This is a genomic window from Paraburkholderia sp. A1BS-2L, assembly GCF_051125205.1.
Classification (GTDB): domain Bacteria; phylum Pseudomonadota; class Gammaproteobacteria; order Burkholderiales; family Burkholderiaceae; genus Paraburkholderia.
On sequence record NZ_CP120428.1, the window covers coordinates 1,601,777 to 1,659,447 of the forward strand.

The window sequence follows — 57,671 nt, forward strand, 5'->3', positions numbered from 1 at the left end:
CTTGAACCCGGAGATGAACGCGCTCGCGACGCTCTTCATTCTCGTGGTGACGGCGGGCGTGATCATCGGCAACTACTTCATGCAGCGCGCCGAGCGCAAACGCATGGCGATGGCGGTCTGACGCACTCGCGGGCAAGCGGGCGTTACCCTGCAAATGGCGGCGCGTGGGCATCGGCTCACGCGCCGTTTTCTTTTTTTCAGCGCGTTCGCGTTCCCGGGGGGCTTTAGCGTGCCAGGCGGCTATGGGGCTATGATCGAGAAATACAGGCGGACTGCCAGCGCCATGTAGCACGGCGTCCTGTGCGGCCTGCAGCGGGCACACGATGATCGAAGTAATAGTGAAAGAGGGCGCGATCGTAGCGCTCTGGCAACAACTGATTCAGCTCTGGGAGCTGATTGTCATGGTCTGCCGCTTCCTTTGGGGGTTGCTCAAGCTCTTGAGCGGCGCCTGAGTGCGAGGCGGCCGGAACGCGGCGCACACGACACGAGGGCACACGATGATCGACGATTCCACCCGGCGTTTCACCGATCGGGTCGCGGACTACGTGAAGTACCGGCCGACTTATCCACGCGAAGTGGCGACCTTCGCTCATGTCGAATGCGGCATTGCGCCAGGCGCCACGGTAGCCGACATTGGCGCGGGCACCGGCATTTCGGCGAAACTCTTTCTCGATGCGGGCCACCCGGTCGTGGCCGTCGAACCGAACGCGGCGATGCGCGAGGCCGCGGACCGCTATCTCGCGAACTATGCCGACAACCCCGGCTATCGGAGCGTGGCCGGCTCTGCGGAGAACACGGCGCTCGAAGCCGCGAGCATCGATCTCGTGACAGCGGCGCAGGCGTTTCACTGGTTCGAGAAGGCGGACGCCCGGCGCGAGTTCGCGCGCATTCTCAAGCCGCGCGGCAAGATCGTGCTGTTCTGGAACAGCCGGCTCTTGAAGGGCTCGGCGTTTCTCGAGGGTTACGAAGCGCTGCTGCGCGAATTCAGCACCGACTACGCGAGCGTGGCCAAGACGTACCCCGACGACGACGCCATGGCCGACTGGTTCGGCGACGGCTTCGAGCACAAGACCGTGTTTCCGAATGCGCAACTGCTCGACTACGACGGACTGCGGGGGCGTCTCGCGTCTTCGTCGTATGCGCCGAAGCCTGACGATGCGCGCCACGAGCCGATGCTCGCCGCGCTGCGCGAACTGTTCGACGCGACGCAACGTGACGGGCGCGTGAATTTCGCCTATGAAACGCGTGTGTATGCCGGCAGGCCGATGGGCGCTCAACGCCCGAACTCGTAGTCGCGCTCGCGCACGCGGCGCGTACGGCGCCGGAACGTGAACGTGAAGCCTGGCCATAGCGACGTGACTTTGCCGCTCATGGTCTGGTAATAGCTGCGGCAGCCCGAGGTCCACACCGTGTGCGCGAGTTGCGCCTGCAACTGCGTGTTGAAGGCGCGCTGGACCTCGGGCCGCACGGTCATCGTACGCGCATGGCGGTTGCGCAGAGCTTCGATGCAGCCAGCGATATAGCGCACTTGCGACTCGATCATGTAGATCATCGAGTTGTGCCCGAGGCCTGTGTTCGGGCCGACGACGATGAAGAAATTCGGAAAACCCGCAACGGTGGTGCCCAGATACGCCTCGGGGCCGTCGCGCCGCCACGCTGTGCCCAGATCCGCGCCGTTCAAGCCGGTCACGCCAAACGGCGCGTCCACATCATTTACCTGAAAGCCGGTGCCGCAGACGATCGCATCGAATTCTCGATGCACGCCATCCGCGGTGATGATCCCGTCGGCGACCACTTCGCGAATCGGTTCGGTTACCAGGTTCACGTTCGGCTGCGAGATTGCCGGGAAATAGTGGCTCGACAGCAGCACGCGCTTGCAGCCCAGCACATGGTTGGGCGTGAGCTTTGCGCGCAGCGCCGGGTCCTTGACCTTGTGCGCGAGATAGTTGCGCGCGAACTTCATCGGTGCATTGAGCAGGCGCCGATCGACGACGAAACCCAGTGCGCGCGATTCGAGTTGCCAGTAGATCGCCGCGCGTGCCAGGCGCCGTGCAAGCGGCACATGGCGATACACCCAGCGCGTACGCGTACCGATGGCGCGATCGCGGCGCGGCATGATCCATGGCGCCGTGCGCTGGAACACCGTGAGCTGTGCGACGCGCGGTTGAATCATCGGCACGAACTGGATGGCGCTTGCGCCGGTGCCGATCACGGCGACGCGCTTGCCATCGAGCGCGTAATCGTGGTTCCAGCGCGCCGAATGAAAGAGCGCGCCTTCGAAGCGCTCGAGCCCGTCGATGGCGGGTAGCGCGGGGCGCGAAAGCGGGCCGTTCGCGGCGATCAGCAAATCGGCCTCGACAGTATGCAAGACCCCGTCGCGCTCGATCTCGATCATCCACACGCTGCGCCCGACGTCGAAGCGCGCGGCGTTCACGCGCGAGCGATAGCGGATGTGGCGCTCGATGCCGTATTTGTGCGCGCAATGGCGCAGGTAATCGAGAATCTCGCACTGCGGCGCATAGGTGCGCGTCCAGTTCGGATTCGGCTCGAACGAAAATGAATAGAGGTGCGAAGGAACATCGCAGGCCGCGCCGGGATAAGCGTTGTCGCGCCACGTGCCGCCGAGACTCTCTGCCGCCTCGTAGAGCGTAAAGGTCTCGATGTCCATGCGCCGCAGACGGATCGCCATGCCGATGCCGGCAAAGCCGCTGCCGACAATCGCGATGCGCGGTGAGGTTTGCGTGTCTTGCCGCGACGAGGACGCGTGAGTGGTCATATCTGAATGGAGGGCGTTGCCGCGCAAAAGATCAATGGCAAAAGGCGAAAGATGCAAAACGGGCTCCGCGAGGGAGCCCGTCATGGCGCGCCATCGGCCGGGAGCGGCTCAGGTATTCCAGTCATCCGAGCTGTCGCTGCTGCCCAGATCGACGCCGCCGCCCGAGCCGTCGTTCCAGTCGTTCGAGCCCTGGCCAAAGTCGACACCCCCGCCATTGCCGCCATCGCGCACAATGCGCCGGCCTTCGTCGTCGACAAGGACATCGCGCTCGATCACCCGGTCGCGGCCTTGATTGAGCACCTGGCCCAGCAGCACGCCGGTCATCAGGCCCCCCATGCCGCCCATGCCACCGCCGCCTTGCTGGACGATGACTGGCGGTTGCTGCTGCTGGGGCGGGTACTGCGGAGGATATTGCGGGTTGTGCCCGAACGCGGCATCCGCCTCGCGCGCATAGGCCGAACCTTCGCCATAAGGCTGCGCGGCGGCGGCCTGGGCGTTCGGATCGGGCCGGCCTTCGGCGCGCGCCTTGAGGCTCGCGAACTGGCGCTCGAGATCCTCGATCTGATACGGCGCCACTGGATTCGTGCTGCCCGAGAGCGTTTCGACCATGCTGCGCAATTGCGCCTCGAAGCCTTCGACTTCTTTTTCGAGCGCTTCATGGCCCGCCGCAGTCGACAGCTTCAGGTCGAGCTTGAGCGAGCGCACGGCGTTGAGCAGGTCGGTGGCGCGCTTGAGTTGGTCGCGGCGGTCGTCGCCGGCTTTCGCGTCTTCCGTGGATTTCGCGCGGCGCAGCGTCCAGCGCAGCACGAGCGCCACGCCCACCAGCACGACGACAATGCCGATCCACATGCCCATGCCGGGACCGTGTTTTTGCGGCGCGGCTGCGGCGAGCGCCGACGGCGCAGCCACTTGGGTCTGCTGGGCGAACGGGTTATTCGCGCGGTTCGTCGTGACAGCGCCGGCGCGCGTCGCGTCCGAACGGATCTTCGCTTCGACCTGCGCGAAACGCTGCGGCTGCGTGAAGCGGACCTGCGGATCGAGCGACTTCGCCTGCTGGATTTGTTTGAGCGCGTCGGCGTAGCGGCCTTCGCGATTGAGCACCTGCGCATACAGGTAATGTGCGCGGGCATTGTCGGGGTGCGCCTGCAGGACTTCGGTGAGGCCCGCGTCCGCACGTTGCCAGTTGCCTTGCGACATCGCGGATTCGATCTGCTGCGCGCTCGGCACGGCGAACGCCAGGCCGCTCACGAGTGCGAGCGATGCGAGAACGGCGACGAGAAACTTTTTCATGTTGCAGGCCGGGCGGTTTGCCACCCGTCTCCATGACATACGAAACGTGGATGCGGCGCGTACTGGAACTGGCCAGCCGCGCCGCATCCGTTCCGGCGCATTTACTGTGCCGGCGTATTGAGCTGCTTCTTGAGGGCTTCGAGGCGGTCGTCCACCGACGGGCCCTTGTTCAGCGCGGCGAGTTTGTCGTCGAGCGCCTTGCCACTCGACGTATCCGCCGAGTTCAGGCGGGCGTCCGAGCGTGCGTTCGAGAGATTCACCTTGTCTTCGAGCTTCTGGAAGTCCTCGGACAGATTCTTGCCACCAATGCCGCCGAGCGCCGTGGCCGCGACATCCTTCGCTTGGGCGATCTGCTGCTTCGCCTGCAGGATGTTCGAGCGCGCGTTGAGGTCGTTGCGCCGCGAGCGCATGTCGTCGATCTGCTGCTTCAGTTGATCGACCGACGGTTCGAGCTTGGCGAGTTCGGCCGCGAGCGCATCGCGTTCGGCTTCAGCCGTGCTCTGGGCGCCGAGCGCTTCGCGCGCGAGGGCTTCGTCGCCCGATTGCAGCGCCCGCTTCGCGCCGTCCTCGTACTTCTTTGCCTTGTCGGCGGCCACGTCGCGCTTGCTTTGCTGCATCGCGACCTGCGCCTGGATCTCGACGAGCGAGTTCTCGGCTTTCGCGATGCTGTCGTCGAGTTCGCGCACGATCTGGCGCGCGTCGCGCGACGGGTCTTGCACGGAGTCGGCGGCGTCGTTCAGGAGACCCTTGACCGTGCGAGAGATGGAGTCGAAAAGCGACATGTATTCCTCCGGTGAAATGAGATTGGCCCCACCATGCTCCAGCGGGCCGCGCTGCACGCATGCGGCATTCGCGTTGCGTCGCGAGGTATTGCTGCGGATCCGATCGTTGCGCCCGGCAATCTCGCATTTAGATTACGCCGCTTTGTGCAAGCCGCGCATGCAGCGCGAAATTCGGGGCGCTTTGGCCAATTGCAACAGGCCAAAGCGGTTAAATTAACCGTTGCGCCATTGATCCTGCCCAGGCGCATCGCTCGCGGATATTACACCACGGGGTCTCTTAAAAGGGACTTAAAGGGCCGTCGGCCTTGGTGCGATTCGCGCGCGTTCAAACCGCGTGTTCAAACGCTAAAGCAGTCGGGCGCTCAGGCGAATTTGCCCGCGTTGGGGGCGGCGTCGCTGCTGTGCATGTCGTCGTCATCGTGTGCCGCGCGCGCGAACGGGGCGCCGCTCAGCGGCTGCAGCGGTTCGGCGTCGGGCTGGCCAGCGATACCGGCTTGCGTGTCGGCAACCTGGGCCGCCTCGGCGGCTTCGCCGGACAGGCGGGCAACGGCCTGGGCCAAGGCGCGCTCGGCGCGTGCGGAGTCCGGTTCGAGTCCGGCCTCAGGCACGGCGTCGGCGCGTTCGTCAGGTCCCGCCGCAAGCGCAGCGGCGTCATCAGCGTTTGCTTGTGCTTCGTCTGCGGGCTCCACGGCAGCCGGCCGCAGTGCCGCCGAGCGTCCCGTGCGCAGCGGCTTCGCGGCTTTGCGCAGCACTTGCGCGAGCGCGTCGGGCTGGCGCGTCGCGCTCAGCCGGTCGACGATGCTCGCTGCCTTCACCGGGTCGCTCGTCGCGCCAAAAGCGAGCACGGCGCGGCGCATCAACTCGCTGATGCTGATGCCGAGTTCATCGGCCGTGGCGGAGATCGCGCGCTTTTGCGCGGACGTGACGAAAACGACGATGCGTTCGCTGGGCTTGTTCATGATCGGCTGGCCGTTGGATCGGCTTCGAGTGAACCGGGGTCCCGCATGCGCACGACGCCGGTGTCGCGGGGCGTATTAGCCCGCGTATTGGCCGGCAAGCAAAACGGGCAGAGCGTGCAGTAGCTTTTCCATCATATGACGAGACAGGCGATGCGCAACGCAAAGATGCGCCCGCAAAATGAGGGTCGCAGGCCCATTTCCAAAAAACTCTTACAAAAAAAGCGCGACCGCCCGCGCACGAATTATTTAGAATGCGCTGTTACATTTCGCACGGATGCTTCCGTAGAGGCCCCTGCGAAAGGGTATTGAAAGAGTAACCTTGCGACGGCGCGCCGGCCAGGCACGCCGCGTGGCCGAACGGGGGCGTTGCCGGTCACGCCAGAGCGCCGCGCTCAAGCGGCGGCGCTGTCACACGCCGCATTGGCGCCATGACGCCAGGATCGAGATCTATGCGCGCAAGCCGCGCGCAGCCGGGGGCGCGAACCCACGCGCCAATCATTCCAGTCATGCCTATCATCAAACGACCGCCTTCCGCGCAGTACCCGAACGATCGGGAACCCTCCTTCAACAATGGACGTCAGCCGCAGCGCCGCGAGGACTCGCGCAACGAGCGAGTGCGCCGTCGCTCGTTCGTCGCGACGATCGCGCTCTGGTTCGCCGGCCTGGTCGCCACGCTGTGCGTGATCGGCGCGCTGATCGTCGGCTACGCGCTCGTCGTGATGGGTCCGCAACTGCCTTCGCTCGATGCGCTCACCAACTATCAGCCCAAGGTGCCGCTGCGCATCTATACCGCCGATCACGTGCTGATCGGCGAGTTCGGCGAGGAGCGGCGCCAGCTCGTGCGCTTCCAGGACATCCCCGACGTGCAGAAGAAAGCGGTGCTCGCCATCGAGGACTACCGCTTCTACGAGCACGGCGGCGTGGACTTCGTGGGCATCCTGCGCGCGGGCGTCGCCGACCTGATGCACGGCGGAGCGTCGCAGGGCGCGAGCACGATCACGATGCAGGTGGCGCGCAACTTCTTCCTGTCGAGCGAGAAGACCTACACGCGCAAGATCTACGAAATGCTGCTCGCCTACAAGATCGAGCGCGCGCTCACGAAGGACCAGATCCTCGAGCTGTACATGAACCAGATCTATCTGGGGCAGCGCGCCTATGGCTTCTCGGCAGCGGCGCGCGTGTACTTCGGCAAGGACCTCAAGGACATCACGCTTGCCGAGGCCGCGATGCTCGCGGGCCTGCCGAAGGCGCCGTCCGCCTATAACCCGATTGTCAATCCGAAGCGCGCGAAGATTCGTCAGGAGTACATCCTCAAGCGCATGCTCGACCTGAACTACATTACCCAGGCGCAGTACGACGAGGCGATCAAGGAGCCGCTGCATACGCGCACCGCGGGCACCGAGTACAGCGTGCATGCGGAGTATATTGCGGAAATGGTCCGCCAGATGATGTATGCGCAGTACAAGGACGAAACCTACACGCGCGGCCTCACGGTCACCACGACGATCGATTCCGCCGATCAGAACGCGGCCTACGCGGCCGTGCGCAAGGGCGTGATGGATTACGAGCGCCGCCACGGCTACCGCGGTCCCGAAGGCTTCGTGCAACTGCCCGCTGCGGGCGATGACCGCGATCAGGCGATCGACGACGCGCTCACCGATCACCCCGATAACGGCGACATCGTCTCGGCGGTGGTCATCGATGCGAGCCCGAAGTCGGTCACTGCGCAGTTGCTCGACGGCACGCAGATCACCGTCACGGGCGACGGGCTGCGGTTTGTCGCGAGCGGGCTTTCGGCGCGTGCGTCGGCTGCGCTGAAGATTCGGCCAGGCTCGATCGTGCGCCTGATGGCGGACAGCAAGAACAACTGGCAAATCACGCAACTGCCGCAGGTGGAAGGCGCGCTGGTTTCGCTCACGCCGCAGGACGGCGCGATTCGCGCGCTGATTGGCGGCTTCGACTTCAACAAGAACAAGTTCAACCACGTCACGCAGGCGTGGCGCCAGCCGGGCTCGAGCTTCAAGCCGTTCATCTATTCGGCTTCGCTCGAGAAGGGTCTCGGGCCGGCCACCATGATCAACGACGCGCCGCTGTACTTCCCGCCCAGCACGCCGGGCGGCGACGCGTGGGAGCCGAAGGACGACGACTATCCCGAAGGGCCGATGTCGATGCGCCTCGCGCTGCAGAAGTCGAAGAACCTCGTGTCGATCCGCATCCTCTCGTACATCGGCACGAAGTACGCGCAGGACTATGTCACGCAGCGCTTCGGCTTCGACGCGGACAAGACGCCGCCGTACCTGCCGATGGCGCTGGGCGCGGGTCTCGTCACGCCGCTGCAGTCGGCGGGCGCGTACTCCGTGTTCGCGAACGGCGGCTATCGCATCAACCCGTACCTGATCGCCGAAGTCGACGATGCGCACGGTCAGCCGATCCTGCGCGCACAGCCGCTCGTGGCGGGCCAGAACGCGCCGCAAACGCTCTCGCCGCGCAACGCTTTCGTGATGAACAGCCTGTTGCATTCGGTGGCGACGGCGGGCACGGGCGCGGGTACCAACGTTCTCCACCGCGACGACCTGCAGGGCAAAACCGGTACGACCAACGACGCGCACGATGGCTGGTTCGCCGGCTATCAGCGCAACCTCGTGGCCGTGGCGTGGATGGGCTACGACCAGCCGAAGAGCCTCGGCAGCCGCGAGTTCGGCGCGCAACTCGCCCTGCCGATCTGGGTCGAGTACATGAGCAAAGCACTGCGCGGCATGCCGCAGGAAGAGCCGCCGATGCCGGCGGGTCTCACGACGATCGGCGGTGAGCTGTACTACTCCGACGCGACGCCGGGCGCGGGCTTCGTCTCGGCGGTCGGCATGGAGTCGGGTAACGCGGCGGGGGCGGCCAGCGATGCGAGCGGGGCGACCGGCAGCATGGGGCCGGGCGGACTGCCGACGCCGAGCGTCACGCAGAGCGAGCGCAAGCAGATCATGGATCTGTTCGAAACGAACAAGCCTTGATGGGCGCTCGTTGATGGACGAGTTGTTCTGAACGCGGCACATCGGCAACGATGTGCCGCGTTTTGTTTGGGCGCGCCGTTTTGCTTTTGCATCAAGGACTTGGACGGGTTGCCCAGGGCTTTTCCACAGGGCCTTCAACAAAAATTGGGGATAAGCCTGACTTCGGCCCGATGCTCCGTTGTCCACAGTTTTTGTTGATGGCCCTGTTGATAACGTTGGGAGAGCGAAGCTAACTCACTGATCCACAAGGCTGTCCGCAGACACGAGCACATTGGAGCACTGCGTGGCGCATCAGAAGGTGTTGTCGTACTGCAAACCGATTGTGTGGCTGTGCGGCTCGCGCGAATAGGTGAGCGCCCAATGTGTGAGCCACGCGCCAGTGAGCGCGCCCAGCGCATCGGCGAACAGGTCCTTGTACGAGAAGCCGCCGCCGGGGCAGGTGCCGTTCAGGACTTGCAGCGCGAGCCCGGGCGCCGTGCCGATCAGCGTGCCGTAGACCACGGGATGATCGGTGTCGCGCGTGAGCCAACCGCCGAGCGCGCCGAACGGCGCGGAAACCGCAAAGTGCTCGAGTTTGTCGGTGCCGCCCCAGCTATCCGATTCCACGCGGAAGCCACTGCGCTCCGTGGCGCACTGGAGCTCGGCGTGCGCAGCGACGCTGGCCATGAGAAGCGCTGCGGCGCAGAGGCCGCGATTCGATACGAGTGCCATGATCAATGTCGTCGGGGTTGAAATGCGCCGTCGCACACAGGCTGCCTGGATAGCGCACGTGGCGATGGCAGGTCGCTTGATGAAATGTTCATGATTTAAGTAGCATTCCGAAATAATTTGCTTGCTCTTATCTCAATTTGCGACGCAGTTTAGCAGTTGCATCCTGAAATTAGGGCTCAGATCTTTCTGACGGAAATGGATGACAGAGGCGAGGCGGATGGAAGAGGCTTTGGACGAAGCGCGCGGCGTAGTGGTTGTTTTTGCTTTTGCGCGCGCTTGGGGGCAGGACGGGCGTTCTAGTCCTGCGTTGAGGTCGTCGCGGCAGGGTAGCCGTTGCCGTCCGCGGCACGAGATTGCGCGTTCGAAGCCGAGGCATCGGCGCTCGTTGGCGGCTGCCCCATGGCCTGGAACAGCGCGGCCGTATCGGAGAGACGCGTGCCGCGATAGCGGATTTCATCGAGCCGCGCATTGCGCCATTGCTGTTCGCTCTGGCGCACGGCGTAGTAGGGCACCGCACCCAGCTTGTAGCGTGCGTTCGTCTCTTCAAAGACGCCCTGTGCGGTCTGCGCCGACGTGCTGGCTGCGTCGAGCGCCTGAGCGTCGTGCTCGAGCGCGGCAAGCCGGGTGGCGACGTCCTGGAACGCCGCGAGCACGGTCTGCTTGTACGACGCATTGGCCGCATCATAGGACTGCAAGGCCGCGCGGCGCTGTGCGAGGAGTGCGCCGCCGTGAAACAGCGGCTGCGTGAGCGAGGCGCCGATCATCCAGAGCGCACCCGCGCCCGAAGTCACCACGGGCCAGCTGAAGCCGCCTTGGCCGAGACCGGCGGAAACCGAGATGCTCGGAAACATCTGCGCCGTGGCGGCGCCCACATCGGCGGATGCGGCGATTAGCGCCGCCCCTGCGGCCTGGATGTCGGGCCGCGACTTGAGCAGCTCCGATGGAACGACGACGGGCACCTGCGAGGGCAAAGTCAGGCTCGCGAGGTCGAGGTCGGGCGGTGCGGCGTCGGGCGTGCGCCCGAGCAGCACGGCAAGCGCGTGGCGCATCGCCGAGCGTTGCTGGCGTAGCCCCGGCAGATTGGCGGCGAGCGAAGCGGCGCTTTGCTGCGCGTTGAGCAGATCGGTGTGCGACGCAGCGCCGAGCGCGTAGCGCTTTTGCACGTCGTCGGCCTGCGCGTTGGCGAGCGCGACGAGCCGCTCGGTCGTGTCGATCTGCGCATGCAGCGTGGCCGAGCCCAGCGCGCTCGCGACGATGTTCGCCGCGAGCGCGCGGCGAGCGGCCTCGTACTGGAATGCCTGGACGTTCACGCGCGCGGCGAGCGCCGTGTTGTTCAGGCGCGTCGCGCCGAAAATGTCGAACGAGTAGCTCGCCCGGACAAGGCCCGCGAACATGTCGTATTGCAGCTTGTCGAAGCCGAGCTGCGGAACACCCGGCAGGCGATTGCGCTGTGCGATGCCGAGCGCATCGACGGTGGGCAGCATCGAGCTGCCCAACTGGCCGCGCAACTGCTCGCGTGCGGCCTGCAGGCTGTGATCGGCGGAGGCGAGATTCGGGTTGTTGGCGAGGCCCTCATCGACGAGCGCGTCGAGTTCGGGCGAGTCGTAGAGCGTCCACCATTGCGGCACCGGTTGCGCGCCCGTCACGAATTGCTGGGCGACGCCCTGAGCAGCGACGCTCTGTGCGGGCTGCACCTGCGCGCCATAGTGCACGGGCTCCGGCATCGCGGGTGGCGCACCGCCCGGACCCCAGGTGCAGGCGCTCGCGAAAAGCGCGCACAGCGCTGCCGCGCCCGCGAGCAGGCTCGCGGGATTCGATGCGAACGACCGGCATGCGTTGATCGCCGCGCCATCGTCAGGAATGCGGCCCGGAATGCGGTTCAGATTCATGATGCGTTCTCCGCATGGGGACGTGGCGTGTCGGTCTCGCTGCTGCGCACGCGGAACGCGGCGGCGTAGAGCGCGGGCAGGAAGAACAGCGTGAGCACGGTCGCGCTCGTGATGCCGCCCATCAGCGCGGTCGCCATCGGTCCGAAGAAGTTCGAGGGCACGAGCGGAATCAGCGCGAGCACGGCCGCCGCCGCGGTCAGCATGATCGGACGGAAGCGCCGCACCGTTGCGCCGACGATGGCATCGAAGCGCTTGTGCCCGGCGCGGATGTCGCTCTCGATCTGGTCCACGAGAATCACCGAGTTGCGCATGATGATGCCGAACATGGCAATCACGCCCAGCATCGCGACGAAGCCGAATGGCTCGCGGAAGATGATCAACGCGAGCGCCACGCCAATCAGCCCGAGCGGCGCGGTGAGCACGACCATCATGACGCGCGAGAGGCTTTGCAGCTGGATCATGAGCAGCGTGAGCACGGCAATCGCGAGGACCGGCAACTGCGCGTAGATCGACGCCTGGCCTTTCGCGCTTTCCTCGACCGAGCCGCCGACTTCGATGCGGTAGCCGGAGGGCAGCGTTGCGCGCATCGGCTCCAGCTGCTTTTGCAGCGCATGGGTGACGTCGATGCCTTGCGCGCCCGCGCGCACGTCGGCTTGCACGGTGAGCGTGGACTGCCGGTCGCGCGACCAGATTACGCCGTATTCGAGCGTGTTCTCGAGGTGCCCGATCGCGCCGAGCGGCACGGGGCCATTCGGCGTGGGCATGGCGAGCGAGAGCATATGTGCGGGAGCCACGCGTTCTTTCGGCGGCGAGCGCAGGTCCACGCCGATCAGCTTGTCGCGTTCGCGGTACTGCGTGACGGTGTAGCCGGAGTAGGTCATCTGCAGGAAGTTCGCGACGTCCTGCGAGGAGATGTTGAGCGCGCGCGCCTTTTGCTGGTCGATCTCGAAGTGCAGCGAGCGCTCGGCGGGCTCGTCCCAGTCGAAGTGGACGTTGTCGGCGCGTTTGTCGGCGCGCATGATCGCGGCCACGCGCTCGGCGATGCTGCGCACGGTCGCGATGTCGTCGCCACTCACGCGGAACTGCACGGGATAGCCAACGGGCGGCCCGTTCTCGAGGCGCGAGAGACGCGTGCGCACGGCCGGGAAGTCGTTGCGCAGCTTCGTTTCGAGCCAGTTCGCGAGCTTGTCGCGATCCTCCACGGACTTGGTCGTGATGACGAACTGTGCAAAGTTCGGGCTCTGCAATTGCTGATCGAGCGGCAGATAGAAGCGCGGCGCGCCGGTGCCGACGAAGTCGATCGAGTGGTCGATCTCGGGCCGGCCCTGCAGCGCTGCTTCAAGGCGCCTCGTCTCGCGCAGCGTGGCGTCGAACGCGCCGCCTTCGGGCAGGCGCACGTCCACGAGCAGCTCGGGGCGGTCCGAGCTCGGGAAAAACTGCTGCGGAATCACCGCGAAGCCCGCGAGCGCGAGCACGAACAACCCTCCGGTCAGTGCGAGCACAACGAGATGGCGCTCGATGCACCAGCCGACCCAGCGGCGCAGGCGGTGGTAGAAACGCGTGTCGTAGATGTCCGCTTCGTGATGGTCGCCCTGCGCGCCGGCGCCGGGTTTGCGCTCGAGCAGCAGCCGATAACCGAGCAGCGGAATCAGCACGACCGCCGCGAACCACGAGGCGATCAGTGCGATTGCCGAGACCTGGAAGATCGAGCGCGTGTATTCGCCCGTGCTCGACTTCGCGAGCACGATGGGCAGGAAGCCCGAGACCGTGACGAGCGTGCCGGTGAGCATCGGGAACGCCGTGCTCGTGTACGCGAACGCGGCGGCGCGCGTGCGGTTCCAGCCCTGCGCGAGCTTCACGGCCATCATTTCGACGGAAATGATGGCGTCGTCCACGAGCAGGCCCAGCGCGAGCACGAGCGTGCCGAGCGAGACCTTGTGCAGGCCGATGCCGAACAGATACATCACGAGCGAGGTGACGGCGAGCACGATCGGAATCGTGATCACGACCACCATGCCGGTGCGCACGCCGAGCGACACGAGGCTCACCACGAGCACGATGCCCACGGCCTCGGCCACCGCCTCGATGAAGTCGTCGACCGAACGCGAGACCGCGTCGGGCATGCTCGACACTTCCACGAGCTTCAGGCCCGCGGGCAGTTCGCGGCGCAGTGCCTCGATGCGCTTGTCCAACGCGTGGCCGAGCTGGATCACGTCGCCGCCCGGCTGCATCGTGACGCCGATGCCGAGCACCGCCTTGCCCTGGAAGCGCATCTGCGTGGCGGGCGGCTCGTCGTAGCCGCGCCGGATCGTGGCGATGTCGCCGAGACGGAAGCTGCGGCCATTCACGCTGATGAGCGTGTCCGCGAGCGCCTTGAGGTCAGTGAACTGCCCGCTCGGGCGCACGAATACGCGGTCGTCGGCGGTGTTGATCGTGCCGGCCGCCGCGATGGCGTTCTGCGCGCCGATCGCCTGGCCGATCTGCGTGGGCGAAAGGCCGAGGCGCGTGAGCTGCGCGTTCGGAATTTCCACGAAGATGCGCTGGTTCGGATCGCCGAAATAGTCGACCTTGCCGACATCCGTCACGCGCAAGAGCGTCTCGCGCAGATTGTCGGCATAGTCGTGAAGTTGCGCGGGTGAGAAACCATCGCCTTCGAGTGCGTAAATGTTGGTGTAGACGTCGCCGAACTCGTCGTTGAAGAACGGGCCTTGCACGCCCGGCGGCAGCATGGCCGCGATGTCGCCCACTTTCTTGCGCACCTGGTACCAGGTCTCGCGCACCTCGCTCACGGGCGCGGAGTCCTTCATCACGAAGAACACGAGCGATTCGCCGGGGCGCGAATAGCTGCGCAGGTAGTCGATATTGGGCGTTTCCTGGAGCTTGCGACCGATGCGGCCGGTGACTTCGTCCTCGACCTGGCGCGCGGTGGCGCCGGGCCAGAAGGTCTGGATCACCATCACGCGGAACGTGAACGGCGGGTCCTCCGATTGCGAGAGCCGCGAGTAGGAGAGCGCGCCGAAGATCGTGGCGAGCGCGATCACGAAGATGACCAGCGCCTGATGGCGTAGCGCCCATGCCGAAAGATTGAAGCGCCCCTCGTCGTGATCGAAGCCCGGGGCCTGGTCACTGAGCTGGTCACTGCGCTGGCTCATGACGCGAAATCCTCGGGGTGCAGCGGCGCGACCGGGCGCACCTTTTCGCCGGCGGTGACCGTGTGCACGCCTTGCAGCACGATGCGCTCGCCGTCCTTCAGGCCCTGCGTGACCGTGATCGTGCGCGCGTCGTAGCGCGAGACGCTCACGCGGCGCAATTGCAGCACATTGTCCGCGCCGTGCACGATCCACAGCGCGGGCGCGTTGCCATCGTGAAAGAGCGCGGTGGCCGGTATCGTGAAGGCGCCGCCGTCGGGCTGCGCGGCGGTGGCGGCATTGCTGGCGTTGACCGCGAGCGCGACATTCGCGGTCATACCGAGCCGCACTTCGGCGTCCGGTTGATCGAGCGTCAGCTTCACGCGCCAGGTGCGGCTTTGCGGGTCGGCGGCGGCGGCCAGCTCGCGCACTTTGGCCGTGTAGTTTCGGCCCGGCAACGCGGGCAGCGTGACTTGAGCGGCGTCGCCGGTGTGCAGGGCGGCGATGGCGTTCTCGGGAAGATCGCTCACCACGTCCACATCGCCCGCCCACGCGAGTTGGTAGACCGGCTGGCCCGCCTGCACGTTCTGGCCGGTATCGGCGTTTTCGGCAGTGATGACGCCCGCGTGATCGGCCGTGAGCAGGGTGTAGCGGCGCTGGTCCTGAGCGAGCGCGAGCTGTTGCTTCGCCTGATCGCGTTGGGCTGCGGCCGAAGCGTAGGCATCCTGCGTTTGTTCGAACTGCGCGCGTGCGATGAGGTTGGCTTGAGCCTGGGCCGTGTCGCGATCGAGTTGCTGCTTCGCGAATTCAAAGCGGTGCTGTGCGGCGTCGTATTGTGCCTGCGCGCTTGCCGCATTCTTCTCGTAGTCGGCGGGGTCGAGGCGCGCGAGCACCTGGCCGGGCTTCACGGTGTCGCCAAGACGGGCACTGCGTTCGACGATCTTGCCGTTCACGCGGAACGAAAGCGGCGTGGCGTAGCGCGCCTGTACGGTGCCGGGCCAGGTGGCCGAGGGGGTGATGCCGTCGCGATGGACGATCATCGAGACAACCGGGCGTGGCGAGGGCGCTGTTTCCGGCTTTTTCCCGCAAGCCGCGAGGCTCGCGAGCGCGCAGAGCCCAACTAAGGAGGTTAGCGGGGTAACCCGGGCAAGCGGGCTAACGAGGCGCGCCAGGCCATGCCGCAGCGCCTGTAGCGCGTGCCGGAGGAACTGGATCGATTCGACGTACCCACCGGATTGATTGCGCATCCCGCTCGATGCGCCGCGACCGCAATGATTCACTTGGACCTCGATGCCAGGGCCTGTTATCAGCGTGAACAGTCCCTGACGCAGGCCCAGTGCGCCGTGCTGGCTGAGAGGGCCGGGTTGACCGGGCCGGATGACCTCGGAGTTGGCGGGATATGCGCCATTGCTGAGTCCAGTCCAGTCGCGCGTGGTGCGCTTCAATGTCTCGTGCCTCGCCGCGCGGCCGGCCTCAGATAATCCAATGAATTCTAATACAACGGTGTATCTGAATACTCATCTGAATCAGAGGAATCGTTCAGTGCTAGACTCGCGCTACTATCGCGCCGTCTCAATTTCTGTCCGATTTCTCCACGCCATGACGCGCCAACCCGCCAAGCGCACTCGACTCACCCGCGAGCAAAGCCGCGATCAGACGCGCGCACGCCTGCTCGATGCCGCCCAGGCCATGTTCATGCGCAAGGGTTTCGTGGGTGCGAGCGTGGAGGACATCGCTCAGACGGCAGGCTATACGCGCGGCGCGTTCTATTCGAACTTCCGCAGCAAGTCGGAGCTGCTGGTGGAATTGCTGCGGCGCGATCACGAGGCGATGCAGGCTGACCTGCGCGCGATTTTTGCCGGAAACATGTCGCGCGACGATATGGAAGCGCGCGTGATCCAGTACTACAGCCGCCTGCCGCAGGACAACAAGGCGTTCTTGCTGTGGGTCGAGGCCAAGTTGCTCGCGGCGCGCGATGCACGCTTTCGTACGCGCTTTAACGCCTTCATGAAGGATAAGCGCGATCAGCTGGCCGCCTATATCGAGGAATTTTCGGCGCGCGCGGGCACGCCGGTCACGCTTGCGCCCGAGTTGCTCGTGATCGGGCTGATCGGCTTGTGCGACGGCGTGCAATTTCTTGCCGCCGCCGATCCGCAGCACATCACGCCGCCGGTTGTCACGGAGGTGCTTGGCCGCTTCTTTGCGCGCGTGGTGTTCGGGCGCGACGCCTGAGCCGTGCGCGCGCCGAGCCTCAGATGCCGAGGCCAGGACCGTAGTTGCTGCCGATCAGGCGCGTGACCGAAGCCACGTCGCGATAATCCTGTTCGGGCAGGCCATCGAGGATTGCCAGCACCTCGTTGCTCGCGCCGGCGGCGCGGGCGGCTTCCACGAGTTCGTCCTTGTTGGAGGGCCAGCGCACTTCGCGCAGCACGTCGGTGAACTGGAGATCGATCGGCTCTTCGGGGATGGGTGTGGCGGACATCTGGCGGATCCTTTGTGGGGCAGGTGGGTCGAGGCGGGAAAGACGGGTGGCGCAGCGGATCAAGCATACCGAATCCTTGCCGGGCGCCGCCACTGGATGTGCACGGTGCGAGGCGCCGGCGCAGCCGGCCGCCGGCCATCCTGGCCAACAGCATGGCCACGCTCACACGTCACAGTGAACCGCCGCCCGCGCGGGCGCTGGCGTTCAGGTTTGCTGATGCAAGACCGGGATCACCGACTGATCCAGGCGGTGGGATTTCGGCAGGGTCAGGTATTTCCAGTGCTGAATGCCGATAGCGACCGGGATATCGGGCGCGGGCGGCGCCACGGGGGCGTCGTTCATCGGCGAGCGCACGAAGGGGGCCTGAACCGGGGCGCTTGCCCGGTCGACCTGGGCGTCCTGGGTGTGCACAGGTGCGGCAAAACACGAGGCAGACAACAGCACGGTGGTCATCAGTGTCGAGGTTTTCATCGCTCGACCTCCTTTCCTCATGCGGCCCAAGGGTCGCAGCAAGTACCGTGCCGCGACGATCCGGCTGACCGGGGCGGCAGGGCGGCCACGGTTCGGGGGCATGGCCTCGCGGCTGACCCGGGAAGAGCGGGGCGCGCCGCAGCGCGTGCAATGAGGCGGGAGACGGCGGGCGGGAAATGATGTCCGCCAGGGCGCACGCGCAAGCGACGGTCCCATAATGGCAGCAAATGTGCCAGCGCGTCTCGAACGTGCGTGCTTTTTTGCGGGGCCGTCAGCGTTCAGGCGTCATGCGCTGGTACGCGTCGAGCAGCGAGGTCTTGTAGACCACCCCCGCCAGCGCAGGATGCTGCGCGCTTTCGATCACGGGCAGACGCTCGCCCTGGAAGGACATGAAGTGCTGCAATGCCACTGCGAGCGGCATGTCGGGCGTGAGCACGTCGAACGAGGCCCGCAGGTAGTCGCGCGCCCGCTTGTTCGAGGTGTCGTGCTTTTGCAGGAGGTCGTCGGTGATGTCGGCGAGTGCGACCGCGCCGAGGAAGCGGCTATCGTCGTCGGTTACGTAGAGATACTTCACCGGGTATTCGAGGAATACGCGCGTCATGTCCTGCACGGTGGCGTCGGCGCGCACCACAGTGTCGGCGGGGCGGATCAGCTCGCGCATCTGCGTGGCGCGCAGGCGCAGGCGCTCGGCTTCTTCGCGATTGCGGTGCAGCGTGATCTCGTACATCGACTTCTTGCCCGTCGCGCGCGCGACGAAGTACGCGACCACGCACGAAAGCATCAGCGGCAGCACCACCTGATAGCTGAGCGTCATTTCGAAGATCATCAGGATCGCCATGAGCGGCGCCTGGGTCGCGCCCGCGAGGAATGCGCCCATGCCGACCATCGCGTATGCGTAAGGCGCCGAGATGCCATGCGGCCAGATCGCCTGCATCCCCTGGCCGAACAGGCAGCCGATCACGGCGCCCATGAAGAGAGTCGGTGTGAACACGCCGCCCACCGCGCCCGAGCCCACGGTCGCGGCGGTCGCGACGAGCTTGAACACGAGCACCGTGGCGAGCGCGGTCCATGTCCACGGCGAATGCAGGAGCGAGTTCACGACGCTATAGCCGTTGCCCCAGACCTCGGGCGTCCAGATCGACAGCACGCCGCAGACAAGGCCGCCCAGCGCGAGCTTCGCGGGCAGCGGCAGCTTCAGCCGGCCGAAGCCGGCCTTCGTCAGGTCGAGCAGCCACAGGAAGCGCGGCGCGAGCGCCCCGCACAGCAAGCCGAGCGCGACGAACAGCAGCACCTCGACGCCCGTGACGGGCGGAAACACCGGCATCTCGTACGGCGGCTTGTAGCCGGCGAACTCGCGCATCGTGATGTTTGCCACCACCGAGGCGACGACGATCGGCCCGAAACTTTCCATCACGATTGCACCAAGCACGATCTCGGTGACGAAAAAAGCGCCCGCGATCGGCGCGTTATAGGCCGAGGTGATACCGGCGGCCGCGCCGCACGCCACGAGCAGGCGCAGACGCTGCGGATCGAAGTGGACCCAGCGGCCGATCAGCGAGGCCGCGAGCGCGGCGAGTTGCACCATCGAGCCTTCGCGGCCGATCGAGCCGCCGCTCGCAATGGTGAAAAGCGACGAGACGCTGCGCCAGATGCTCTTGCCGACCGGCATCACGCCGTCGCCGATCGCCACGGCCTCTATGTAGTCGGTGTGCATCGGCTTGCCGCCGCCGGGCGCGCTGCTGCGCCTCGCGATCAGCAGGCAGCAGCCCGCCACGAAACCGCCGGCGGCCGGCAGCCAGATGCGCGTGTGCCAGGGCAGGCGGCGCGCCATCGCCACGAAGCTGCCTTCGCTGCCCGTGAAAAGGATCTGCAGATGTGCGATGCCTTCGCGAAAGAGCACGGTTGCGAACGCACCGGCTATACCGACGATGACCGACCAGATCAGCATCGTGTGGGCGTCGGAGAGGCGAAAGAGATCGCGAGCGCGGGTGCGCAGTTTCAGCAGGAATGACAGCACGGCGGTTCGGTATTTTTCTGGTTAGTGGATGCCGCGCATTCAGCGCGCGGCGCGGTCGAGTTCAGGATAGTGACGGAAAATGCCGGTCTCGTTGAACGGCAGCCGCCGTTGCGAGGCGAGATAGGCCGCGATGTTGGGGCGCGCGGCCACGGCGTCGTGCAGCGCGCTCACGTGCCGATAGTGGTCGGCCAGATGCTTCGTGGCTTTCGGAAACGCATAGCGCAGTCCGGCGACGATCTGGAACATCGACAGATCCACATAGCTGAGCGCCTTGCCGACCATATGCTGCGGCCCGTCCGGGTTTTGCGCGAGCACGCGCTCGAAGTAGCCCAGGAATTTCGGCATGCGATGCGCGATGAAGTCTTTCGCGCGCGCCTTCGCCTCGTCCTTCTGGTCTTCGTAATACAGGCCGCTCGCGATGGGATGATGCGTGTCGTGCACCTCGGTCAAGAGATCGGCGATCGTGAGCTGCAAACCGTTCGCGACCAGGCGCAGCGCCTCGTCGCGCGGCGCGAGCTTCAGCTTCGGGCCGAGATAGAACAGGATATTCGCAACGTGCGGCACGATCAGATCGCCGTCCTTGAGAAACGGTGGCGCAAAGGGCGGATACGGACCGTCGCTGTCGAGCTGGGCCATCATCGCACCCATACCCTGGCCGTCCTCTTTCGCGCCGCGTACCACATCGACGTAGGGCGCGCGCGCTTCCTCGAGCGCGAGTCGCACGAATTCGCCCCGGCCTTGCAGGCCGTCCCAGTAATACAGTTCGTATGCCATCGGTCGTCTCCATCCGGACAAGGATTGCCTCGACGGCCGCCCGTACGGCGAGCGGCATGGGACGACAGTATCGCGCGCAATGGCACGTTGCGGCGCGCGGGCTGCGACTTCCCGTTGTGCTGCGCTTCGCGCACTTCGTCGTGCGCTTCTTCGTGCGCTTCTTCGTGCGCTTCTTCGTGCGCTTCTTCGTTCGCTTCGTTGTTCGCTTCTTGGTGTGGCTTTTTGCGTGGTTCTTTGTGCACTTCGTTGCGTACGGGCGCCATGCAATTTCCCGGCGCGAAAAACGCAAAAAGCCCCGCCAGGGGCGGGGCAAGCGCCCGGGCAAGCCGGTGCGCAGTCTCTCAAACGGTGGAAAGGCCCATCGCCGATGATCATCCGAATAGCCGCTCCACAGCCCAGGTAATCGCGAGGCCGCCGCCAACCAGCCAGACATAGATGATCAAGCCGGTGGTCAGGGCGCGTGGGCCGGCCTGGCGGATCTGCGAGAAGCGCGTCTCGATGCCAAGCGCCGTCATGGCCATGGTGAGCGCGAAGGTGTCGAGCAGGTTGAGCGTCTGGGTTGCCGAATCCGGCAGCACGTGGAGCGAGTTCACCACCACGAGTGCGAGAAAACCGAGCGCGAACCAGGGCACCGCGAGCTTGCGCCCGCTTTGCTTGCCAACCGCCGCGCCGCGCGCCGAACGGTTCAGCCAGACGCCGAGCGCAAGCAGCACCGGCACGAGCAGCATCACGCGGGTCATCTTCACGATGGTGGCGATATGCGTGGCCTCGGGGCTCACGTTGCTCGCCGCGCCCACGACCTGCGCGACCTCATGGATGGTGCCGCCGAAGAAGAGCCCGGCGCCCATGGTGTCAAGATGCAGCCAGCCGGCGCGATAGAGCAGCGGGTAGAGGAACATCGAAAGCGTGCCGAACAGCACGACGCTGCCCACGGCCATGGCGCTCTTGTGCGGCTTCGACTGCAGCGTGGATTCGAAGGCGAGCACCGCGGCTGCGCCGCAGATCGCGCTGCCGGCCGCGGTGAGGATAGCCGTGTCGCGGTCGAGCTTCATGAGCTTCATGCCGGCCCAGGTGCCGATCGCGAGCGTGCTCAACACGATCACCGCCGATTCCACGAGGCCCGGCAGGCCCACCTGGGCGATTTCCTGAAGGCTCACGCGCAGCCCGAAGAACGCCACCGCGATGCGCAGCAGCTTGCGCGCCGAGAAGTTGACGCCGGCGGCCCAGCTTTCGGGCATGCCGTGGCGCAGCGCGTTGCCATAGAGCGCCCCGCCGACGATGCCGACGATCAGCGGGCTCAGGCCAAGACCCGCGACGGCGGGCAGCGCCGCGATGCGCGTGACGGCGGCGGCGAACAGCGCAACGAACAGCACGCCGTTGAGTTGGCCATAGAGTTGGCCGCGCGCGGCGGACGACGCAGACGCAAGGGAAGTCGAGGGTGTGGACATGGTGTTTGGCAGCAAATGTGACTGACTAACGAATGCGCCAATCCTAAATTAGATATAAGGATATGAAAAATCGTCATTTGCGACGTAAAATATAAGTCAAACAGATAGTTGACTGCAATGACCCCGGAACAACTGATAACTTTCGCCGCCGTTGCCGAGCACCTGAACATCAGCCGTGCTGCGCTCGCGCTGCATTTGTCGCAGCCCGCGGTGTCGGGGCAATTGCGGCTGCTGCAGGAGGAGTTCGGCGAGCCGCTCTATTTGCGCGATGGGCGCGGCGTGCGCCTCACGCCCACCGGTGAGCAGCTCGCGGCCTATGCGGCTCGCCTGCGCGATACCTGGCGCGACGCGCTGGCGTTTCGCGACGCACTGCGCGGACTCGAGCGCGGCACGCTGCGCATCGGCGCGAGCACGACGCCCGCGAGCTATCGGCTGCCGTATCTGGTGGCGGCGTTTCATCGGCGCTACCCGGAAGTGAAGCTCGATACGGCGAGCGGCAACACGACCGACATCGTCGCGATGCTTGGCGATCTCGATATCGCGCTGATCGAAGGGCCGGTGGGCGAGCAGTTGCCCGCCGATTGCGCCGTGCACCCATGGCTCGAGGATGAAATCGTCGCGATCGCGCCGCGCGGCCACGCGCTTGCCGCGCACGCCCAGGCGGCGGGCGAGGAGCCGGCGCGCGAAAGCGCGGGGACGGCGCCGCTGCGCTGTGAGCTGGGCGCCTTCGCGGACCTGCCGCTGGTGTTGCGCGAGGACGGCTCGGGCGTGCGTCAGGTAGTGGAGCGCGCGTTCGCGCGCGCCGCCGTGCCGATGCGCGTCGCGCTGGAAATCGCCGGTGTGGAGGGCGTCAAGGAAGCAGTGCGGGCCGGCATGGGCATCGGTTTCGTCTCGGCCATGTCGATGCGGCATGAGGACGGCGCGCTCCAGCAGATTCGCATCCAGCCCGAGCCGCTGGCGCGGCGCTTTTCGATCATCGTGCCGCACGCGGGCGCGGCCTCTCGCGTTACCCAGCGCTTTCTCGAGCTATGCCTGCTCGACGCGCCGCTCGCGGAGGCAGGCGGCGCCAGGTTTCCGCCGTGATTTAGGGGATTTCCATAATGGCGCGGTGCGCTACGGCAGCGCACTATCCGCCCATCGATCAGTAGCAATCAGGCGCTCAGGCGCTTTTTTTCGGTACTGTTTTGGAACCGGTTCCAGAGGCCGCAGGGAGAGAGACCCGGCGGCAGGGCAACCGGACAAGCAATGGGAAAAAACGATGGCGGAAGTAGCGATAGTGGCGAGCGCATTCGGCGCCGGATCGATCCGGCGCGACGGACATGCGGCGTGGTGCGGCGCAACCCGGGAGGCGGGCGCAAGGGCATTCGAGGTGCGGCGCGAACTGATGGACGACGCCGACGCCCAGCCGCAGGCGCTGCGCGCGCTCGGCATGGCGTTGGAGCGCGAGGGACTGTGGCCCGTGTGGTCGACGCCCGACACGCTGTATTGCGAGAACGGCACGCTCGACGAGGCCGCGTTGCGCGCCGCCGTTGCCTGCGGTCGCGCGCTGGGCGCGCGCATCGTCAAGCTGCAGCTCGGCGGTTTCGCGGGCGATGCGCAGGTCGCACGACTTGCGGCGGTGCTCGAAGCGCTTGGCCTCGCGACCTTGCAGGCAGGTGAAGCCACTCCGGCGCCGCGCGTTGTCGTCGAAAACGGCCAGCTCGAGCAGGGCGGCAGGCTCGCCCAGTTCGTCGGCCTCTTTGATGCGTTGCGCGGCGCCGGGCACGACAAGCTGATCGGCATGACCTTCGATATCGGCAACTGGCAATGGGCTGGCGAAGCACCGCTGACGGCTGCCGCCGCGCTCGCGCCACACGTCGAGTACATCCATTGCAAGGCGGTGGAAGGCGCGGGTGCGCGCCGGTTCGCCTGTGCGCCGGCCGCCGACGACGCGCTGTGCCGCGCAGCGCTCGCGTGTCTGCCGGCAGACGTGCCGCGCGGCATCGAGTTTCCGTTCGACGCCGCGCGCTTGAACGAGGACGCTGCGCGCTACGTGGCGTGGCTCGGCAACGCCTGACGTGTCACCTGCCGGGCGCTCCGACTCTCTGACAGCCCGGCCACCCGAGAATCTGTTTTTTGAGGACTGCACTCCATGACGCACGCACTCGATGTCATCACCTACGGCGAGGCCATGGCGATGTTCGTGGCCGCCGAGACCGGCCCGCTCAGCGACGTCGCACACTTCACGAAGCGCGCGGCGGGCGCGGAACTCAACGTGGCGACGGGCCTTGCGCGCCTGGGCTTCAAGGTGGGCTGGATGAGCCGCGTGGGCGACGATTCGTTCGGCCGGTTCGTGCGCGGCGTGCTCGCGCAAGAAGGCATCGACGCGCAGGGCGTGCAAACCGATGCGCGCTATCCCACGGGCTTCCAGCTCAAGTCGAAGAACGACGACGGCAGCGATCCCACCGTCGAATACTTCCGTCGCGGCTCGGCGGCGAGCCACCTGTCGATCGACGATTTCAAGCGGGACTATGTGCTCGGCGCGCGCCATCTGCATCTGAGCGGCGTGGCGCCCGCGATCTCGGCTAGCTCGCGCGAACTCGCGTTTACGCTCGCCCGCGCGATGTGCGACGCGGGGCGCACGATCAGCTTCGATCCGAATCTGCGCCCGACGCTGTGGGGCTCCGAAGCCGAGATGGTCACGACGCTCAACGCACTCGCGAGCTACGCCGACTGGGTGCTGCCCGGCCTGAACGAGGGGCGCATTCTCACGGGCTCCGACGATCCCGCGACGATCGCGCGCTTCTATCTGGAGCGCGGCGCGCGCGGCGTGATCGTCAAGCTCGGCGCTGAGGGCGCGTACTACGAGACGCGTGAAGGCGAGCGCGGTCCGGTGACGGCGCAGCCGGTGGCAAACGTGGTCGACACGGTTGGCGCAGGCGACGGCTTCGCGGTGGGCGTGGTGAGCGCGCTGCTCGAAGGCCGCACGCTGCGCGAGGCCGTGACGCGAGGCAACCGCATCGGCGCGCTCGCCGTGCAGGTGAGCGGCGACTCGGAAGGGCTGCCCACGCGCGCGCAGCTCGATGCAATCGAAGCCCGGGACGCCGCCCCGGCGCCTGCAATCGCATAAACAAGCAATCGAACAATCGAGCAACAACGCGCCGGTCCACGCCGGCGCCCGACACAGATACCCGATACCAACAGCCTTGCCTGCGACCCGCATAAGGCACCTTGAGACTGGAGACACAGATGACCTCAACTTCGCTCGCCCCGCGCCGCTGGTGGGCAATCATGCCGATCGTGTTCATCACGTACAGCCTGGCCTACCTCGACCGCGCCAACTACGGCTTCGCGTCGGCAGCCGGCATCAATCACGATCTGGGCATCAGCCCCGGGCTTTCGTCGCTGATCGGCGCGCTGTTCTTCCTCGGCTACTTCTTTTTCCAGTTGCCGGGCGCGGTCTATGCCGAACGCCGCAGCGTGCGCAAGCTCGTGTTCGTGAGTCTCATTCTGTGGGGCGGATGCGCGGCGCTCACCGGCGTCGTCACGAACATTCCTTCGTTGATGGCGATCCGCTTCGTGCTCGGCATCGTCGAAGCCGCGGTGATGCCAGCGATGCTGATTTACATCAGCAACTGGTTCACGAAGCGCGAGCGCTCGCGCGCCAACACCTTCCTGATTCTCGGTAATCCGGTCACGGTGCTGTGGATGTCGATCGTCTCGGGCTATCTCGTGCACGCGTACGGCTGGCGTCACATGTTCGTCGCCGAGGGCGTGCCCGCCGTGTTGTGGGCCGTGTGCTGGTGGCTGCTCGTGCGCGACAAGCCGGACCAGGTGAGCTGGCTTTCGAACGAGGACAAGCGTGCGATCGACGCGGCCCTGCGCGCCGAGCAGGCCGGCATCAAGCCGGTCAAGAACTACGCCGAAGCGTTCCGCTCGCCTGCCGTGATGCTGCTCTCGGCGCAGTACTTCTGCTGGAGCATCGGCGTGTACGGCTTCGTGCTGTGGCTGCCCTCGATCGTGAAGAACGGCTCGGCGCTCGGCATGGTCGAAACCGGCTGGCTCTCGGCGCTGCCGTATCTGGCTGCTACCATTGCGATGCTGGCCGCTTCGTGGGCCTCGGACAAGCTCGACAACCGGCGCGCGTTCGTCTGGCCGTTCCTGCTGGTCGGCGCGCTCGCGTTCGCGGCTTCGTACGTGCTCGGCACGACGCACTTCTGGGCCTCTTACGCGCTGCTGGTCGTGGCGGGCGCCGCAATGTACGCGCCGTACGGCCCGTTCTTCGCGATCGTGCCCGAGCTGCTGCCGAAGAACGTCGCGGGCGGCGCGATGGCGCTCATCAACAGCATGGGCGCGCTCGGTTCGTTCGTGGGCTCCTACGTAGTCGGTTACCTGAACGGCGCGACCGGTTCGCCCACGGCATCCTACGCGTTCATGAGCGCGGCGCTCGTGGCCTCGGTGATCCTCACGCTGCGCGCGGTGAAGCCGCGTCGCGACGGGACCCCTGCCTACGCCGCGCCGGCGCACGGCAAGTAATGGGCGGAACATCACGCTCGAGAAAATTTCACAGAACATCGCAGACAGCAATAGCCCACTCATGAAGCAAAAAATCGTTGCCTACAAAACTTTGCCAGAGGATGTAACCGGGTATCTGCGCGAGCATTTCGAGGTGATGTTCGTCGACGCGATAGATCCGCAGGCGTTCGCGGCCGCGCTCAAGGACGCCGACGGCGCGATCGGCGCAAGCGTCAAGATCGCGCCCGCGCTGCTCGAAGGCTCGCGCATCAAGGTGCTTTCGACCATCTCGGTCGGCTACGACCAGTTCGACGTGCCCGATCTCACGAAGCGTGGCATCGTGCTCGCGCACACCCCCGACGTGCTGACAGAATCGACGGCCGACACGGTGTTTTCGCTGATCCTCGCGAGCGCGCGCCGCGTGGTCGAACTGGCCGACTGGGTCAAGGCGGGCCACTGGAAGGCGAGCATCGGCCCCGCGCAATTCGGCGTGGACGTGCAGGGCAAGACCATCGGCATCGTCGGGCTCGGGCGCATTGGCGGCGCGCTCGCGCGGCGCGCGGCGCTCGGCTTCAACATGAAGGTGCTCTATACGAATCGCAGCGCGAATGAAGCCGCCGAGCGCGACTACGGCGCGCGCCGCGTCGAGCTCGACGAACTGCTCGCCACGGCCGATTTCGTCTGCCTGCAGGTGCCGCTCACCGACGCTACGCGTCACATGATCGGCGCGAAGCAACTGCAAAAGATGAAGAAGAGCGCGATCTTGATCAACGCCTCGCGCGGCGCGACCGTCGACGAGAAGGCGCTGATTGCCGCGCTCGAAGCAGGCACGATCCACGGCGCGGGCCTCGACGTGTTCGAGCAGGAGCCGATCGATCCGGCCTCGCCGCTGCTGCGCATGCCCAATGTGGTGGCGCTGCCGCACATCGGCTCCGCCACGCACGAGACGCGCCACGCGATGGCGCGCTGCGCCGCCGAGAACCTCGTCGCGGCGCTCGCCGGCACGCTCGATCGCAACATCGTCAATCGCGAGGTGCTCGCGCGATGAGCAGCGGCAGCAGCGCGGACAACAGCACAGGCCGCACCACAGGCAGCAGCGCAGGCGAGGCCGCGCTGCCGCGCCGCGCGACCATCAGCGATGTCGCCCGTGAGGCCGGCACCGGCAAGACCAGTATCTCGCGCTATCTGAACGGCGAGCTTGCGGCGCTTTCGCCGGACCTGCGCGCGCGCATCGAAGCCGCCATCGCGCGGCTCGACTATCGGCCCAACCAGATGGCGCGCGGGCTCAAGCGCGGGCGCAACCGGCTGCTCGGCCTGTTGCTCGCGGACCTGGCGAACCCGTACTCCGTCGAAGTACTGCAAGGCGTGGAGGCCGCGTGCCACGCGCTCGGCTACATGCCGCTGATCTGCCACGCGGCGAACGAAGTCGAGATGGAGCGGCGCTATCTGCAACTGCTCACGACGTATCGCGTGGAAGGCGTGATCGTCAACGCGCTAGGCCTGCCCGAACCGATGCTCAAGCCGATGGCGAGCGGCGGCATTCCCGCCGTGCTGGTCGACCGCACCGTGGACGGCCTCGACGCCGACATGGTCGGGCTCGACAATGCGGCCGCCGCGCGTCTGGGCGTCGAGCATCTGCTCGCGCACGGCTACGACGACCTCGTGTTCGTCGTGCAGCCCTTCGAGCACGTAAGCTCGCGGCGCGAGCGCGAAGCGGCGTTTCAGGCATGCGCGCACGGCAAGCAAGGCGCACGCGAGGTGCGCGCGACCACGCACGTACTCGACCTGCGCGAGGAGGCAAGCGTCGACGCCGCGCTCGCTGCGCTCGACGCGCATATCGCCGACGCCGTGCGGCGTGGCGCGCGCTGTGCGCTGTTCGCGGCCAATGCGCCGGTCGCCTTGCGGCTCGCGCTGCATCTGAAGGCGCGTTTCGGCGCCCAATGGCAACAGCATGCGGCGCTGATCGCCATCGACGATCCCGAATGGGCCGAGCTGGCCGGCATCACCACGATCCGCCAGCCCACGCGCGCGATCGGCTACCGGGCCGTCGAATTCCTGCACGATCGCATCGAGGGCGTGGCGCTGGCCACGCGCGCCGCTGCGTTCCCGGGCGAGCTGATCGTGCGGGCCTCGACGCCGGGCTAGGCGCCCCCGGCCAGGCGCGCCGGCCAGGGCCTGCGCCCCCGGGGTTCCGCGAGCGCGCCGATATCTGCGATGATTCGGGCTGCGGCGCGCGCCTCGCGCGCCGGACGTCACAAGGAGCCCCATGCACGTCGATCCCGTCACGCTGGTCTGTCTGTCGCTAGCGACGCTATTCGTCGCCGTTCTGCCCATCTCGCTGTACCGCCGGCTGCGTGGCCCGTTCGCATTCGACTGGCGCGACACCATCGCCGGCATCGCGGTCTTCGCCCTGTTCGCGACGGTGATCGAGCGCGCGCTCAACGGCTACGTGCTGCATGGAAATCCCGTTACGGCGCAGCTGCTCGCCAATCCGCTCGCATTCGTGCTCTATGGCGCGCTCACAGCGGGCGTGTGCGAAGAAGCAGGGCGCTACATCGCGATGCGCCTGATCGCACGGCGCGCGGCGGGACAACCGGGCTCGCCCCGCGTGTCGGCCACGCCATCGGTCGACAGCACGGGGCTCGCTTATGGCATTGGCCATGGCGGCGCGGAAGCGTGGTTCGTCGGCGTGCTCGTGCAGTTGCAGTGGATTGTCTTCGCGGTGCTCGCCAACCGGGGCGAGCTCGAGGAACATCTGAGCAATCTCTCGATGGATGCCGTGCTGCGCGTGCATCTGATTCTCGGCACGCTTTCGCCGCTGGTGGCCGGCCTGTTCGCGCTCGAGCGCGTGGCCGCGTTCGTGTTCCAGATCGGACTTTCGGTGCTGATGTGGCGCGGCGTGCGCGCGGGGCGCAGATCGATCCTGCCGATCGCGATCGCGCTGCACGCGTTGATCGATGTGCCCGCTGCGATGTTCCAGGCACGCCTCCTGCCGCTCGTTGCGGTGGATGCGCTCTATGCGGTCGTGGCGATCGCGGTGGCCGTCGTCCTCTTCAGAACATGCGTGCGAAACCGGCGTGCGCCGCGCCCGGCCTGACTCGACGCGCCTGTCGCTTAATGCTATTTCGTTGCGTACGCAACGCTCGATCAATTTCTCTTTGCCAGCAATGGAAGACTATCTGTTTGAATGCGCAAGCCCCGATTTCGAGGAGCTTGCTCGCGTGATCGCCGATTTGTTCCCCGAGCAAACGCGCTTTAGCGAGCAGCCCGCCGAAACCGGCGCGCCGCTGCTCGTCGTGCATTGGGTGGCGATGCGCATGGGCTCCGCCGCGCGCCGCATGACGCTCACGGTGGCCATCGCGCCGGCCGCGCTCGCGCGCTATCGGGCGCTGCCGCCACGCTTGCGCGGCCGCAGCTTCGCCGTCTTGCGCGCGTATGTGGAAGCCACGATCGGCTCGCTGGAGGAGCAGCACGCGAAGGGCGAGGAGACGCCTCGCGACGTCACGCTCGATCTCGACGAAGAATTCGCCTGAAGCACCCGGCACCGCATAAGCGGTGCGCGAACGCGGGAGCGACACTCAATCGTCTCGATCGTCTCAATCGGCTAGCCGGTACACCTTCGCGTAGCGCTCGGCTTTCACCACGCCGTAGTCGCCGGGCGCATATTGCATGACCCAGTCGCCAGCCGCGCCAGCGAGGCGGTCGCCGCCTGCCGAGCGCACGATCGTGAACGGTTCATCCATGCGTTTGGCCAGCACGACAGTCGGCAGATTGCGATAGGCGCCGGGCGCGCCATGTGCGAGCGCGGCGTCGGCCGGCCGGTACTTCGGGTCGAAGCGTTCGCGCGAAACGACCCAGCGCTCGCCCGTCGCTCCCGTGATGATCGCGTCTCCCGGTGCGTATCGGTTCGGGCCTTCAAGGCTCATCAATTCGCCGGATGCGGCGGCGAATTCCACGGTGACGGTTTCATCCTTGACCACGCGTTGCGCGGCGGGATCGGCGGCGAGGTCGAGTTGGGTCAGTTCGATCATGGTGCGGCTGCGGGTTTGTTACCTGTTACGAAAACGAAAACGGCGCAGCGCGCGGACCGGCCGATTGCTCGAACGGTTCGCGCGCTGCGCCGTGATATTACCCGAATGCGGGGCTAACTGATGCGCCTGCTTACTGTGCCGGCGTTGCTTCTGTGCCGCTTGCCGCCTCGGCGGCTGGCGCCTTCTTCGCGTGCGGCTTGCCCTTGTACTTCGCATGGCCCGTTTCCTGGCCGTGGCGGAAGGTGACGTCGGCCAGCTTCTTCTGCTCCGGCGAGAGGCTGTTGTAAAGCGGCTCGAACGCCGTGACGAGCTTTTGCATGTCCTCCGCGTGCGCCTGGGTGATTTGCGCGTACTGCTTCATGTCGTCGAGCGCGTTACGCTGCGCTTCGCCTTCCATGCGCTGCTTGTAGAGGCCCGCCATGGTCTGGCTGTTACTGCGCATGACGTCGGCGAACGTCTTCCATTGCGGCTCCTGAGCGCCCGTGATCTTCAGCGCGGAGTGCAGGTAGGCAATGCGCTCCTCCACACGTTGCTGATGCTGTGCGGCGCGTGCGTCGGCGTTCGACGCCGCTGCGGCAGTCGCGGGCGCGGCGGACGAAGCGGCGGTCTGTGCGAACGCGCCGCTCATGGAGAGCGTGGCAGCAAGGATCACGAAAACTTTCTTCATTTTTGCTCCCTGGAACTTCAATTCGTGGAGGTTACGTAGCGGGGCGACGTGAGATCCATCGCCTACAGGCGGTATTAGTACCACGTTATCGTTTGAGCACGGCTGCTATGCGACAACTGCTTACAAACGAAACGCAGGAGAAACGCGCCGAAATACGCCGCTATACGGGGGATGCCGGGCGCCTGCGCAGGTTTGTGCACGGCTGGCCGCGCGCGATAATGATCCGGCATCGAAGCCGTGCATTCGACCATTCGCCACCTCATTCACCAACTCAGGAGCCCGCATCACGATGAGACCGCCGCGCCTCGACCAACTCGACGACCTCGACCGCAACCTCGTTGCGCTGCTGCAGGAGAACGCCCGCGAGAGCGTGGCGAATCTCGCGCGCCAGCTAGGCGTGGCGCGCACCACGGTGCTCGCGCGCATCGCGCGGCTCGAACGCTCCCAGGTCATCGCCGGCTACGGCGTGCGGCTGGGGCAGGACGTACTCGACGCGAGCCTGCAGGCGTGGGTCGGGCTCATCATCGCGCCGCGCAATGGCCCCGAGGTGCAACGGCGGCTTTCCAAAATGCCGGAAGTGCAACTGCTTTGCGCGGTGAGCGGCGAGTACGACTACGTGGCCTGGCTGCGCGCGGATTCCCCCGATCGCCTGAACGATTTGCTCGACCAGATCGGCGGCATGCAGGGCGTCGAGCGCACGACCACGTCGATCGTGCTCGCGCGCAAGATCGACCGCGGCACGGTGATGGGTTGAGAGCAGCGCGCCACCCTCGTTAAGGCTGTTTTTTAGGGAATTTCGTCGTTTTGACGAAATTAATCGTCAAAACGACGAAACCATCCGTCGAAGCGCATCATTTTGTGTCTAGGATCTGATTTCGCCCCTCCTTAGACTGTGTGTACCGGGTACAGCATGACCCGAACCACAGAAAACCCAAGGAGATAACGAATGAAAGTCGCGATTGCAGGCGCCGGCCTGATTGGCCACACCATTGCACACATGCTGCGCGCAACCGGGGACTACGAAGTTACGGCGCTCGACCGCGATGCCAAGGCGCTCGAAAAGCTGGCCGCGCAGGGCATTCCCACCCTGCGCGTCGACTCCGGCGACGCCGCTGCGCTGCGCGGGGCGCTCGAAGGCTTCGACGTGCTCATCAACGCGCTGCCGTATTACCTTGCGGTGAATGTCGCGTCGGCGGCCAAGAGCGCGGGCGTTCACTACTTCGACCTCACCGAGGACGTGCGCGCAACGCACGCGATCCGCGCGCTGGCCGAAGGCGCCGATCACGCGTTCATGCCGCAATGCGGCCTGGCGCCTGGCTTCATCGGCCTCGCGGCGCACGCGCTCGCGAGCCGCTTCACCGAGATCCGCGAAGTGAAAATGCGCGTGGGCGCGCTGCCGCAGTTCCCCACCAACGCGCTCAAGTACAACCTCACCTGGAGCGTGGACGGCCTCATCAACGAGTACTGCCAGCCGTGCGAGGCGATCCACGAGGGTCGCACGCAGATGGTGCAGCCGCTCGAAGGCCACGAGCACTTCTCGCTCGACGGCGTGGAGTACGAGGCGTTCAACACGTCGGGCGGCCTCGGCACGCTATGCGAGACGCTGGGCGGACGCGTCGAATCGCTCGACTACAAGTCGGTGCGCTATCCGGGCCACCGCGCGCTCATGCAGTTCCTGCTCGAAGACCTGCGCCTCTCGGGCGACCGCGACACGCTCAAGTCGATCATGCGCCGCGCGATTCCGTCCACCGAGCAGGACGTCGTGCTGATCTTCATTACCGTGACCGGCATGCGTAACGGCCAGCTCGTGCAGGAAGTCTTCACGCGCAAGATCTTCGCGAAGACGGTGTGCGGCGTGCCGATGAGCGCCATTGAAATCACCACGGCCGGCGCGATGTGCGCCGTGCTCGATCTGTTCCGCGAGAAGAAGCTGCCGCAAAAGGGCTTCGTGCGTCAGGAGCAGGTGTCGCTCGAGCATTTCCTCTCGAACCGCTTCGGCAAGGTGTACGAAGGCGCGACGCTCGAAGCGCTGGCGTCGGCGCACGTCGACTGACGCACGCGAAGCGCAAGACGGCAGTAGCAGAAGCAGGGCGCCGCGGCTGCGATCGAACCTCGATCAGGCCGCGGACGCGGTCACGATGCGCTGCAGCAATGCGTCGTAGTCGGCGGGCCCGGGCGCGGTCGTGTCGAACACGATGAGGTCGTCGAGCTGTGCGCCCGCCGGCTCGAAGCGCCGCTTGCGATAGCTGTTCCAGTGCGCGAGCTTGTAGGCGTCGTCGGGATGGTTGCGGGCCACGATGCGCTGGCGCGCCGTGGCTTCGTCGGTGCGCACCCAGACGGCGGCGAGCCCCACGTCCGCCGCCACCCCCAGCCACGCGCGATCGAGCAGGCGCCGCTCGCGCACTTCCCCCGAAAGCGGCCCGACCGCAATCACGCTCACGCCCAGCGCGAGATTTTCGCGCGCGGTGTCGAGCATGCCCTGATATTCGGGGTCTCGCAGATGCTGGAGAAAGAGCGGGCTGTCGCGGTCGTGCGGGTCCTGGCCGAGCGCGGCGAGCATCGCGGCGCCGGTGCGTCCGTAGAGCGTGTCCTTGTCGAGCAGACAGAACGGTTCGCCCGTCGCGCGGGCCAGCGGGCCGATCAGGTGCTTTGCGAGCGAGGTCTTGCCGGTGCCGGCGTGGCCGCAGAAGAAAATCAGCCGCGTCACGAACCGTGGCTCCGGGCTTGGGTGGCCTGTGCGTATGCCATCGCCTGCATTCTCCTCGTGTGATGTGATGACTTGATTGGGCGGGACAGCGCCCGATTCCGAAGCTTATACCAGCGGTCACCCGGCACTGCATCGCCCACTGCGGCTCGCGGCGCGCAATGTGCGGCGTCGCGCGCGGGCCGGGCGGTGCGTGCGTATATGATGGGCGCACCCGGACGCTGCTGCGTCGAGGATCGATACGCCCCGCGCCCCGCGCGCTGCGCCAGCACCGGAAAACCGACGAGGGGATAGCGCCCATGCCATTGCGCGTGTTCGAAATGAGCCTTGGTTCGCAGCGCGCCGCGCTAGCGGCGGCGCTCGTGGCATTGGCAGTCGCATTGCCGCTATCGCTGGGCGGCTGCGCCGAGGAGCCGGCTGCGCCGGTGCCCTTCAAGCCGGTGCCGGCGGAGCGCATCGTCAAGCCGGGGTATACGCAGCCGGGCGAGGGGCTCGTGGCCGTGGACGTGCGGCGCGAGCGCACCCGCAACGTCATCGTCAAGTTCCGCGACGCCCCCGTGTATATCGACGGCGAGCAGGTCACCGACCTCATGGACGGCGAGCACGTCACCTTCTACCTGAAGCCGGGCGTTCACCGCGTCGGCGTGACCACGCAGTTCGATCCGGTCGTGGAGTTGCGCTTCATCGTCGATCCGCGCTACACGAACCGTGCCAGCGTAACCTTCGACAAGGATCATCGCATCGGCATCCGCCGGGTTGCGCAGTGATGGCGCGGGCGGATGGCGCGTGTTTCGCCGCCCATCCCGCTCAACGCTTAAACTTGGCGAATCGATCAACTTCAGGACAGGCGGCGCGCCCGTTTTCGCCACCCGCGCCACCGGGACGCTCACGACTCATGCTTATCAATTGCGCCGCGTATCAGGGCGGCAAGAAACTGGCCGATATCGGCATCGAGGCAATCAGCGACTATCTCCAGAAACCCGGGTGTTTCGTCTGGGTTGCGCTCAAGGACCCCGAAGCGGGCGAGATGGCCGCGATGAAGGAAGAGTTCGGTCTGCACGCGCTCGCCATCGAAGACGTGATGAACGGCAACCAGCGGCCGAAGATCGAGGAATACGGCAATACGATTTTCGCGGTGTTCCATACGATCGAGATCGACGAGGAGGATGAAATCGTCACCGGCCAGGTGAACGTGTTCGCCGGCCCGAATTTCGTGCTTTCGGTGCGCCATCGCGCGCAGCAGGGTTTCCGGGACGTGCGCGCGCGCTGCGAGCGCGAGCCGGAACTGCTCAAGGAGGGCGCGGGTTTCGTGCTCTACGCGCTGATGGACAGCGTGGTTGACCGCTATGCGCCCGTGCTGGAGAAGCTCTCGGGCGAAATCGAGGATCTCGAGGACCGCATCTTCGAAAAGCACTCGCTCGCGCAGTCGCGCGCCATCATCGAGGATCTCTATTCGCTCAAGCGGCGCCTCGTTATCGTGCAGCACCACGTCACGCCGCTCGTGGACGCCGTGGGCAAGCTCGCGGGCGGGCGCATTCCGCAGATCTGCGCGGGCATGCAGGCGTACTATCGCGATGTTTACGACCATCTCGTGCGCGTGTCCAACCTGGTCGATGCGCGCCGCGAAATGATCGTCACGGCGATCCAGGTGAATCTCGGCATGATCTCGCTCGCCGAGAACGAAGTGACCAAGCGGCTCGGCTCGTTCGCCGCGCTCTTTGCGGTGCCGACCATGATCGCGGGGATCTACGGAATGAACTTCTCCAATATCCCCGAATTGCATTTCAAGTATGGTTACCAGGTTTGCCTCGCCGTGATGGCGATTATCGATATCGTGCTGTACATCCTGTTCCGCCGTGGCGGCTGGCTCTGAGGTCGATTTTGACGCCGATGCCCTGCCGGTTGCTGCGCCGCAGCGTCGTGCTGCATGGTGCGCGTGATTGAATCGCCGATCGCGCGCGCCGGGAATGGGCCGCCTGAAAAACGATTGCGCATAACCAGAAATACGGCCCGGCCGGGCCAGACAACCGGAGACACAAACGATGAACTCCCGCATTCGCCGGCGCGTTCTTGGCGCCGCAGCCGCACTTGCCACCGTCACGTTCGCGGCCGCCATGCCGCTTGCCGCCCACGCCCAGACGGCGGCCGGGCAGAAGCCGAAAATCGCGCTGGTCATGAAGTCGCTCGCCAACGAGTTCTTCCTGACCATGGAAACCGGCGCGAAGGACTACCAGAAGCACAACGCGTCCACCTTCGACCTCGTGACCAACGGCATCAAGAACGAAACCGACACGGCCGCGCAGATCCAGATCGTCGAGCAGATGATCGTCTCCAAGGTGGACGCCATCGTGCTTGCGCCCGCCGACTCCAAGGCGCTCGTGCCGGTGGTGAAGAAAGCCGTGGACGCGGGCATCATCGTCGTGAACATCGACAACCGGCTCGATCCGGACGTGCTCAAGTCCAAGGACCTGAACGTGCCGTTCGTAGGCCCGGACAACCGCAAGGGCGCGCGCCAGGTCGGCGACTACCTCGCGAAGAAGCTCAAGGCGGGCGATCAGGTGGGCATCGTGGAAGGCGTCTCGACCACCACCAACGCGCAACAGCGCACCGCGGGCTTCAAGGACGCGATGCAGGCCGTGGGCGCGAAGATCGTCTCGGTGCAGTCGGGCGAATGGGAAATCGACAAGGGAAACGCGGTTGCCTCGGCCATGCTCAACGAATATCCCGGCATGAAGGCGCTGCTTTGCGGCAACGACAACATGGCGATCGGCGCCGTGTCCGCCGTGCGCGCGGCCGGCAAGCAGGGCAAGGTCTACGTTGTGGGCTACGACAACATCGACGCCATCAAGCCGATGCTCAAGGACGGCCGCGTGCTGGCCACCGCCGACCAGTACGCCGCGAAGCAGGCCGTGTTCGGCATCGACACCGCGCTCAAGGCGCTCAAGGAGCACAAGAAGCAGTCCGAACTCTCGGGCGTAGTCGAAACCCCCGTCGTGCTCGTCACCAAGGACTCCGCAAAATAGCCGCAGAACCAGTGAAATGTAAATGTAAGCGGGCGGGGCGCGCTGATGGCATGCGGCGCGCGCCTCGTTCGCGTGGCTCGTCCGCTCATGCATCCGCGCGTGTAATAAACGCTCAAGAAAGCCGCCGCGCAGCCGTTATTCGTATCGTGATCGCCGCGCAAGCAGCAAGCAAAAGCGGGCCGCCGTGGCGGCATCGCTCGAACGCGCCGCCTGAACGGCGGCCGCCCGCTCCGCAATCCCGCGCTGCCCTTGCCGCGCAGTGCGGCTCGCGATAACAGGATCGTGATGGAAGCAATTGCCCCCGACGCTCAAACACCGGCATCCGCGCGAGGCGCGGTGCTCACGGTGACGGGCGCCGGCAAGACCTACGAGCAGCCGGTGCTCGCCGACGTCAGCCTCGCGCTGCACGCGGGGGAAGTGCTTGCGCTCACGGGCGAGAACGGCGCTGGCAAGAGTACGCTCTCGAAGATCGTGGGCGGGCTCACCGCGCCCACCACGGGCACCATGACGCTGATGGGCCAGCCTTATGCGCCGGCGAGCCGCGCACAGGCCGAAGCGCTCGGCGTGCGCATGGTGATGCAGGAGCTCAACCTGCTGCCCACGCTTTCGGTTGCCGAAAACCTGTACCTGGACCGCTTGCCGCGCAGCTTCGGGCCGCTCGGCTGGGCGGGCTGGATCGACCGCGCGCGGTTGCGCGAGGACGCCCGCGCGGCGATGGCGCAAGTCGGGCTCGAGGCGATCGATCCCGATACGCCAGTGGGTGCGCTCGGCATCGGCCACCAGCAGCTGGTGGAGATCGCGCGCAATCTGATCGGCGACGAGGCGCCAGGCGCCGTGCCGCTGCGCGTGCTGATCCTGGACGAACCCACCGCGATGCTCACGGGCCGCGAGGTCGAGCTGCTGTTCGAGCAGATCGCGCGACTCAAGGCGCGCGGTGTGGCGCTCGTCTACATTTCGCACCGGCTCGAGGAGCTGGAGCGCATCGCGCAGCGCGTGGCGGTGCTGCGCGACGGCCGGCTCGTGCGCGTCGACGAGATGGCCAACTTCACGCCCGAGCGCATCGTCGCGCTGATGGTGGGGCGCGAACTCGGCGAGCGCATCGAGCTGGGCGAGCGGCGCATCGGCGCACCGCTGCTCAGGGTGGACGGGATCGGCCGCGCCGGCGTCGTGCGTGACGTTTCGTTCGAGGTTCGCGCGGGAGAAATTTTCGGCGTCTCGGGGCTGATCGGCGCGGGGCGCACCGAGCTCATGCGGCTCATCTACGGCGCCGACGCGAAGGATCGCGGCTCGGTGGCGCTCGCGGGCGCAGCGGGCGAGCCGCCCATGCCGGTGCGCATCGACTCGCCGGCGGACGCCGTGCGCCACGGCATCGCGCTGATCACCGAGGACCGCAAGGGCGAGGGGTTGTTGCTGACGCAACCGGTGGCCGCGAACGTGTCGCTCGGCAACGTGAGTGCGGTCGCGCGCTATGGCGTGGTGGATGCCGGGCGCGAGAACACGCTTGCCGAAACGCAAATCGATGCCCTGCGCATCCGCACGAGCGGTCCTGGACAGCGCGTGGGCGAGCTGTCGGGCGGCAACCAGCAGAAGGTGGTGATCGGCCGCTGGCTCGCGCGGCGCATCACGGACGAGCAGGGTGCGCAAGGCGTGCGCGTGATGCTGTTCGACGAGCCCACGCGTGGCATCGACGTGGGCGCCAAGTTCGACATCTACGCGCTGATGGGCGCGCTCGCGCGCGAAGGCTGCGCACTCGTCGTCGTGTCGAGCGACCTGCGCGAGCTGATGCTGATCTGCGACCGCATCGGCGTGATGTCGGCGGGGAAGATGACGGCGATCTTCGCGCGCGGGGAATGGACGCAGGACGCGCTGCTCGGCGCCGCCTTCGCGGGCTATCGCGCCGAAGATGCGCTGCTCGCCGATGCCGCCGACCTCCCCGAGCCGCCAACGCCCGTGGCCGCGAAGCAGCCCGAGCGCCGCAATCAATCGCCGCCGCCCGATGAGCGAGGAGGAAGCGCTTCATGACGAACCAACCGTTGCGCGAACAACCAGGAGAACCACCGGGGCCGCCGGCGCAATCATCGCCGCACGGGACCGTTGCCGCGAGCGCGCGGCCCGTCGGCACGCGCTTTGGCTTTTCGAACTATCTGGGCCTCGCGCTCGCGCTGGTCGCGATGATCGTGCTGTTCTCGCTGCTAAGCTCGCACTTCCTCACCTACGACACGTTCAGCACGATCGCGAACCAGATTCCCGATCTCGTCGTGATGTCAGTGGGCATGACGTTCGTGCTGATCATCGCGGGCATCGACCTCTCGGTGGGATCGGTGCTGGCGCTCGGGGCGTCGGTGGTGAGCGTGGCGTCGCTCAAGTGGGGCCTCTCCGCGCTGCCCGCCGCACTGCTCGGCGTGCTGGCCGCGGCGGCCACCGGCACGCTCACGGGCGCGGTCACGGTGGGGTGGCGCATTCCGTCTTTCATCGTTTCGCTCGGCGTGCTGGAGGCCGCGCGCGGCCTTGCGTACCAGATAACGCATTCGCGCACCGCCTATATCGGCGATGCGTTCGATTTCCTCTCGAATCCGATCGCGTTCGGCATTTCCCCGGCGTTCCTGATCGCCGTCGCGGTGATGGTGATCGCGCAGCTGGTGCTCACGCGCACCGTGTTCGGCCGCTATTTGATCGGCATCGGCACCAACGAGGAGGCGGTGCGCCTCGCGGGCGTCGATCCGCGCCCGTACAAGGTCATCGTGTTCGCGCTGATGGGCGCGCTTGCGGGGCTTGCGGCGCTGTTCCAGATTTCGCGCCTCGAAGCCGCCGATCCCAACGCGGGCGTCGGCCTCGAACTACAGGTGATCGCCGCCGTGGTGATCGGCGGCACGAGCCTGATGGGCGGGCGCGGTTCGGTCATCAGCACTTTTTTTGGCGTGCTGATCATTTCGGTGCTTGCGGCGGGACTTGCGCAGATCGGCGCGAACGAGCCCACCAAGCGCATCATCACCGGCGCGGTGATCGTGATCGCGGTGGTGCTCGACACGTATCGAAGCCGCCGCAAGAGCAAGTGATGCGGCAAATGAAGGGCGAAGCAACAACAAGAACGTGACGAAAGCGCAGCCGCGCGGCGGCAGCAGTAGAAAACGGGCAGGACGAAGCAGGAGCAACAGCAAAAATGGCGACGATCAAGGATGTGGCCGCCGTGGCGGGGGTGTCTTTCACGACGGTGTCGCATGTGGTGAACAATTCGCGGCCGGTTTCGGCGAACGTGCGGGCCAAGGTCGAGCAGGCGATTCGCGACCTCAACTATGTGCCGTCGGCGGTCGCGCGCTCGCTCAAGGCGCGCTCGACGGCGACGATCGGGCTCGTGGTGCCCAACGGCACGAATCCGTACTTCGCGGAGCTTGCGCGCGGCGTCGAGGACGGCTGCGCGCAAAAGGGCTACTGCGTGTTCTTCTGCAATTCCGATGACGACCCGGTCAAGCAGCGCAACTACCTGCGCGTGCTGCAGGAAAAGCGCATCGACGGGCTGATTGTGGCGTCGGCGGGCGACGATGCCGTGCTCGCGGCGACGCTGGGCGAGACGCGCGAGCCGATCGTCGTGGTGGACCGCAACATCGAAGGCCTCGACACCGATCTCGTGCAGATCGACCACGAGCGCGGCGCATGGCTCGCGACGCGCCATCTGATCGAGCTCGGGCATTCGCGGATCGGCTGCATCACGGGGCCGGTCAGCGCGGCGGTGAGCGCGATGCGCATGCACGGCTTTCTGCGCGCGATGGCCGAGTGCGGCATCGAGATCGCGCCGGGCGCGATCGTCGAGGCCGACTTCGCGGGTGCGGGCGGCTATCGCGCCGCGGGGCAGCTGTTCGACACCGTGCGGCCCAGCGCGATCTTCGCGTGTAACGACATGATGGGCATCGGCGCGCTGCGCGCGGCAGCCGAGCGCGGCCTGCGTGTGCCGGCCGAGTGCTCGATCATCGGCTTCGACGACATCGAGCTGGGCCAGTTCACCTGGCCCGCGCTGTCCACGGTCGGCCAGCCGGTACGCGAGCTGGGCGAGATGGCGGCGCTCACGCTGATCGAGCGCATCGGCACTGCAGGCGAGACACGCAGTGGCGCGACAGTGCTCCGGCGCGTGATGGCGCCTCAGCTCATGGAGCGCGAATCGACCGCGCCGTGGTGCGGCGCCCGGGCGTCGCTCGCGGCCTGATGTGCGTGCGACGCGTGCATAATCTGCCGACTGGACAGAGCACCGGAGGCACACGAAGTGGCGATTGACGAAGCTGCGCGCACGCATGCGCAATCGGGTACGCAAGACGCAGGCCGGCAGCGTGGCCGCGTGGCGGTGGTCGGCAGCCTGAACATGGACCTGGTCGCGCGCGCGCCGCGTCTGCCGCGCCCTGGCGAGACGCTCGCGGGCAGCGCCTTCGCGCAGGTCGCGGGCGGCAAGGGCGGCAACCAGGCGGTCGCGGCGGCGCGGCTCGGCGCGCAGGTGGCGATGGTCGGCTGCGTGGGCGCGGACGCCAATGGCGAGCTGCTGCGCGCCGGGCTCCTTGCCGAAGGCATCGATTGCGGCGCGCTCGACACCGCGCCGGAAGCGCCGACCGGCGTGGCGCTCATCGTCGTCGACGAGGCGAGCCAGAACGCCATCGTGATCGTCGCGGGCAGCAACGCCAAAGTGACGCCGGCAAGTCTGGCGCGCCACGAGGCGGCGCTCGCGGCTGCCGACGTCGTCGTCTGCCAGCTCGAATCGCCGCTCGACGCGGTGCACGCGGCGCTTTGCGCCGCGCGCCGGCTCGGCAAGATCACCATCCTCAACCCCGCACCGGCCACCGGTCCGCTACCCGCGGACTGGCTGCCGCTCATCGACTATCTCGTTCCCAACGAACTCGAAGCCGCGACGCTCACGGGCCTGCCACTCGCCACGCCCGAGGACGCCGCGCGTGCCGCGCAGACCCTGCACCGCGCGGGGGCGCGCAACGTGCTGGTGACGCTCGGCGAGCAGGGCGTCTGCGCCTTGCTCGGCGATGAAGCATCGAGTGCCGCTGACCCGGCGGGCGGGCTGGCGCCCGTGCATTGGCCCGCGCCCAAGGTGGCCGCAGTCGATACGACGGCGGCCGGCGACACCTTCATCGGCGCTCTGGCGGCGCGCCTCGCCGCTGGCGAGGCGCCCGTGCAGGCGATCCAGTTCGCGCTGCGCGCGGCGTCGATCTCCGTAACGCGCGCAGGGGCGCAACCGTCCATTCCTTCGCTTGAAGACATGGCGCGCTGAAATCAGGGGAAACGCGTCCCGCAGCCCCTGCTGTAATTTATTCGTCAGCCAATTCTTCTCATTTCGTCATATCTGATCACTATTTCAAGCCTCCCGGACGCTTGCCGCAAACAAACATGCAGGGCAACGGCCCGCACATTCGGGGCCGGAAAACCGCCCCTATGGCAAGCGCGGGAGAGTCATGAACAAGGGCATCAGCATCAAGGCGCGCATTGGCCTCACGATGGGGTTTCTGGCGGCGCTCATCGTCATTGTCGGCGCGGTGGGGCTGCTTGGCCTGACACGCTCGAACGAGGCCTACCGCACCACCTGCACCAACCAGATGCCGAGCCGACACTCGGTCAACCTCGCCGAAATTTATGCAGCGCACGAGCGGCTCGCGCTCGACCGCGCAGCATTCGAGATCGGCACGCCCGACAGCACCGCCACACTCGCGCGCGCCAGCATGCTGCGCGGCGTCTCCGACGATTACTGGAAGCAGTATCAGAGCTTGCCGCACAACGCCCAGGAAGACCGTCTCGCGCAGGATGTCGCCGTGCGCCGCGCAGCGTTTCAGCAGGCCGCGGACAGATTTGCCGCCACCATCGCCGCAAGCGATCAGAGCAAGGTCGTCAGCGGCGCCAATGCGCTGCAAGCGGCGTACAGCCAGCTTTCGCAGGCCGATCTCGAACTCGACAAGCTGCATGGCGCGCTCGCGAAAGCGGGCTTTGAAGAGGCAGAAGCGGCGTTCGGCCAGTTGCGCATCGCCGTGATCGCCGTGCTGCTGATCGGCATTGGCGCGGCCGCGTACTCGTTCTTCACGCTGCGCCGCGCGATCGCCGGGCCGCTGGGCGAGGCGCGCTGGGCGAGGCGATCGGCGCGTTCTCCGCCCTCTCGGCGGGCGATCTGAGCCGTCCCATCGTGGTGCGCTCGCGCGACGAGATGGGCGAGCTGCTGGGCGGCGTGGCGCGCATGCAGCGCAGCCTCAGCGATACCGTGCGCTCGGTGCGCGGCGGCACCGAAGCGATCGCCACGGCCACATACCAGATCGCAGCCGGCAACATCGACCTTTCTTCGCGCACGGAAGAGCAGGCTTCGGCCTTGCAGGAAACCGCCGCGAGCATGGAGGAGCTCACCGGCACGGTGAAGCAGAACGCCGAAAACGCCCGCCAGGCGAGCGCGCTGGCCGCCAGCGCATCGGATATCGCCAACAAGGGCAGCCGCGTCGTGAGCGAGGTAGTGGGCACGATGGGCGAGATCAACCAAAGCTCGGCGAAGATTGCCGACATCATCGCGATCATCGAGGGGATCGCTTTCCAGACCAATATCCTGGCGCTCAATGCGGCTGTGGAAGCCGCCCGCGCGGGTGAGGAGGGGCGCGGCTTCGCGGTCGTGGCGGGCGAGGTGCGCAGCCTCGCACAGCGCTCCTCGGCGGCGGCCAAGGAGATCAAGGGGCTGATCGATACCTCGGTCGGGCGCGTGCATGCAGGTTCCGCACTCGTCGACGAGGCGGGGCGCACGATGACGGAAATCATCGGCGCGGTGCAGCGCGTGACCGACATCATGGGGGAGATTTCGGCGGCTTCGCAGGAGCAGTCCGGCGGCATCGACCAGGTGGCGCGTGCCGTCACGTAGATGGACGACGTGACACAGCAGAACGCCGCGCTCGTGGAGGAGGCCGCCGCCGCGGCGCAGTCGCTCGAAGACCCGGCGAGCCAGCTGCGTGCCGCTGTCGCCGTGTTCAAACTCGACGAATCGCACGCGCCCGGCTTCATCGAGCACGATTTGCGGGCCGGTGTGCCGTCTGCCTCGCCGCCCGCGGACGCGAAGCCCGCGACGCGTCCGGCGACGAAGCCCGCTGTGCGCGCCGGGGTGGGCACTGCGCGCGCCCCCAGGCGCGCGGCCCAGGTTGCCAGTCCGGCCGCCAAGCCGGTCGCCAATGCGGCCGTCAAGCCGGTGGCGGTCGCGGCGGCGGGATCGACCGACGACTGGGAGACTTTCTGACGCCCGGCTCTCGCGACTGAGCTGTGCCGCAAACCCGCTGTTTGACGAAGGCACGTCGCTGCATCGCAGCGGCGTTTTTTATGCCTGCGATGCGCATGCATGTGCATGTGCCGCACCGAGCCGGTTACGGTACATTGTGGATCTTGTCACGCGCGCGGACGGGGACGCACGGTACACTGCGCAGCCGCTTTCGCGGCAAGGGCCAGGCGCCGCAAGCGCACTGCAACACGCGCGACATCGCGCCATCATGCCGGCTCGACGCAGGACTCGCGCTGCCGGCGCACGCACACGCACGCACAAGAAAGGATCCAGACATGACACGTGACGATCTCGCGCAGCGCCTCGTGGCGGCGCGCAGCCGCCATCAGATGATCGAGACGCTGGCGCCCGAATGGCTGCCGCCCGACGCCGCCACTGCGTACGCGATCCAGCAGGCCGTGCTCGCGGGGCTGGGCACCGCCACGGGCGGCTGGAAGATCGGTGCGCGCGCGCCCGGCGGCGCGGGGTCAGGCGCACCGTTGCCCGCGACTCACGTGCACGCCTCGCCGGCGCGCGTCGAACGCCAGGCGTTCTTCCGCGTGCTGGTCGAGCTGGAGATCGCCTTCCGCTTTGCCGAACGGGTCTTGCCGCGCGCCGACGCTTATGCGCGCGACGAGGTGCTCGCGCTCGTGGGGCAAATCCTGCCCGCCATCGAAATCGTCGACAGCCGCTTTGCCGAATGGCCGAACGTCGCGCCGCTCGCGCAGCTTGCCGATGCACAGAACAACGGCGCGCTCGTGACCGGGCATGCGCAGCCTTACGGGGCGCTCGCGCGAGCGCTCGACTTCGTCGCGCCCGAGCTCGAACTCACCTTCGACGGCGTGTCGCTCGTGCCGGAAATGGCGGGTAATCCCGCAGGCGATCCGCGCGAGTTGCTGGTCTGGTTCGTCAATCATTGCGCCGCGATGGGCATCACCATCGAACCCGAGTGGACCATCACCACGGGTTCATACGTAGGGGCGCACCGCATCGAGGGCGCAGGCCTGCTGCACGGTCATATAGACGGTCTCGGCGAGGTCGAGATCGAGTTCGTCTGACGCGAAGCGCCCGCAGGATCTTGCTCGCGAACACCGTGCATATCAGCACGACGCGAGCACGAGGCGAGCACGATGCAAAGAGAGGCGGTCATGCTTTTTGCGGCCCCGGCGCAATGCGCATTCGAGTCACCCGAAAGCCACTACTGCCAGCAGGGGCAGCGCGCGTTTATCGTCCCATGAATGAATGCGCGCCAACTCACTGACACCGGCCCATGTGCCGCGTATAACAAATAAAAAAATCGCTCACGCATAATGGCCAAGATGCACAACGACAGCGCGCGCTGTTACAAAAATGGCGTTACAAGTTAGTGTGGTGATCTGTACACGGCTTGTGCGGCCGTGCGTTCTATAAAGAAGCGATACACGCGCGCGGCAGAGGGCGGCGTAGCGGCGGGGTTGATGCTCGAGCGTCGATTCGCAGTGCGATGGCGCGCGCTAGCGGCGTGAAATTTGCGGGTAGGCTGAAAATTGTACGGCGTCGCAGGCCAGGCTCCAAGCACTCGAGTCTGAACTTTCAATCAGGCTCGATTTTTGTGTGAAAAAAAATTCGAAAAGGTTTAGGATGAATTCGAGCGATGTCGTTTCCGAATAGCGCGCCGCGCACGACATCGGTCCAGATCTCGGCGAGGAGGTAGCATGGATATCTACAGCAGCTTCGCGACCCGCTTCGAAAAAACGCGAGAGGAAGAGCTCTCGCTTGAGGAGTATCTCGCGCTCTGCAAAGAAGATCCCAGTGCGTATGCCACGGCTGGCGAACGCATGCTGACGGCAATCGGGGAACCAGAACAGATCGACACTCGCAACGATCCGCGCCTGTCGCGCATCTTTGCCAATAAGGTCATCAAGGTTTATCCCGCGTTCCGCGAGTTTTATGGCATGGAAGAGGTGATCGAGCAGGTGGTAGCGTACTTCCGTCACGCGGCGCAGGGGCTCGAAGAGAAGAAGCAGATCCTCTACTTGCTGGGCCCGGTGGGCGGCGGCAAGTCTTCCATTGCAGAGCGGCTCAAGCAGCTCATGGAGCGCGTGCCGTTTTACTCGATCAAGGGCTCGCCCGTGAACGAGTCGCCGCTCGGTCTCTTCGACTACGACGAGGATGGCCCTATCCTCGAAGAGCAATACGGCATTCCACGCCGCTATCTGAAGAGCATCCTCAGCCCGTGGGCCGTCAAGCGCCTGCACGAATATAACGGCGACATCCGCAAGTTCCGCGTGGTGCGCCGCTATCCGTCGATCCTGCGGCAGATCGGCATTGCGAAAACCGAGCCGGGTGACGAGAACAATCAGGATATTTCCTCGCTCGTCGGCAAGGTCGACATCCGCAAGCTCGAGCAATACGCGCAGGACGACGCGGACGCCTACAGCTATTCCGGCGGCCTGTGCCTCGCGAATCAGGGCTTGCTCGAATTCGTCGAAATGTTCAAGGCGCCGATCAAGGTGCTGCACCCGCTGCTCACGGCCACCCAGGAAGGCAACTTCAAGGGTACCGAAGGATTCGGCGCGATTCCGTTCAACGGCATCATCCTTGCGCACTCGAACGAGTCGGAGTGGAAGGCATTCCGCAATAACCGCAATAATGAAGCACTGCTCGACCGTATTTTTGTGGTGAAGGTGCCTTACTGCCTACGCTATTCGGAAGAGATGAAGATCTACGAGAAGCTGCTGCGCAACTCGTCGCTTGCGGATTCGGTGTGCGCGCCGGGCACGCTCAAAATGATGTCGCAATTCTCCGTGCTCACGCGCTTGCAGGAGCCCGAGAATTCGAGCCTCTTCTCGAAGATGCAGGTGTACGACGGCGAGAACCTCAAGGACACCGACCCGAAGGCCAAGTCGTATCAGGAATACCGTGACTTCGCCGGGGTCGACGAGGGCATGGCCGGGGTCTCCACGCGCTTCGCGTTCAAGATCCTCTCGCGCGTGTTCAACTTCGATTCGACCGAAGTAGCCGCGAATCCGGTGCACCTCATGTACGTGCTCGAGCAGCAGATCGAACGCGAGCAATTTCCGCCGGAGACCGAGCAAAAGTATCTGTCGTTCGTGAAGGACGTGTTGGCCTCGCGTTACGCCGAGTTCATCGGCAAGGAGATCCAGACCGCTTACCTCGAATCGTATTCTGAATACGGGCAGAACATCTTCGATCGCTATGTCACGTACGCCGACTTCTGGATTCAGGATCAGGAGTTTCGCGACCATGACACGGGCGAAAGTTTCGACCGCGCGGCGCTGAACGCGGAACTGGAGAAGATCGAAAAGCCCGCGGGCATCAGCAACCCGAAGGACTTCCGCAACGAGATCGTGAACTTCGTGCTGCGCGCGCGCGCGGGCAACGCCGGCAAGAACCCGGCGTGGATCAGCTACGAGAAACTGCGCGTGGTGATCGAGAAGAAAATGTTCTCGAATACGGAAGAACTTTTGCCGGTCGTCTCGTTCAATGCAAAGGGATCGGCGGAAGAACAGCGCAAGCATGAAGACTTCGTCAATCGCATGGTGGCGAAGGGCTATACGCCCAAGCAGGTCCGGTTGCTCTGCGACTGGTATCTGCGTGTGCGCAAGTCGTCATGAGCGCAGAGGCAATACCTTCCTGTTGCGCCGCCGCACATTTCATGCGGCGGCGCAAAAAGGAAATCCGGCGGGGCGCAGGCCACGTAGCCATGAGCAACTGAACGTGGCATTCCAGACTGCGCACCCCGCCCATTCGAAACGTGAGCGGGAGACTGGATGTGCTTCATCAAATCATCGACCGCAGGCTGGCCGGCAAGAACAAGAGCATTGCAAACCGCGAGCGCTTTTTGCGCCGCGTGAAGAACTATATTCGTCACGCCGTCTCGGAAGCGGTGCGTGACCGCAGCATCAAGGACATTCAAAGCAACCAGAGCATCACCATTCCGCGCAAGGACATTGCCGAGCCGTCGTTCCGGCACGGCCCCGGCGGCCGGCGCGAAATGGTGCATCCGGGCAACGAGGACTACGTGCGCGGCGACCGCATTCCGCGTCCGCAAGGCGGCGGGGGCGGTGGCGGCAGCCAGGCGAGCAACGAGGGCGAAGGTCAGGACGACTTCGTGTTCGAACTCTCGCGCGAGGAGTTCATGCAGTACTTCTTCGACGACCTCGAATTGCCGCGCCTCGTCAAGACCCATCTGATGGCCGTGCCCACGTGGAAGAGCATCCGCGCCGGGTGGGCCGCCGAGGGCACGCCGAATAACATCGACGTCGTGCGCTCTCTGAGGAGCGCGCTCGGGCGGCGCATCGCTTTGGGCGCGCCGCTCGTGAACGAATTGCGCGATCTCGAAGAGCAGCTGGAGGCGCTAATGGCCGATCCGTCGGACCGGCGCGACGACATCAAGCAGCTCGAAGAGCAGATTCATCATCTGCGCGGACGCATCTGGCGCATCCCGTTCATCGACCCGTTCGACCTGCGTTACGTGAACCGCGTAAAGCAGCCGCAGCCGTCGAGCCAGGCGGTGATGTTCTGCCTGATGGATGTGTCCGGCTCGATGGACGAGCAGCGCAAGGACCTTTCGAAGCGCTTCTTCATCCTGCTGTACCTGTTCCTCAAGCGCAATTACGAAAAGATCGAAGTGGTCTTCATTCGCCACCACACGCGCGCCGAGGAAGTGGATGAGGACACCTTCTTCCATTCGACGGAAAGCGGCGGCACGGTGGTGTCGAGCGCGCTGGAATTGATGAAAAAGGTGATCGAAGAGCGTTATTCGCCGAGCGACTGGAACATCTACGGGGCGCAGGCTTCGGACGGCGACAACTGGACCGACGATTCGCCGAAGTGCCGCAAGCTGCTCGCGGATGACATCCTGCCCAAGGTGCGCTATTTTGCTTATATTCAGGTGACGCCCGAGGAGCAAAACCTCTGGCTCGAATATGCGCAACTGGCGCTCACCGACCCGAATCTGGCGATGAAGAAGGTCGACAACCCGGCGGATATCTATCCGGTCTTCCGGGAGCTGTTTGAAAAGCAGGTGGAGCATTCATGACGACACGCCACCTGCACAACGAGGCGCGCGGCTATCAGCCGGAGCGCCGCAAGACCGGCGGCCACGGGAAGGGACAGCACGGCGATCACGAGGCTGCCGCAAAACGGGGGGGACACCCGGCCGAGCCGGCGCGCAAAGACGCGCACGGGCTCCCCGAACATGACCTCCCTGAACCCCGGCTTCCGGAAACCAGGGAATTGCATATGAACGTAGCCGACAGACGGCCGTTGCCGTGCCCATCCGACTGGACCTTCGAGCTGATCGAAGAATACGACACGCATATCTCGCATGTTGCGGAGCAATACGAACTGGACGTCTATCCGATCCAGCTCGAATTGATCAGCGCCGAGCAGATGATGGATGCCTATGCGTCAGTCGGCATGCCGGTCAACTATCGCCACTGGTCGTTCGGCAAGCATTTTCTCTCCACGGAGAAGAGCTATCGCCGGGGACAGATGGGGCTTGCGTACGAGATCGTCATCAATTCGAATCCGTGCATTGCGTATCTGATGGAAGAAAACACGATGACGATGCAGGCGCTCGTCATCGCGCACGCGGCCTACGGACACAACTCGTTCTTCAAGGGCAACTACCTGTTCCGCCTCTGGACCGACGCGCATGCGATCGTCGACTACCTCGTCTACGCGAAGAATTACATTGCCGAATGCGAGGAGCGCTTCGGTCTCGACCGTGTGGAGGAGTTGCTCGACTCGTGCCACGCGCTCATGAATTACGGCGTGGACCGCTACAAGCGGCCCCAAAAGCTTTCGCTCGAACGCGAGGCTGCGCTGCGCCGCGAGCGCGAGGCGTATCTGCAATCGCAAGTCAATGAACTATGGCGCACGCTGCCGAAGACGCAGCAGCCCATCGCCGAGGAAATCGACGAGCGCTTCCCGCCCGAGCCGCAGGAGAACCTGCTGTATTTCGCCGAAAAGAACGCGCCGCTGCTCGAACCGTGGGAGCGCGAAGTCATCCGCATCGTGCGCAAGGTGGGTCAGTACTTCTATCCGCAACGCCAGACTCAGGTGATGAACGAGGGCTGGGCCACGTTCTGGCATTACACGCTGCTCAATACGCTGTATGCGCAAGGCAAGCTGGAAGACGGCTTCATGATGGAGTTCCTGCACTCGCACAGCAATGTGGTCTATCAGCCGCCAGTCACCAAGCACTACTACAGCGGAATCAATCCGTATGCGCTGGGCTTTTCGATGATGAGCGACATACGCCGCATCTGCGAAAGCCCCACCGAGGAAGACCGCAAGTGGTTCCCGGAACTCGCCGGCAGCCCATGGCTCAGTGCGCTGCACTACGCGATGCGCAACTTCAAGGACGAGAGCTTCGTCGCGCAGTATCTCTCGCCGCATCTGATCCGCGAGATGCGGCTCTTCTCGGTGCTCGACGACGACATGCGCGACGCGCTGGAAGTCTCGGCCATCCACGACGACAGCGGCTATCAGTACGTGCGCCAGGCGCTCTCGCGGCAGTACGACATGCATCATCGCGAGCCGAACATTCAGGTCTGGTCGGTCAACACACGCGGCGACCGCAGCCTCACGCTGCGCCACTTCATGAGCGATAACCGTCATCTGTCGGGCGACACTGACGAAGTCCTGCGGCACATGGCGCGGCTCTGGCAATTCGATGTGTATCTGGAAAGCGTCGACGAGAACGGCACGGTCAGGAAGCGCTACGAATGCCGTTACGTGCCGCCGGCGGTGAGGGTATAGGCATACACCGGCTTCGACGCCCGCAGTGCAACCGAAGGCCAGCCCGCGCGCTGGCCTTTTTCTTGGTGTCGCGCAGCTTTCCTTTCGCCAGGATCGCAGCATGGCAAGCCGCCGTGAACGAACCGGCTGTGCCGCGCTAAGATACGGCGCTATTACCCTTACTCGCCAGTCACTCCGAAGCCCATGCGGATGCAGGCATCGAAAGGAAGCCGTCGTGGCGTTTGAATTTTTCAGTGGCATGCGTCACCTCAACCGCGCAGGGGCGTTGCGTGACGCGAAAGCGGGCGTGCTGCTCGCGTCGATGAATATTCCGCAACTGCTCGGCTATGCGCGCATTGCGGGCATGCCGGCCGTTACCGGGATCTATACCGGCTTCCTGCCGTTCATCGCGTTCGCGTTCTTCGGCGCCTCGCGCCACCTCGTGGTCGCTGCGGATTCGGCTACGGCCACGATCTTCGCGAGCAAGCTCACAGCCATGGCGGCGCCTGCGAGCGCCGAATACGTCGCGCTGGCTGGCATGACCGCGTTGCTCACGGCGTTCTTCCTGCTGCTCGCGCGCATTTTCCGGTTAGGCTTTCTCGCCGACTTTCTCTCGCGCACGGTGTTGGTGGGCTTTCTTACCGGTGTTGGCGTACAGGTGGGCGTGGCGATGCTCGGCGACATGCTCGGCATTCCGTTCGCCTCGCGGCGCACGGCCCTGCAGGTCAGGCAGATCATCTTGCAGTTTTCCTCCATTCACTGGCAGACGCCTGCGATCGCGGCGCTCGTAGTCTTGACGATTCTCGTCTTTAAGCGTTTGCGGCCGGCCTGGCCCGTGCCGCTCGTCGCGGTGGTGGGCGGCATTGCCGCGAGCGCCACGTTCGACTTCGCGGGCCGCGGCATTGCCGTGACCGGACCGCTGCAAGGAGGGCTGCCGCACATTGCGTTTCCGGCCGTGGGCTGGTTTCAGATGCTCGATTTGATGCAGGTGGCGGCAGCGTGCTTCGTGATCATCATCGCGCAGAGCGCCGCGACGAGCCGCGCATTCGCCGAGCGCTACGACGAGCGCGTGGATGAAGACCAGAATTTGCTGGGCCTCGCCGCAGCAAACGCGGCGGCTTCGCTGAGCGGCGCGTTCGTGGTGAACGGCAGCCCCACGCAGACCGCCATGGCCGAGCAGGCCGGCGCGCGCAGCCAGTTTGCGCAACTGGCGTTTGCTGCGGTTGTCGTGGTGGTGCTGCTATTTCTGAGCAACTGGCTGCAATATCTGCCACGCTGCGTGCTTGCGGCCATCGTCTTCACGATCGCTGCCGGCATGGTCCACATCGGCCAGTTGATCGATATTCGCAGCGAAAGCCGTGGCGAGTTCTGGCTCGCCGTGGTTACCGCGCTCTCCGTGGTTGTGATCGGCGTGGAGAACGGCATTCTCATTGCGATCGGGCTCTCGCTGCTGCGCCACGTGCGCCACAGCTATCGCCCGCATACGATGATGCTTGCGCCCAACGAGACGGGGCGCTGGATGCCCGTGCCGGCGCAGGTCGGACTCGTGACCGGGCCCGGCCTCATCGTCTATCGCTTTGGCTCAGATCTTTTCTACGCCAACGATCATCTTTTCGTCGACGAAGTGAACGGTTTGATCGACGGGGCGCCGTCGCCCGTGCATTGTCTCGTGATCGACGCATCGGCCATCACGGCCATTGATTATTCGGCAGGTCGTTCGGTTAACGAGTTATGCGAGTCGCTGCGCAATCGCGGCATCGAGGTGATATTCGGCCGGGTCAACCGCTATCTGCGCGCGGACATGGATCGCCACGGCATCACCCCCGTGGTGGGCGCGGAAAACATCTATACGACGCTACACGAGGCGCTCGCGGCCGTGCATCCGGAACTCGGCCAGCACGCTGACGCGTGACCGGTCCTTGCACGTCCTTGCACGTCCTTGCACTATCCTCGCGCAGTGCAGCATGGTTCCAGCGGGGCTGCCGCGCTCGCGAGCGTTTGCAGAGACACCCTCGGACCTCCAGAGAAACCCGAATTGCCCGCGAGATTTCGTGGCTGCTATCTTGCGCGTCAAGCGCTGTGGAAGCGCTTCCACATCAACGCCGCCGGGGCGCGGCAACGTCTCGCTGACGGCTTTTGCGCAGGAGCTTTCGTGACACACGACCTAGCCGCTTCGCCGCATTCCGCTTCGCCGCATCCCGATCCGGCTGCCTCGTTCGAACCCGACGCCTTCACGCCGGCGCCCGATTCCGTGCTCTGGCGAGGCGACTTCTTGCTGGGGGCGGCCACCGCGTCGTACCAGATCGAAGGCGCGGTGGGCGAGGATGGCCGTCTGCCATCGATCTGGGACACCTTCAGCGCCACAACTGGCAAGGTGCTCGCGAGCGATACCGGCGCTGTGGCCTGCGATCATTACCACCGTTGGGAAAGCGACCTCGATCTGCTGGAAGCATTGAACTTCGAGGCCTATCGCTTCTCGATTGCCTGGCCGCGGGTGATGGATGCGTCGGGCCGTCCGAACGAAAAGGGCATCGGCTTCTACCGGCGCTTGCTCGAGCGTTTGAAAGAGAAGGGCATCCGGGCTTTCGCGACGCTCTATCACTGGGACTTGCCACAGCATCTGGAGGATCGCGGTGGCTGGCTCAACCGCGATACTGCCTGGCGTTTTGCCGACTATGCGGACCTGATGAGCCGTGAATTGTCGGGCCTCGTCGACGCATGGATGACGCTCAACGAGCCGTGGTGCTCGGCGTATCTCGGCTATGGCAACGGCCATCATGCGCCGGGCCTTGCGAATCCGCGCTATGCGACCCAGGCCATGCATCATCTGCTGCTGGGCCACGGGCTGGCGACGGCGGCGCTGCGCGCGAACGATCCGCGCTCGGCCAAGGGCATTGTCGCGAACGTCGGGCGCGGCACGGCGGATTCAGATTCGCACGCCGACCTCACCGCCGCGCGCCGCTTCGAAGTGCAGCACAACGCGTGGATTCTCGACCCGTTGCTCAAGAGCGAGTATCCAGCCGAGCTGTTCGAACTGTGGCCCGGCACTGAGCCGCTCGTGCTCGACGGCGACATGCAGACGATCGCCACGCCGCTCGACTTCCTCGGCATCAACTACTATTTTCGTACCCAGGTGAAAAGCGACGGCGCACACGGCTTTGTCGAAGTGCCGCTTGCCGGCGTCGAACGCACGCAGATGGGCTGGGAGGTCTATCCGGACGGCCTGCGCGATCTGCTCGTGGGCTTTCATCGCACGTATGAAAACCTGCCGCCTGTCTATATCACCGAGAACGGCATGGCTTCCGACGACAGCGTGCGCGACGGGCAAGTGGACGACGCGCAGCGCATTGCGTTTCTCAGGCGGCATCTGGCTGCCGTCGACGCCGCGATCAAGGCGGGCGTGGACGTGCGCGGCTACTTTGTGTGGTCGCTGCTCGACAACTTCGAATGGGCATTCGGCTACGAACGGCGCTTTGGCGTGGTTCATGTGGATTACGACACGCAAAAGCGCACGCCCAAACGCAGCGCACAACTGATTGCGCGCTTCATGGCCCAGCGGGGCGCGCGGGCTTGACTTCATAGAACGATAGACAAACCGGTACACCGGAGGAGACGCAATGAAGCGATTGGACCGGATGAACCCACGCGCGCCCATGCTGCGCGCTGTCGTCGCTGCGCTCGCCATGGCCGGCGCGCTGGTGGCGCACGCCGCGGACGCACCACTCAAGGCCACCGTGATTCACTGGTGGACCTCGGGCGGCGAATCGGCCGCCATCAAGCAATTCGCGCAAGCCTATGATCAGGCGGGCGGCCAGTGGATCGACAACGCGATTGCCGGCGCGGACCAGGCGCGCGCCACGGCAATCAACCGCATTGTTGGCGGCGATCCGCCCACGGCGGCACAGTTCAACACGTCCAAACAGTTTCACGATCTCATCGACCAGGGACTCCTGAATAATGTCGATGACGTTGCAGCCAGGGAGAACTGGAACGCCATTTTGCCAGAATCGGTGCTCAACCAGATCAAGGTGAACGGGCATTTTTATGCCGCACCCGTGGACATCCACATGCAGGACTGGTTTTTTTACTCGAAGCCCGCGTTTGCCAAAGCCGGCATCGCGAGCGAACCCAGGAACTTCGACGACCTTTTCGCCGCCCTCGACAAGCTCAAGGCGGCAGGCCTGATTCCGCTCGCGCTCGGCGGCCAGGCGTGGCAGGAGAAAATCACTTTCGACGCGATCTTCGCCGACATGGATCGCAATCTCTACATGAGGGTCTATCGCGACCGCGATGCGAACGCCGTCAATTCGCCGGCTTTCAAGAACGTGCTGACGACCTTCAAACGCCTGCACAGCTATGTCGATCCGGGCTCGCCCGGCCGCAACTGGAACGATGCGACGGCGCTCGTGATTTCGGGCAAGGCAGGCATGCAGATCATGGGAGACTGGGCGAAGGGCGAGTTCTCTAACGCGCATCAGGTGGCGGGCAAGGACTTCGGCTGCTTTCCGGGCTTCGCGAATTCCCCGTATATGGTGGCGGGCGATGCGTTCGTGTTCCCGAAGACCGACAACCCGCAGGCCGTGAAAGCGCAGCAACTGCTCGCGACGGTGATGACCTCGCCCAAGGCGCAAGCGGCATTCAGCGAGAAGAAGGGCTCGATACCGATTCGCCAGGACGTGGATACTTCGAACTTCGACATCTGCGCGAAGGGGGGCATGACAATCATGAAGGACAAATCTCGCCAGTTGCCGAACCCGGAGATGCTGATTCCGCCTGATGTGCAGGGCGCGCTTCAGGACGTCATCACGAACTTCTGGAACAAGAACCAGCCCGTCGACGAAGCGCAGAAAGCGTTCGCCACGGCGATCAAGCGCTGAGCCGGGGCAGCCCATGTACGCGCTCAAGCTGGATCATGCGAGGCGCCGGGAACGATTGAAACGCGCGGGGCGCCCCATGCGGCGGCGCCTGTCGCTGGCCGCATGGATCGCGCTGCTGCCGATGGCAGCCACGGTCGTGTTCGCCTATATCGGCACGATGCTGTGGACCGCGCGTGTTTCGATGAGCTACTCGCGCTCACTGCCGACCAACACGTTCGCGGGCGCGACGCAGTATGTGCGGCTCTTCGAAAACGACCGCTGGATCGTCTCGCTGCAGAACCTCGCGATCTACGGTGTGTGCTTTATCGTCGTCTGTCTCGCGACTGGTTTGTTGCTCGCGATATTCATCGACCAGCGCGTTGCAGCCGAGGGTGCGCTACGCACGATCTTTCTCTATCCATATGCGATGTCGTTTGTAGCAACCGGGCTCGTGTGGCAGTGGATCCTCAATCCCGAACTCGGCGTCCAGGCGGTGCTGCGGCATATGGGTTTCGCGCATGCGCACTTCGACTGGATCGTTTCGCAACGCTTCGCGATCTATACGCTCGTGATCGCGACCGTGTGGCAGGCCTCGGGGCTCGTGATGGCATTGATGCTCGCGGGGCTGCGCGGCATCGAGGAAGAGATCTGGATGGCCGCGCGCCTCGACGGCATTCCGCGCTGGCGTGTTTATGCGAGCATCGTCGTGCCGATGCTGAAGACCTCGATGTCCACCGCGTTCGTGCTGCTCTTCGTGATGGTGGTGAAGCTCTACGACGCGGTGGTGGCCATGACGCAAGGCGGCCCTGGCACCGCAAGCGAAGTGCCGGGCAAGTTCATCATGGATTACCTGTTCAATCGCGCGAACATCGGGCTGGCTTCCGCCGCCTCGATCGTGCTGCTCGCGACGGTTCTCGCGGTGCTCGCGCCAGTGCTGTACGCGCGCAGCCATGTTTCGGCCATGGCAGCGCGCAGGGGAGAGCGAACATGAACGTTCGGCTTGCCAAACCGTCCAGCGCCCGCGCGACTGAAGCGAAGCCCGGGCGCCGCATGCCCGCCCCGAGGCGGCGGCGTCATTTCACACCGGCTCGCTTTGGTATATATGGATTCCTTATTATTGCCGCGCTGTTTTTCCTGTTGCCGCTCTATGTGATGCTCGTTACCTCGCTCAAGCCGATGAATGAAATCCGCATGGGCCATCTGCTTGCGCTGCCGCTTCATGTCACGCTCGCGCCGTGGCAGGACGCCTGGTCGTCGGCATGCACGGGCCTCGAATGCGCGGGCATTCGCGTGGGCTTCTGGAATTCGGTGCGCATCGTCGTGCCGAGCACGATCATTTCGATTGCGGTGGGCGCCGTGAACGGCTACGCGCTCTCGTTCTGGCGGCCGCGCGGCGCGGGCGTGCTATTCGCCGTGCTGCTCGCGGGCGCGTTCATTCCCGTGCAGGTGATGGTCTATCCGCTCGTGCGCGTGCTGGCCGCCGTGCATCTGTTCGCTTCGCTGCCGGGCATCGTCGTGATCCACACGATCTTCGGCATGCCCGTAATGACGCTGCTATTTCGCAACTATTATGCCGCGCTGCCGCAGGAGCTCTTCAAGGCGGCGCGCATCGACGGCGGCGGCTTCTGGCGCATCTTCGTGCAACTCATGCTGCCCATGTCGGCGCCCATTATCGTGGTTGCCTTGATCATGCAGGTCACGGGCATCTGGAACGACTATATTCTCGGGCTGGTTTTCGCGGGCACCCATAACCTGCCGATGACCGTGCAACTCAACAACATCATCAATACCACTACGGGCGAGCGGCTCTATAACGTGAACATGGCCGCGACGATCCTAACCTCGCTCGTACCGCTCGCGATTTATTTCATTTCGGGCCGCTGGTTCGTGCGCGGCATCGCATCGGGCGCGATGAAGGGATGAGCAGCCGACGATGAGGTCAGGGCAAGGAGGCAGACGATGGCGAATCCGGCAAACGTAGCGGTGCACAACCTGCGCATCGACCTTGGCGCGAACACGGTGATCGAAGATCTCGACCTCGATGTGCGCGCGGGAGAGTTCGTGGTGCTGCTCGGCCCTTCGGGCTGCGGCAAGTCCACCTTGCTGCACAGCATCGCCGGCCTCATCGACGTGACCCACGGCAGCATCGAAAT

Annotated in this window: 49 protein-coding genes and 1 pseudogene (2 of these 50 running past the window's edge); 34 read left to right on the forward strand and 16 right to left on the reverse strand. The window is 65.4% G+C overall.

From position 1 onward, the window contains the following. From P5W98_RS07150 to P5W98_RS07160, 3 genes are all read left to right on the forward strand, one after another. Nucleotides 1-121: the 3' end of an ABC transporter permease subunit gene (locus tag P5W98_RS07150; RefSeq protein ID WP_421023921.1), read on the forward strand. It extends 698 nt beyond the left edge of the window; only the last 121 of its 819 coding nucleotides appear in the window; its start codon lies off the left edge, out of view; it ends in the stop codon at nt 119-121. A 202-nt stretch (nt 122-323) separates the two neighbouring features. Next, complete coding sequence (locus tag P5W98_RS07155) at nt 324-452, forward strand: hypothetical protein (RefSeq protein WP_421023922.1); 129 nt, start codon at nt 324-326, stop codon at nt 450-452. A 45-nt stretch (nt 453-497) separates the two neighbouring features. Then, nucleotides 498-1,292 (forward strand): class I SAM-dependent methyltransferase, encoded by a 795-nt coding sequence (locus P5W98_RS07160; RefSeq protein WP_434718494.1) that lies wholly within the window; start codon nt 498-500, stop codon nt 1,290-1,292. On the opposite strand, the gene P5W98_RS07165 is transcribed toward P5W98_RS07160, so the two are convergent. The 4 genes from P5W98_RS07165 to P5W98_RS07180 all read right to left on the reverse strand — a co-directional run bounded on the left by P5W98_RS07165 (nt 1,274) and on the right by P5W98_RS07180 (nt 5,807). After that, on the reverse strand, nt 1,274-2,776 hold the full coding sequence (locus P5W98_RS07165; RefSeq protein ID WP_434662369.1) for a flavin-containing monooxygenase: 1,503 nt from the start codon (nt 2,774-2,776) through the stop codon (nt 1,274-1,276). The genes P5W98_RS07160 and P5W98_RS07165 overlap by 19 nt on opposite strands. Nucleotides 2,777-2,884: 108 nt before the next feature. Next, nucleotides 2,885-4,066, reverse strand: a complete 1,182-nt coding sequence (locus P5W98_RS07170) for a tetratricopeptide repeat protein (protein ID WP_421079452.1) — start codon at nt 4,064-4,066, stop codon at nt 2,885-2,887. Between the two features lie 101 nt (nt 4,067-4,167). After that, entirely contained in the window at nt 4,168-4,848 is a 681-nt protein-coding gene (locus P5W98_RS07175) for a PspA/IM30 family protein (protein ID WP_421023926.1), read from the reverse strand. Between the two features lie 362 nt (nt 4,849-5,210). Beyond that, nucleotides 5,211-5,807, reverse strand: a complete 597-nt coding sequence (locus P5W98_RS07180) for a hypothetical protein (RefSeq protein WP_421023927.1) — start codon at nt 5,805-5,807, stop codon at nt 5,211-5,213. Between the two features lie 506 nt (nt 5,808-6,313). Between P5W98_RS07180 and P5W98_RS07185 the strand changes: the two genes are divergently transcribed. Then, nucleotides 6,314-8,812 (forward strand): penicillin-binding protein 1A, encoded by a 2,499-nt coding sequence (locus tag P5W98_RS07185; RefSeq protein WP_421023928.1) that lies wholly within the window; start codon nt 6,314-6,316, stop codon nt 8,810-8,812. Nucleotides 8,813-9,103: 291 nt separating this feature from the next. On the opposite strand, the gene P5W98_RS07190 is transcribed toward P5W98_RS07185, so the two are convergent. The 4 genes from P5W98_RS07190 to P5W98_RS07205 all read right to left on the reverse strand — a co-directional run bounded on the left by P5W98_RS07190 (nt 9,104) and on the right by P5W98_RS07205 (nt 15,712). After that, on the reverse strand, nt 9,104-9,523 hold the full coding sequence (locus P5W98_RS07190) for a hypothetical protein (protein WP_421043818.1): 420 nt from the start codon (nt 9,521-9,523) through the stop codon (nt 9,104-9,106). Nucleotides 9,524-9,819: 296 nt separating this feature from the next. Next, complete coding sequence (locus P5W98_RS07195; RefSeq protein WP_421079454.1) at nt 9,820-11,412, reverse strand: efflux transporter outer membrane subunit; 1,593 nt, start codon at nt 11,410-11,412, stop codon at nt 9,820-9,822. Continuing rightward, on the reverse strand, nt 11,409-14,564 hold the full coding sequence (locus P5W98_RS07200) for an efflux RND transporter permease subunit (protein WP_421079455.1): 3,156 nt from the start codon (nt 14,562-14,564) through the stop codon (nt 11,409-11,411). Before P5W98_RS07200 ends, P5W98_RS07195 begins: the two co-directional genes overlap by 4 nt. Next, entirely contained in the window at nt 14,561-15,712 is a 1,152-nt protein-coding gene (locus tag P5W98_RS07205; protein ID WP_421079586.1) for an efflux RND transporter periplasmic adaptor subunit, read from the reverse strand. The genes P5W98_RS07200 and P5W98_RS07205 overlap by 4 nt, the downstream gene beginning before the upstream one ends. Nucleotides 15,713-16,139: 427 nt before the next feature. Between P5W98_RS07205 and P5W98_RS07210 the strand changes: the two genes are divergently transcribed. Further along, nucleotides 16,140-16,772 carry a TetR/AcrR family transcriptional regulator gene (locus P5W98_RS07210; protein WP_421023932.1) on the forward strand — a complete coding sequence of 211 codons (633 nt, stop codon included), beginning with the start codon at nt 16,140-16,142 and terminating at the stop codon, nt 16,770-16,772. 19 nt (nt 16,773-16,791) lie between these two features. On the opposite strand, the gene P5W98_RS07215 is transcribed toward P5W98_RS07210, so the two are convergent. The 4 genes from P5W98_RS07215 to P5W98_RS07230 form a co-directional block, all read right to left on the reverse strand. Next, complete coding sequence (locus tag P5W98_RS07215; RefSeq protein WP_421023933.1) at nt 16,792-17,022, reverse strand: DUF2795 domain-containing protein; 231 nt, start codon at nt 17,020-17,022, stop codon at nt 16,792-16,794. Nucleotides 17,023-17,226: 204 nt separating this feature from the next. Then, entirely contained in the window at nt 17,227-17,493 is a 267-nt protein-coding gene (locus P5W98_RS07220) for a hypothetical protein (protein WP_421023934.1), read from the reverse strand. A 271-nt stretch (nt 17,494-17,764) separates the two neighbouring features. Beyond that, the gene (locus P5W98_RS07225; RefSeq protein ID WP_421079456.1) at nt 17,765-19,510 is read right to left on the reverse strand and encodes a ClcB-like voltage-gated chloride channel protein; all 1,746 of its coding nucleotides are present in this window, start codon (nt 19,508-19,510) and stop codon (nt 17,765-17,767) included. Nucleotides 19,511-19,549: 39 nt separating this feature from the next. After that, nucleotides 19,550-20,284 carry a glutathione S-transferase gene (locus P5W98_RS07230; RefSeq protein WP_421023936.1) on the reverse strand — a complete coding sequence of 245 codons (735 nt, stop codon included), beginning with the start codon at nt 20,282-20,284 and terminating at the stop codon, nt 19,550-19,552. Between P5W98_RS07230 and P5W98_RS07235 the strand changes: the two genes are divergently transcribed. Then, complete coding sequence (locus P5W98_RS07235; RefSeq protein ID WP_434718014.1) at nt 20,278-20,655, forward strand: hypothetical protein; 378 nt, start codon at nt 20,278-20,280, stop codon at nt 20,653-20,655. The genes P5W98_RS07230 and P5W98_RS07235 overlap by 7 nt on opposite strands. On the opposite strand, the gene P5W98_RS07240 is transcribed toward P5W98_RS07235, so the two are convergent. After that, on the reverse strand, nt 20,656-21,732 hold the full coding sequence (locus P5W98_RS07240; RefSeq protein ID WP_421023938.1) for a YeiH family protein: 1,077 nt from the start codon (nt 21,730-21,732) through the stop codon (nt 20,656-20,658). 117 nt (nt 21,733-21,849) lie between these two features. On the opposite strand from P5W98_RS07240, the gene P5W98_RS07245 reads away from it, so the two are divergent. The 8 genes from P5W98_RS07245 to P5W98_RS07280 all read left to right on the forward strand — a co-directional run bounded on the left by P5W98_RS07245 (nt 21,850) and on the right by P5W98_RS07280 (nt 29,759). Further along, nucleotides 21,850-22,815, forward strand: a complete 966-nt coding sequence (locus tag P5W98_RS07245) for a LysR family transcriptional regulator (RefSeq protein ID WP_421079458.1) — start codon at nt 21,850-21,852, stop codon at nt 22,813-22,815. Nucleotides 22,816-22,990: 175 nt separating this feature from the next. Then, complete coding sequence (locus tag P5W98_RS07250; RefSeq protein WP_421079459.1) at nt 22,991-23,788, forward strand: TIM barrel protein; 798 nt, start codon at nt 22,991-22,993, stop codon at nt 23,786-23,788. Between the two features lie 75 nt (nt 23,789-23,863). Then, entirely contained in the window at nt 23,864-24,841 is a 978-nt protein-coding gene (locus tag P5W98_RS07255) for a sugar kinase (RefSeq protein WP_421079460.1), read from the forward strand. 119 nt (nt 24,842-24,960) lie between these two features. Further along, entirely contained in the window at nt 24,961-26,247 is a 1,287-nt protein-coding gene (locus P5W98_RS07260; protein WP_421023942.1) for an MFS transporter, read from the forward strand. Between the two features lie 61 nt (nt 26,248-26,308). Then, complete coding sequence (locus tag P5W98_RS07265) at nt 26,309-27,274, forward strand: 2-hydroxyacid dehydrogenase (protein ID WP_421079461.1); 966 nt, start codon at nt 26,309-26,311, stop codon at nt 27,272-27,274. Continuing rightward, nucleotides 27,271-28,371 (forward strand): LacI family DNA-binding transcriptional regulator, encoded by a 1,101-nt coding sequence (locus P5W98_RS07270; protein WP_421023944.1) that lies wholly within the window; start codon nt 27,271-27,273, stop codon nt 28,369-28,371. Before P5W98_RS07265 ends, P5W98_RS07270 begins: the two co-directional genes overlap by 4 nt. A 121-nt stretch (nt 28,372-28,492) precedes the next feature. After that, the gene (locus P5W98_RS07275; protein WP_421079462.1) at nt 28,493-29,323 is read left to right on the forward strand and encodes a YhfC family intramembrane metalloprotease; all 831 of its coding nucleotides are present in this window, start codon (nt 28,493-28,495) and stop codon (nt 29,321-29,323) included. Between the two features lie 70 nt (nt 29,324-29,393). Next, complete coding sequence (locus P5W98_RS07280) at nt 29,394-29,759, forward strand: DUF3022 domain-containing protein (protein ID WP_413186077.1); 366 nt, start codon at nt 29,394-29,396, stop codon at nt 29,757-29,759. 63 nt (nt 29,760-29,822) lie between these two features. On the opposite strand, the gene P5W98_RS07285 is transcribed toward P5W98_RS07280, so the two are convergent. Both P5W98_RS07285 and P5W98_RS07290 read right to left on the reverse strand, forming a co-directional pair. Next, the gene (locus P5W98_RS07285) at nt 29,823-30,257 is read right to left on the reverse strand and encodes a PGDYG domain-containing protein (RefSeq protein ID WP_421079463.1); all 435 of its coding nucleotides are present in this window, start codon (nt 30,255-30,257) and stop codon (nt 29,823-29,825) included. 130 nt (nt 30,258-30,387) lie between these two features. After that, nucleotides 30,388-30,924, reverse strand: a complete 537-nt coding sequence (locus tag P5W98_RS07290; RefSeq protein WP_421079464.1) for a Spy/CpxP family protein refolding chaperone — start codon at nt 30,922-30,924, stop codon at nt 30,388-30,390. 289 nt (nt 30,925-31,213) lie between these two features. On the opposite strand from P5W98_RS07290, the gene P5W98_RS07295 reads away from it, so the two are divergent. Both P5W98_RS07295 and P5W98_RS07300 read left to right on the forward strand, forming a co-directional pair. Continuing rightward, nucleotides 31,214-31,678 (forward strand): Lrp/AsnC family transcriptional regulator, encoded by a 465-nt coding sequence (locus P5W98_RS07295; protein WP_421023948.1) that lies wholly within the window; start codon nt 31,214-31,216, stop codon nt 31,676-31,678. Nucleotides 31,679-31,870: 192 nt separating this feature from the next. Continuing rightward, nucleotides 31,871-32,977, forward strand: coding sequence for a saccharopine dehydrogenase family protein (locus tag P5W98_RS07300; RefSeq protein WP_421079465.1), 1,107 nt, complete (start codon nt 31,871-31,873; stop codon nt 32,975-32,977). Between the two features lie 63 nt (nt 32,978-33,040). Here the strand turns inward: P5W98_RS07300 and P5W98_RS07305 are convergent, their stop codons facing one another. Further along, nucleotides 33,041-33,631: an AAA family ATPase gene (locus P5W98_RS07305; RefSeq protein WP_421043800.1), complete on the reverse strand. Its 591-nt coding sequence runs from the start codon at nt 33,629-33,631 to the stop codon at nt 33,041-33,043. Nucleotides 33,632-33,927: 296 nt separating this feature from the next. On the opposite strand from P5W98_RS07305, the gene P5W98_RS07310 reads away from it, so the two are divergent. From P5W98_RS07310 to P5W98_RS07395, 18 genes and pseudogenes are all read left to right on the forward strand, one after another. Then, entirely contained in the window at nt 33,928-34,395 is a 468-nt protein-coding gene (locus P5W98_RS07310) for a hypothetical protein (protein ID WP_421079466.1), read from the forward strand. A 128-nt stretch (nt 34,396-34,523) separates the two neighbouring features. Beyond that, on the forward strand, nt 34,524-35,501 hold the full coding sequence (gene corA / locus P5W98_RS07315; RefSeq protein ID WP_421023952.1) for a magnesium/cobalt transporter CorA: 978 nt from the start codon (nt 34,524-34,526) through the stop codon (nt 35,499-35,501). A 169-nt stretch (nt 35,502-35,670) separates the two neighbouring features. Continuing rightward, a complete protein-coding gene (locus tag P5W98_RS07320; RefSeq protein ID WP_421079467.1) occupies nt 35,671-36,651 on the forward strand; it encodes a sugar ABC transporter substrate-binding protein in 981 nt (326 codons plus the stop codon). A 285-nt stretch (nt 36,652-36,936) separates the two neighbouring features. Continuing rightward, nucleotides 36,937-38,673, forward strand: a complete 1,737-nt coding sequence (locus tag P5W98_RS07325) for a sugar ABC transporter ATP-binding protein (RefSeq protein WP_421079468.1) — start codon at nt 36,937-36,939, stop codon at nt 38,671-38,673. Beyond that, entirely contained in the window at nt 38,670-39,707 is a 1,038-nt protein-coding gene (locus tag P5W98_RS07330; protein WP_421079469.1) for an ABC transporter permease, read from the forward strand. Before P5W98_RS07325 ends, P5W98_RS07330 begins: the two co-directional genes overlap by 4 nt. A 104-nt stretch (nt 39,708-39,811) precedes the next feature. After that, nucleotides 39,812-40,849, forward strand: a complete 1,038-nt coding sequence (locus tag P5W98_RS07335; RefSeq protein WP_421023956.1) for a LacI family DNA-binding transcriptional regulator — start codon at nt 39,812-39,814, stop codon at nt 40,847-40,849. Nucleotides 40,850-41,002: 153 nt separating this feature from the next. Then, a complete protein-coding gene (gene rbsK / locus P5W98_RS07340; RefSeq protein ID WP_434715464.1) occupies nt 41,003-41,911 on the forward strand; it encodes a ribokinase in 909 nt (302 codons plus the stop codon). A gap of 181 nt (nt 41,912-42,092) precedes the next feature. Continuing rightward, a pseudogene (locus P5W98_RS07345) lies at nt 42,093-43,894 on the forward strand (methyl-accepting chemotaxis protein). 314 nt (nt 43,895-44,208) lie between these two features. Further along, the gene (locus P5W98_RS07350) at nt 44,209-44,970 is read left to right on the forward strand and encodes a 2-keto-4-pentenoate hydratase (RefSeq protein ID WP_421023957.1); all 762 of its coding nucleotides are present in this window, start codon (nt 44,209-44,211) and stop codon (nt 44,968-44,970) included. A 636-nt stretch (nt 44,971-45,606) separates the two neighbouring features. After that, nucleotides 45,607-47,529, forward strand: coding sequence for a PrkA family serine protein kinase (locus tag P5W98_RS07355; protein ID WP_421023958.1), 1,923 nt, complete (start codon nt 45,607-45,609; stop codon nt 47,527-47,529). A gap of 158 nt (nt 47,530-47,687) precedes the next feature. Then, nucleotides 47,688-48,956 carry a YeaH/YhbH family protein gene (locus P5W98_RS07360; RefSeq protein WP_421079470.1) on the forward strand — a complete coding sequence of 423 codons (1,269 nt, stop codon included), beginning with the start codon at nt 47,688-47,690 and terminating at the stop codon, nt 48,954-48,956. After that, a complete protein-coding gene (locus tag P5W98_RS07365) occupies nt 48,953-50,683 on the forward strand; it encodes a SpoVR family protein (protein ID WP_421023960.1) in 1,731 nt (576 codons plus the stop codon). Before P5W98_RS07360 ends, P5W98_RS07365 begins: the two co-directional genes overlap by 4 nt. 238 nt (nt 50,684-50,921) lie before the next feature. Further along, entirely contained in the window at nt 50,922-52,574 is a 1,653-nt protein-coding gene (locus P5W98_RS07370; RefSeq protein ID WP_421025213.1) for a SulP family inorganic anion transporter, read from the forward strand. Nucleotides 52,575-52,814: 240 nt separating this feature from the next. Further along, nucleotides 52,815-54,236, forward strand: a complete 1,422-nt coding sequence (locus tag P5W98_RS07375) for a GH1 family beta-glucosidase (protein WP_434718015.1) — start codon at nt 52,815-52,817, stop codon at nt 54,234-54,236. Between the two features lie 61 nt (nt 54,237-54,297). After that, nucleotides 54,298-55,539, forward strand: a complete 1,242-nt coding sequence (locus P5W98_RS07380; protein ID WP_421025214.1) for an ABC transporter substrate-binding protein — start codon at nt 54,298-54,300, stop codon at nt 55,537-55,539. Between the two features lie 13 nt (nt 55,540-55,552). After that, entirely contained in the window at nt 55,553-56,509 is a 957-nt protein-coding gene (locus tag P5W98_RS07385) for a carbohydrate ABC transporter permease (protein WP_421079472.1), read from the forward strand. 59 nt (nt 56,510-56,568) lie between these two features. Continuing rightward, nucleotides 56,569-57,441, forward strand: coding sequence for a carbohydrate ABC transporter permease (locus tag P5W98_RS07390; RefSeq protein ID WP_421079589.1), 873 nt, complete (start codon nt 56,569-56,571; stop codon nt 57,439-57,441). Nucleotides 57,442-57,477: 36 nt separating this feature from the next. After that, nucleotides 57,478-57,671, forward strand: partial view of an ABC transporter ATP-binding protein gene (locus P5W98_RS07395; protein WP_421079473.1) — the 5' end (the start) only. The gene runs 910 nt beyond the window's last position; only the first 194 of its 1,104 coding nucleotides appear in the window; it begins with the start codon at nt 57,478-57,480; its stop codon lies off the right edge, out of view.

Bases quoted from the DNA above. Each gene is read 5' to 3' on its own strand.
- P5W98_RS07155 (WP_421023922.1), top strand. From the start codon at position 324: ATGATCGAAGTAATAGTGAAAGAGGGCGCGATCGTAGCGCTCTGGCAA.
- P5W98_RS07160 (WP_434718494.1), top strand. From the start codon at position 498: ATGATCGACGATTCCACCCGGCGTTTCACCGATCGGGTCGCGGACTAC.
- P5W98_RS07165 (WP_434662369.1), bottom strand. From the start codon at position 2,776: ATGACCACTCACGCGTCCTCGTCGCGGCAAGACACGCAAACCTCACCG.
- P5W98_RS07170 (WP_421079452.1), bottom strand. From the start codon at position 4,066: ATGAAAAAGTTTCTCGTCGCCGTTCTCGCATCGCTCGCACTCGTGAGC.
- P5W98_RS07175 (WP_421023926.1), bottom strand. From the start codon at position 4,848: ATGTCGCTTTTCGACTCCATCTCTCGCACGGTCAAGGGTCTCCTGAAC.
- P5W98_RS07180 (WP_421023927.1), bottom strand. From the start codon at position 5,807: ATGAACAAGCCCAGCGAACGCATCGTCGTTTTCGTCACGTCCGCGCAA.
- P5W98_RS07185 (WP_421023928.1), top strand. From the start codon at position 6,314: ATGCCTATCATCAAACGACCGCCTTCCGCGCAGTACCCGAACGATCGG.
- P5W98_RS07190 (WP_421043818.1), bottom strand. From the start codon at position 9,523: ATGGCACTCGTATCGAATCGCGGCCTCTGCGCCGCAGCGCTTCTCATG.
- P5W98_RS07195 (WP_421079454.1), bottom strand. From the start codon at position 11,412: ATGAATCTGAACCGCATTCCGGGCCGCATTCCTGACGATGGCGCGGCG.
- P5W98_RS07200 (WP_421079455.1), bottom strand. From the start codon at position 14,564: ATGAGCCAGCGCAGTGACCAGCTCAGTGACCAGGCCCCGGGCTTCGAT.
- P5W98_RS07210 (WP_421023932.1), top strand. From the start codon at position 16,140: ATGACGCGCCAACCCGCCAAGCGCACTCGACTCACCCGCGAGCAAAGC.
- P5W98_RS07215 (WP_421023933.1), bottom strand. From the start codon at position 17,022: ATGTCCGCCACACCCATCCCCGAAGAGCCGATCGATCTCCAGTTCACC.
- P5W98_RS07220 (WP_421023934.1), bottom strand. From the start codon at position 17,493: ATGAAAACCTCGACACTGATGACCACCGTGCTGTTGTCTGCCTCGTGT.
- P5W98_RS07235 (WP_434718014.1), top strand. From the start codon at position 20,278: ATGCCATCGGTCGTCTCCATCCGGACAAGGATTGCCTCGACGGCCGCC.
- P5W98_RS07230 (WP_421023936.1), bottom strand. From the start codon at position 20,284: ATGGCATACGAACTGTATTACTGGGACGGCCTGCAAGGCCGGGGCGAA.
- P5W98_RS07240 (WP_421023938.1), bottom strand. From the start codon at position 21,732: ATGTCCACACCCTCGACTTCCCTTGCGTCTGCGTCGTCCGCCGCGCGC.
- P5W98_RS07245 (WP_421079458.1), top strand. From the start codon at position 21,850: ATGACCCCGGAACAACTGATAACTTTCGCCGCCGTTGCCGAGCACCTG.
- P5W98_RS07250 (WP_421079459.1), top strand. From the start codon at position 22,991: ATGGCGGAAGTAGCGATAGTGGCGAGCGCATTCGGCGCCGGATCGATC.
- P5W98_RS07255 (WP_421079460.1), top strand. From the start codon at position 23,864: ATGACGCACGCACTCGATGTCATCACCTACGGCGAGGCCATGGCGATG.
- P5W98_RS07260 (WP_421023942.1), top strand. From the start codon at position 24,961: ATGACCTCAACTTCGCTCGCCCCGCGCCGCTGGTGGGCAATCATGCCG.
- P5W98_RS07265 (WP_421079461.1), top strand. From the start codon at position 26,309: ATGAAGCAAAAAATCGTTGCCTACAAAACTTTGCCAGAGGATGTAACC.
- P5W98_RS07270 (WP_421023944.1), top strand. From the start codon at position 27,271: ATGAGCAGCGGCAGCAGCGCGGACAACAGCACAGGCCGCACCACAGGC.
- P5W98_RS07275 (WP_421079462.1), top strand. From the start codon at position 28,493: ATGCACGTCGATCCCGTCACGCTGGTCTGTCTGTCGCTAGCGACGCTA.
- P5W98_RS07280 (WP_413186077.1), top strand. From the start codon at position 29,394: ATGGAAGACTATCTGTTTGAATGCGCAAGCCCCGATTTCGAGGAGCTT.
- P5W98_RS07285 (WP_421079463.1), bottom strand. From the start codon at position 30,257: ATGATCGAACTGACCCAACTCGACCTCGCCGCCGATCCCGCCGCGCAA.
- P5W98_RS07290 (WP_421079464.1), bottom strand. From the start codon at position 30,924: ATGAAGAAAGTTTTCGTGATCCTTGCTGCCACGCTCTCCATGAGCGGC.
- P5W98_RS07295 (WP_421023948.1), top strand. From the start codon at position 31,214: ATGAGACCGCCGCGCCTCGACCAACTCGACGACCTCGACCGCAACCTC.
- P5W98_RS07300 (WP_421079465.1), top strand. From the start codon at position 31,871: ATGAAAGTCGCGATTGCAGGCGCCGGCCTGATTGGCCACACCATTGCA.
- P5W98_RS07310 (WP_421079466.1), top strand. From the start codon at position 33,928: ATGCCATTGCGCGTGTTCGAAATGAGCCTTGGTTCGCAGCGCGCCGCG.
- corA (WP_421023952.1), top strand. From the start codon at position 34,524: ATGCTTATCAATTGCGCCGCGTATCAGGGCGGCAAGAAACTGGCCGAT.
- P5W98_RS07320 (WP_421079467.1), top strand. From the start codon at position 35,671: ATGAACTCCCGCATTCGCCGGCGCGTTCTTGGCGCCGCAGCCGCACTT.
- P5W98_RS07325 (WP_421079468.1), top strand. From the start codon at position 36,937: ATGGAAGCAATTGCCCCCGACGCTCAAACACCGGCATCCGCGCGAGGC.
- P5W98_RS07330 (WP_421079469.1), top strand. From the start codon at position 38,670: ATGACGAACCAACCGTTGCGCGAACAACCAGGAGAACCACCGGGGCCG.
- P5W98_RS07335 (WP_421023956.1), top strand. From the start codon at position 39,812: ATGGCGACGATCAAGGATGTGGCCGCCGTGGCGGGGGTGTCTTTCACG.
- rbsK (WP_434715464.1), top strand. From the start codon at position 41,003: ATGGACCTGGTCGCGCGCGCGCCGCGTCTGCCGCGCCCTGGCGAGACG.
- P5W98_RS07350 (WP_421023957.1), top strand. From the start codon at position 44,209: ATGACACGTGACGATCTCGCGCAGCGCCTCGTGGCGGCGCGCAGCCGC.
- P5W98_RS07355 (WP_421023958.1), top strand. From the start codon at position 45,607: ATGGATATCTACAGCAGCTTCGCGACCCGCTTCGAAAAAACGCGAGAG.
- P5W98_RS07365 (WP_421023960.1), top strand. From the start codon at position 48,953: ATGACGACACGCCACCTGCACAACGAGGCGCGCGGCTATCAGCCGGAG.
- P5W98_RS07370 (WP_421025213.1), top strand. From the start codon at position 50,922: ATGCGTCACCTCAACCGCGCAGGGGCGTTGCGTGACGCGAAAGCGGGC.
- P5W98_RS07380 (WP_421025214.1), top strand. From the start codon at position 54,298: ATGAACCCACGCGCGCCCATGCTGCGCGCTGTCGTCGCTGCGCTCGCC.
- P5W98_RS07385 (WP_421079472.1), top strand. From the start codon at position 55,553: ATGTACGCGCTCAAGCTGGATCATGCGAGGCGCCGGGAACGATTGAAA.
- P5W98_RS07390 (WP_421079589.1), top strand. From the start codon at position 56,569: ATGCCCGCCCCGAGGCGGCGGCGTCATTTCACACCGGCTCGCTTTGGT.